Annotated in this window: 39 protein-coding genes and 1 pseudogene; 27 read left to right on the plus strand and 13 right to left on the minus strand. The window is 28.5% G+C overall.

The window, feature by feature from the left end; translation table 11 throughout:
• Positions 1-451 (plus strand): S-adenosylmethionine:tRNA ribosyltransferase-isomerase (locus tag ABIN17_07535; GenBank protein ID MEO0284900.1); only part of this gene is annotated, 451 nt, incomplete at its 5' end.
• A 1-nt stretch (position 452) separates the two neighbouring features.
• Here the strand turns inward: ABIN17_07535 and ABIN17_07540 are convergent.
• From ABIN17_07540 to ABIN17_07555, 4 genes are read right to left on the minus strand one after another with little or no spacing between them, the layout of a single operon-like run.
• Positions 453-992 carry a CDP-alcohol phosphatidyltransferase family protein gene (locus ABIN17_07540; GenBank protein MEO0284901.1) on the minus strand — a complete coding sequence of 180 codons (540 nt, stop codon included), beginning with the start codon at positions 990-992 and terminating at the stop codon, positions 453-455.
• Positions 989-2,635: an AAA family ATPase gene (locus ABIN17_07545; GenBank protein MEO0284902.1), complete on the minus strand. Its 1,647-nt coding sequence runs from the start codon at positions 2,633-2,635 to the stop codon at positions 989-991. The genes ABIN17_07540 and ABIN17_07545 overlap by 4 nt, the downstream gene beginning before the upstream one ends.
• A 1-nt stretch (position 2,636) precedes the next feature.
• Entirely contained in the window at positions 2,637-3,443 is an 807-nt protein-coding gene (locus ABIN17_07550; protein ID MEO0284903.1) for an NAD(+)/NADH kinase, read from the minus strand.
• Complete coding sequence (locus ABIN17_07555) at positions 3,428-5,269, minus strand: M1 family metallopeptidase (protein MEO0284904.1); 1,842 nt, start codon at positions 5,267-5,269, stop codon at positions 3,428-3,430. The genes ABIN17_07550 and ABIN17_07555 overlap by 16 nt, the downstream gene beginning before the upstream one ends.
• An 84-nt stretch (positions 5,270-5,353) precedes the next feature.
• Between ABIN17_07555 and ABIN17_07560 the strand changes: the two genes are divergently transcribed.
• Positions 5,354-7,753 (plus strand): AAA family ATPase, encoded by a 2,400-nt coding sequence (locus ABIN17_07560; protein MEO0284905.1) that lies wholly within the window; start codon positions 5,354-5,356, stop codon positions 7,751-7,753.
• Between the two features lie 17 nt (positions 7,754-7,770).
• Positions 7,771-9,327 carry a VCBS repeat-containing protein gene (locus tag ABIN17_07565; GenBank protein MEO0284906.1) on the plus strand — a complete coding sequence of 519 codons (1,557 nt, stop codon included), beginning with the start codon at positions 7,771-7,773 and terminating at the stop codon, positions 9,325-9,327.
• 6 nt (positions 9,328-9,333) lie between these two features.
• On the opposite strand, the gene ABIN17_07570 is transcribed toward ABIN17_07565, so the two are convergent.
• Positions 9,334-10,086 (minus strand): DUF6775 family putative metallopeptidase, encoded by a 753-nt coding sequence (locus tag ABIN17_07570; GenBank protein ID MEO0284907.1) that lies wholly within the window; start codon positions 10,084-10,086, stop codon positions 9,334-9,336.
• Positions 10,087-10,118: 32 nt separating this feature from the next.
• Between ABIN17_07570 and ABIN17_07575 the strand changes: the two are divergent.
• Positions 10,119-10,299 (plus strand): annotated as a pseudogene (locus ABIN17_07575) (tRNA-binding protein).
• Here ABIN17_07575 and ABIN17_07580 read toward each other — a convergent pair.
• Entirely contained in the window at positions 10,294-10,734 is a 441-nt protein-coding gene (locus tag ABIN17_07580; GenBank protein MEO0284908.1) for a GIY-YIG nuclease family protein, read from the minus strand. The pseudogene ABIN17_07575 and the gene ABIN17_07580 sit on opposite strands and share 6 nt — an antisense overlap.
• A 79-nt stretch (positions 10,735-10,813) precedes the next feature.
• Entirely contained in the window at positions 10,814-11,611 is a 798-nt protein-coding gene (locus ABIN17_07585) for a sulfide-dependent adenosine diphosphate thiazole synthase (protein MEO0284909.1), read from the minus strand.
• A gap of 110 nt (positions 11,612-11,721) precedes the next feature.
• On the opposite strand from ABIN17_07585, the gene ABIN17_07590 reads away from it, so the two are divergent.
• From ABIN17_07590 to rimI, 15 genes are all read left to right on the plus strand, one after another.
• Entirely contained in the window at positions 11,722-12,564 is an 843-nt protein-coding gene (locus ABIN17_07590; protein ID MEO0284910.1) for a glycine--tRNA ligase subunit alpha, read from the plus strand.
• Positions 12,557-14,644, plus strand: a complete 2,088-nt coding sequence (gene glyS, locus ABIN17_07595) for a glycine--tRNA ligase subunit beta (protein MEO0284911.1) — start codon at positions 12,557-12,559, stop codon at positions 14,642-14,644. The genes ABIN17_07590 and glyS overlap by 8 nt, the downstream gene beginning before the upstream one ends.
• A 34-nt stretch (positions 14,645-14,678) precedes the next feature.
• Complete coding sequence (locus ABIN17_07600) at positions 14,679-15,440, plus strand: electron transfer flavoprotein subunit beta/FixA family protein (GenBank protein MEO0284912.1); 762 nt, start codon at positions 14,679-14,681, stop codon at positions 15,438-15,440.
• 13 nt (positions 15,441-15,453) lie between these two features.
• Complete coding sequence (locus ABIN17_07605) at positions 15,454-16,395, plus strand: electron transfer flavoprotein subunit alpha/FixB family protein (GenBank protein MEO0284913.1); 942 nt, start codon at positions 15,454-15,456, stop codon at positions 16,393-16,395.
• Positions 16,392-19,181 carry a T9SS type A sorting domain-containing protein gene (locus tag ABIN17_07610; GenBank protein ID MEO0284914.1) on the plus strand — a complete coding sequence of 930 codons (2,790 nt, stop codon included), beginning with the start codon at positions 16,392-16,394 and terminating at the stop codon, positions 19,179-19,181. The genes ABIN17_07605 and ABIN17_07610 overlap by 4 nt, the downstream gene beginning before the upstream one ends.
• 11 nt (positions 19,182-19,192) lie before the next feature.
• The gene (locus ABIN17_07615; protein ID MEO0284915.1) at positions 19,193-20,125 is read left to right on the plus strand and encodes an NAD-dependent epimerase/dehydratase family protein; all 933 of its coding nucleotides are present in this window, start codon (positions 19,193-19,195) and stop codon (positions 20,123-20,125) included.
• Positions 20,106-21,485 carry a replicative DNA helicase gene (gene dnaB, locus ABIN17_07620; GenBank protein MEO0284916.1) on the plus strand — a complete coding sequence of 460 codons (1,380 nt, stop codon included), beginning with the start codon at positions 20,106-20,108 and terminating at the stop codon, positions 21,483-21,485. The genes ABIN17_07615 and dnaB overlap by 20 nt, the downstream gene beginning before the upstream one ends.
• On the plus strand, positions 21,463-22,233 hold the full coding sequence (locus ABIN17_07625) for an ABC transporter permease (protein MEO0284917.1): 771 nt from the start codon (positions 21,463-21,465) through the stop codon (positions 22,231-22,233). Before dnaB ends, ABIN17_07625 begins: the two co-directional genes overlap by 23 nt.
• Positions 22,230-22,946, plus strand: coding sequence for an ATP-binding cassette domain-containing protein (locus tag ABIN17_07630; protein ID MEO0284918.1), 717 nt, complete (start codon positions 22,230-22,232; stop codon positions 22,944-22,946). Before ABIN17_07625 ends, ABIN17_07630 begins: the two co-directional genes overlap by 4 nt.
• A 59-nt stretch (positions 22,947-23,005) precedes the next feature.
• A complete protein-coding gene (raiA, locus tag ABIN17_07635; protein ID MEO0284919.1) occupies positions 23,006-23,299 on the plus strand; it encodes a ribosome-associated translation inhibitor RaiA in 294 nt (97 codons plus the stop codon).
• Positions 23,296-24,255 carry an HPr(Ser) kinase/phosphatase gene (gene hprK / locus ABIN17_07640; GenBank protein ID MEO0284920.1) on the plus strand — a complete coding sequence of 320 codons (960 nt, stop codon included), beginning with the start codon at positions 23,296-23,298 and terminating at the stop codon, positions 24,253-24,255. Before raiA ends, hprK begins: the two co-directional genes overlap by 4 nt.
• A 119-nt stretch (positions 24,256-24,374) precedes the next feature.
• Complete coding sequence (locus ABIN17_07645) at positions 24,375-25,910, plus strand: lytic transglycosylase domain-containing protein (GenBank protein MEO0284921.1); 1,536 nt, start codon at positions 24,375-24,377, stop codon at positions 25,908-25,910.
• Entirely contained in the window at positions 25,907-27,724 is a 1,818-nt protein-coding gene (locus ABIN17_07650) for an Ig-like domain-containing protein (GenBank protein ID MEO0284922.1), read from the plus strand. The genes ABIN17_07645 and ABIN17_07650 overlap by 4 nt, the downstream gene beginning before the upstream one ends.
• Positions 27,712-28,317, plus strand: a complete 606-nt coding sequence (locus ABIN17_07655; protein MEO0284923.1) for a hypothetical protein — start codon at positions 27,712-27,714, stop codon at positions 28,315-28,317. Before ABIN17_07650 ends, ABIN17_07655 begins: the two co-directional genes overlap by 13 nt.
• Positions 28,271-28,723, plus strand: a complete 453-nt coding sequence (gene rimI / locus ABIN17_07660) for a ribosomal protein S18-alanine N-acetyltransferase (protein ID MEO0284924.1) — start codon at positions 28,271-28,273, stop codon at positions 28,721-28,723. Before ABIN17_07655 ends, rimI begins: the two co-directional genes overlap by 47 nt.
• Here the strand turns inward: rimI and ABIN17_07665 are convergent.
• Genes ABIN17_07665 through ABIN17_07680 form a run of 4 tightly spaced genes read right to left on the minus strand, consistent with a single transcriptional unit; the run spans position 28,700 to position 34,231 of the window.
• A complete protein-coding gene (locus ABIN17_07665) occupies positions 28,700-29,359 on the minus strand; it encodes a DUF92 domain-containing protein (protein MEO0284925.1) in 660 nt (219 codons plus the stop codon). The genes rimI and ABIN17_07665 overlap by 24 nt on opposite strands.
• Positions 29,359-31,092: an ABC transporter ATP-binding protein gene (locus tag ABIN17_07670; protein MEO0284926.1), complete on the minus strand. Its 1,734-nt coding sequence runs from the start codon at positions 31,090-31,092 to the stop codon at positions 29,359-29,361. The genes ABIN17_07665 and ABIN17_07670 overlap by 1 nt, the downstream gene beginning before the upstream one ends.
• Positions 31,092-32,825, minus strand: coding sequence for an ABC transporter ATP-binding protein (locus ABIN17_07675; GenBank protein ID MEO0284927.1), 1,734 nt, complete (start codon positions 32,823-32,825; stop codon positions 31,092-31,094). Before ABIN17_07675 ends, ABIN17_07670 begins: the two co-directional genes overlap by 1 nt.
• Entirely contained in the window at positions 32,822-34,231 is a 1,410-nt protein-coding gene (locus tag ABIN17_07680) for an OmpA family protein (GenBank protein MEO0284928.1), read from the minus strand. The genes ABIN17_07675 and ABIN17_07680 overlap by 4 nt, the downstream gene beginning before the upstream one ends.
• Positions 34,232-34,252: 21 nt before the next feature.
• Here ABIN17_07680 and ABIN17_07685 point away from each other — a divergent pair, with 21 nt between their 5' ends.
• On the plus strand, positions 34,253-34,837 hold the full coding sequence (locus ABIN17_07685) for a SagB/ThcOx family dehydrogenase (GenBank protein MEO0284929.1): 585 nt from the start codon (positions 34,253-34,255) through the stop codon (positions 34,835-34,837).
• 1 nt (position 34,838) lies between these two features.
• Positions 34,839-35,762, plus strand: coding sequence for a radical SAM protein (locus ABIN17_07690; protein MEO0284930.1), 924 nt, complete (start codon positions 34,839-34,841; stop codon positions 35,760-35,762).
• Positions 35,763-35,771: 9 nt separating this feature from the next.
• Here the strand turns inward: ABIN17_07690 and ABIN17_07695 are convergent, their stop codons facing one another.
• Positions 35,772-36,320, minus strand: coding sequence for a flavin reductase family protein (locus tag ABIN17_07695; GenBank protein ID MEO0284931.1), 549 nt, complete (start codon positions 36,318-36,320; stop codon positions 35,772-35,774).
• A gap of 67 nt (positions 36,321-36,387) precedes the next feature.
• Here ABIN17_07695 and ABIN17_07700 point away from each other — a divergent pair, with 67 nt between their 5' ends.
• Genes ABIN17_07700 through ABIN17_07720 form a run of 5 tightly spaced genes read left to right on the plus strand, consistent with a single transcriptional unit; the run spans position 36,388 to position 42,826 of the window.
• The gene (locus ABIN17_07700; protein MEO0284932.1) at positions 36,388-36,807 is read left to right on the plus strand and encodes a DUF4476 domain-containing protein; all 420 of its coding nucleotides are present in this window, start codon (positions 36,388-36,390) and stop codon (positions 36,805-36,807) included.
• On the plus strand, positions 36,804-37,868 hold the full coding sequence (locus ABIN17_07705) for a glucose-1-phosphate thymidylyltransferase (GenBank protein MEO0284933.1): 1,065 nt from the start codon (positions 36,804-36,806) through the stop codon (positions 37,866-37,868). Before ABIN17_07700 ends, ABIN17_07705 begins: the two co-directional genes overlap by 4 nt.
• Positions 37,865-40,864 carry a hypothetical protein gene (locus ABIN17_07710; GenBank protein ID MEO0284934.1) on the plus strand — a complete coding sequence of 1,000 codons (3,000 nt, stop codon included), beginning with the start codon at positions 37,865-37,867 and terminating at the stop codon, positions 40,862-40,864. Before ABIN17_07705 ends, ABIN17_07710 begins: the two co-directional genes overlap by 4 nt.
• A complete protein-coding gene (locus ABIN17_07715) occupies positions 40,833-41,450 on the plus strand; it encodes a TIGR00296 family protein (GenBank protein ID MEO0284935.1) in 618 nt (205 codons plus the stop codon). The genes ABIN17_07710 and ABIN17_07715 overlap by 32 nt, the downstream gene beginning before the upstream one ends.
• The gene (locus ABIN17_07720; protein MEO0284936.1) at positions 41,447-42,826 is read left to right on the plus strand and encodes an NAD-dependent epimerase/dehydratase family protein; all 1,380 of its coding nucleotides are present in this window, start codon (positions 41,447-41,449) and stop codon (positions 42,824-42,826) included. Before ABIN17_07715 ends, ABIN17_07720 begins: the two co-directional genes overlap by 4 nt.
• On the opposite strand, the gene ABIN17_07725 is transcribed toward ABIN17_07720, so the two are convergent.
• A complete protein-coding gene (locus ABIN17_07725; protein ID MEO0284937.1) occupies positions 42,805-43,989 on the minus strand; it encodes a DegT/DnrJ/EryC1/StrS family aminotransferase in 1,185 nt (394 codons plus the stop codon). The genes ABIN17_07720 and ABIN17_07725 overlap by 22 nt on opposite strands.
• A 23-nt stretch (positions 43,990-44,012) precedes the next feature.
• On the opposite strand from ABIN17_07725, the gene ABIN17_07730 reads away from it, so the two are divergent.
• Positions 44,013-44,756, plus strand: coding sequence for a ZIP family metal transporter (locus ABIN17_07730; GenBank protein ID MEO0284938.1), 744 nt, complete (start codon positions 44,013-44,015; stop codon positions 44,754-44,756).
• The last annotated feature ends 941 nt before the right edge of the window (positions 44,757-45,697 follow it).

Consider the following 45,697-nt stretch of genomic DNA (forward strand, 5'->3'; position numbering starts at 1 on the left):
AAGACTTATAAAAAAATTAAAAAAAGAAGGAATTAAAGTAAAAGAACTTACACTTCATGTAGGTCCTTTTACATTTCTTAATAATATAGAAGATGAAGAAATTATAAAGGAATTTTATGAAATTCCTGAGGAAACTTTAATGGAAATAGAAAAAACCAAAAAGAATGGTGGAAGGATTATTTCAGTGGGAACAACTGTAACAAGAGCTTTAGAAACATGGGGACTTACAGGTAAAAGAAAAGGGTATACTGATTTAATAATAAAACCTGGTTTTGAATTTAAAATTACCGATATCTTACTTACAAATTTTCACCTTGAAAATCTCTCCCCTATACTTTTAACCCTTGCCTTTGTAAAGGATGAAAATTTATTAAGGGAAAGTTATAAAGAGGCTCTTAAAAGAAATTACAGATTTTACAGTTTTGGTGATGCAATGCTTATAATACCTTAATTTACCCAGCTTTTTTTACTTTATAACTTTCCCTCCACAAGATTAAAAAAATTACAAAATAAGAGGTAGAAGCCAAAACTATAAAAAAAAGGGATAAAAATACAAGATACTCTTTTAAGGGAAAATTAAGTAAATAAAAAATAAAAAGTAAAGAGAGAAAAAAACCTGCCAGTTTACCAGAAATATTTGAACCAATAACTTTTCCTTTCTTCCACAATAAATAACCGAAAAATAAACTTACAAAATCTCTCAAAAAAAGTATAATAACAAAAAATAAAGGTAAACCTTTAAAAAAATAAAGAGATATAGAAACTGAATTAAAAAAAATCTTATCAATCACATGGTCAAGAATCTTACCCAGTTCAGAACTCTCTTTTCTTTTTCTTGCTATATAACCATCAAAAATATCAGTGATAACAGCAAGAGAAAGTAAAAATAAAACTATTTTTGATTTATTTTCCTTTATAAAATATATAACAAAAAAAAGAATTGGTAATCTTGTTAAAGAAAGGATGTTCTGAATTTTAAAAAGTTCATTCATTTTATACCTTCACTAAGCAATTTTTCAGCAGCATTTAAAGAAGTTTCATCAATTTCCTTACCTGCGATCATCCTTGCAATTTCTCTTTTTCTTTCTTCTATACTCTTAAGTTCCTTTACTTTAATTATAGTCTTTCCGTTTTTAACATCCTTATAAACATGAAAATGGTAATCAGAAAAAGATGCAATCTGCGGCAGATGAGTTATACAGAAAACCTGTTTTCCTTTCGCCAAAGTTTTTAAATTTTTCCCAACAATTCTTGCAACTTCACCTCCTATACCTGTATCAACCTCATCAAAAAGAAGGATTTTGCTACTTTCCCTTTCAGAAATTAAAGTTTTTATAGCAAGCATTATTCTTGAAAGTTCACCACCTGAGGCAACCTTTGATAGGGGAAAAGGGCTTTTATCCTTTGAAGTTGAAATTAAAAACTCCACTTCATCTTTTCCTCTTTCGTATAAATCTCTTTCATAAAATTTTACCTCAAATTTTACATAAGGGAAACCAAGATTTAAAAGCATCTTCTCAACTTCTTTTTCAAATTCTTTTGTTTTTCTTTTTCTTTCCTTTGATAACATATTAGCCCTTTCTTCAAGATTTTTTTCCAAATCCTTCAAATTTTTCTCCATTTCTTTTATCTTATTTTTTAAAATTTCAAAATTCTCAAGTTCTTCCTTCCATTTTTTATATAAAAATAAAAGACCTTCTTCATCTGTTCTGTGCTTTCTTTTTAAATCCTCAATTTTCTGAAGTAAATTCTCAAGTTCTAAAAGTTTTTTTTCTTCTTCTTCCTCTTCAAATCTTATCTTTACAAATTCACCGAGTGCTTCACCAAGGAGGTTATCTATTTCCTTTAAAAGTTCAAATCCCCTTTTACCTATTTCTTTAAAGAGATTTTCATTTTTTAATATCCTTCCAATCTTGTTTATAACCGAGTCCTCTCCTTCACCTAATTCGTATAAAATTTCATTTATTTTTTCATTAAGCTCTTTCCTTTCATTCAATTTTCTGTATTTATCAAAAATTTCACTTACATTAATATTTTCAATATCTATTTCTTTCATTTCTTTTATTGAATGTTCCATAAAATCTTTCATTGTTAATATTCTCTCATAATCCCTTTGAAGTTCATTATATTCTTTTAAACTTTTTTTATAAGAATTAAAAAGTTTTTCAAATTTTTCACTTTCTTCTGTTAAAAAGGAGTATCTATCAATTATATCAAGGTAATTTCTTTTATTAAGAAAGTAAAACTGAGAACTCTGTCCATGAATTTCAATTATTTTATCAAATATCTCCTTCAATATAGATAGAGATACAGGAACTCCATTAACTCTTATTTTAGAAACTTTCTCTGCAGGATAAAGTATTCTTTGAACAGATATTTCTTCTTCAACAGGAATTTCATATTTATCAAAAATTTCCTTATCAGGTTCAAATTTAAAAATACCCTCAACATAAACTTCTTTCAAACCCTCAAATATGCTCCAGTCCACTCTTTCACCTTTTAAAAGCAAAAGGGATTCAAGAATCATTGATTTTCCAGCACCTGTTTCTCCTGTGAAACATATAAATCCCTCCTTGAAGGAAAGCTCTATTTCCTTTATTAATATGTAATTTTTAAGATGAAGGTATAATAGCATGTTAAAAATTAAACTTTTCCTTTAATCTTTTATATATACTTTTTCCCCTATCTTTAAAACTTATAAACTTTATTTTAATTTCATTACTTGAGATTAAAATTTTTTTGTTAAGCGGTAATTCAAACTCCATCTGTCCATCAACCCATAATTTGGGAATGTTAGTTTTTCCCTTTGGAATAATATAAACCTTCTTACCAGAAGGAACAACAATTGGTCTTGCGTTTACATTAAAAGGGGCAATAACATTTATACAGAAACCTTTAAGATCATAGTAAAGAATTGGACCATTAAGAGCAAGATTATAGGCAGTTGAACCTGTTGGGGTACATATTAAAACCCCATCAGCAGAATAGAAGAACTTAACATTTTCAATCAAAAGATCAAATTCCATAATTCTTCCTGATGGCTCATTTCTAATTAAAAGGTCATTGAGTGCAAAACATTTTTTGTTATCCCATTCTATAAAAACTGTTTCTCTCTCAAGAATAGAAAAATCATTTTTTATAATTTTTTCAAGATAACTTTCAATCTTATCCTTATTTACATCACATAAAAAACCAACTTTTCCCATATGAACACCAAGAAAAATAGAATCAGGGAAATAGTGAACTGCCTTTAAAAGTGTTCCATCACCACCAAGAGTTATAACAATATCAAAATCTCTTTTTTTTAATTTCTCAGGCTCAGAAGTAAGTTCTAATTCTATTTTTTTTTCCTTAAAAAAATTTTCAATTTTTTTTATGATAGAATTAACATTTTCTTTTTTAGGGTTGTAAACAATAATAGGTCTTTTTATTTTAAATTCCATAATTTAAACTTATAAACTCTTTCCCCTTTATTAATAAGAACAAAGTAATTACCAGATTTATTAAACTTAAAACTAAAAACATTATTTAATTCTTTTTTAAAAACTTCTCTACCCTCAGAAGAAAAAACTTTTATTACATAATCTCCTTTTAAAGGCAAAGTGAAATATTCTTTATTAAAGTAAATCTTTATTTTTTCCTTACTTTCATTTTTAACATAACCTTCTTCAAACCCTACATAGGTTTTTTCCATAAGAATATGTCTCCTTGGATCAATTAGAATAGAAGCTGGAGTAAATCCTAAATAAATTTTAAAAATCTGATTCTGAAGGGAATCTTTAACTCTAACAAAAATTGTATCACCTATACTCCTAAGAAAACCAATTTCAAGAGGAAAATTAAAAATACTTGTATTATAAGTCTGTGTATCCTGGGTTTGCTTAATATTTATAAAATATGTATCAGAAATTACATCGTAACTCCATTTTATTATAGGATGACCAACCTTATAAACCCATTGGTCAAAAAACTTATAAAGATTAAATCCAGTCCTTGCTTCAAGAAAAAGTCTTAAATCTTCTGTTGAGGCATTTTTATATTTAAAATTTAAATGATAATCCCTTAAAGCATTAAAAAATAATGTATCATCATTTATAAGAAATCTCAACATATGTAAAACACAGGCTCCCTTATCATAAGTAATAACAGAAAAAAGGTAAAGAGGGTTATATATAGGAGAAATCCATTCAAGAGAACTGTTTATAACATTTTGTTGAAAGTAATGAATATAACTAAGATAAGAGGAATATCCATAATTATATTCATTCCATAAGGCTTCACAGTATGAAGCAAAACCTTCATTTAACCATATATCAGCCCATTCCTTCAATGTAACAGAATTTCCAAACCAGTGATGGGACATTTCGTGAAGATGCACCATTTCAGAAAAATAACCGGGGTATCTTACATAATAATCATCTACAAAAACAATAGTATTGTGTTCCATTGCACCAAAATAATAAGCATTTACTTCAGCATTTCCGTATTTCTCACTTTTAAAAGGGTACTCACCAAATTTATTTGAAAGGAAAGTTAGCATCTGGGGTAGTTTCTGAAAGGATATTATTCCAGAGGTAGTATCAGAGGGATAAACAAAATTCATTATAGGCATAGAATTCCATGAATCATATAATATTTTATAAGGGTAAATTGCAAGAGCCATTAAGTATGTAGGAATATCATAATTAGTTTTCCAGTGATATATTTTTGTATTACCGATCTGTTTTACTGAATCAAGGAGACCATTTGAAGCTACAACAAAAGTATCAAGAACTTGAATATGGAAAGAAATCTTAGCCTTTTCAGAAGGTTCATCAAAACAGGGAAACCAGTTCCTTGATCCATTAGGTTCGGTAAAACTATAAGCCTGATGAATTGAAGGAATAAAAATAAAACCAACTCCTCCCTGTCTGGAAGGTTGTCCGTGATAAAATATGGAAACACTATCTATAAAACCTGAATCAACTGGATTTAAAAGTTTTATGCTCAATATTCCAGTATTTAAATGGGAAAAATAAGATGAATTTGAAATACTATCCACTTTAAGTTGAGGATGAAGATGCAAGAAAATGCTGTCAAGTCCATTTTTTTTACTCATAAATTTTAAAGTATTTTTACCTCCTAAGGTCTCAGCATAAACATCAACCCATAAGAAAAGATTATAGGAAAGCACATCAAAAGAATGCGGGGTTGATAGCAAATCACCTTTTAAATAATAGTTCTCTTTAAGGGGTGTCTCAAAAATTAAAAAGATTAAATATAAAATCATAATAGATTTTACCTTATATGTAATTTACCTTGCAAATTAAAAATTTCAAAGTTATTTATTTTAGAAATAAAGGAGGAAAGGGAAATGAGAATTGAAAAATTTACTGATAACGCAAAAGAAGCCATTTATAAAGCACAGAATATTCTAATTGACTTAAAACACACTCAACTGGATGTAGAACATCTATTTTTAGGTCTTTTAGATACAGAAAACTCACCTGTTTCTGAAATTTTAAGCAAATATGGAGTATCACCACAGATCATCAGGGAAAGACTTAAAAGAAGCCTTGAAAAAATACCTCAGATAGAATTCGGTTCTTATCCTGCTAATCAGATTTATATAACTCCAAGACTCAATGATGTTTTCAAAATTGCTGAAGAAGAAGCAAAAAGAATGGGAGATGAATATATTGCCTCAGAACACCTTTTCCTTGGAATTGTTGAAAAGAAAGATGGAGAAGCAGGAAAAATTTTAAGAGACTATCATATTGATAAAGAAAAAGTTTATAAGGCAATTTACGAAATAAGAGGTTCTCAAAGGGTTTTAGACCCTCAGGCAGAAACCAAATACAAGGCACTTGAGAGGTTTACAATAGATCTTACAAATCTTGCAAAATCTGGTAAACTTGACCCTGTAATAGGTAGGGACGAGGAAATTGAAAAAGTTATAATGGTTCTTTTAAGAAAATCAAAAAATAATCCTGTTTTAATAGGAGAACCCGGAGTCGGAAAAACCGCAATAGTTAATGGCCTTGCACACAGAATTGTGAAAAAAGAAGTTCCTGATCCCTTAAAGGAAAAGAAAATACTTCTCCTTGATATGGGCGCACTTCTTGCTGGAACAAAATTTAGAGGTGAATTTGAAGAAAGACTTAAAGCAGTGATAGACGAAGTTAAAAAGAGAAAAGGAGAAATAATTTTATTTATTGATGAAATACACACAATCGTTGGAGCAGGTGCTGCTGAAGGTGCAATAGATGCAGCTAATCTTTTAAAACCGTCTCTTGCTTCAGGAGAGTTAAGAGTTATAGGAGCAACAACCCTTGATGAATATAGAGAACACATAGAAAAGGATGGAGCTCTTGAAAGAAGATTTCAACCAATTTATGTAAATGAACCCAGTATAGAAGAAACTATAGAGATACTTAAAGGTTTAAAAAATAGGTACGAGGAACATCACAAGGTGAAAATTCTTGATGATGCAATAGAGGCTTCTGCTAAGCTATCTGCAAGATACATTCAGGGAAGAAAATTACCTGATAAGGCAATAGATTTACTTGATGAAGCCTGTGCTTATGTAAGAATGAAGCTCTCTGAAATGCCTGAAGATTTAAAATCCTTGAAAGAGGAAATTGAAAAACTGGAGGAAGAAGGGGAAACTTCAGCAAGGTATGGTGATTACGAAAAGGCTAAAATAATAAAGGAAAAACTGGAAAATTATCAAAAAATTTATGAAGAAAAGAAAAAAGAATGGGAAAAGCAAACAAAGTTTGATGATAAAGTTGATAAAAATGATATAGCCAAAATTGTAGAAAAAATAACTGGTATCCCAGCTTCAGAACTTGTTGAGGAAGAGATAAAAAAACTTTTGAAGATTGAAGAGGAGCTTTTAAACAGAGTGATAGGTCAATATGAAGCTGTTAAAGCAGTTTCTGAGGCTATTAAAAGAAATAGAGCTCTACTTTCAAATAAGTCAAAACCTATAGGAGTATTTTTATTTTTAGGTCCAACAGGTGTTGGTAAAACACATCTTGCACGGGAGTTAGCAAGATTTTTATTTAAAGATCCTGATGCACTTTTAAGAATTGATATGTCTGAGTATATGGAAAAACACTCAGTATCAAAACTCATTGGTGCTCCTCCAGGATATGTAGGTTATGAAAAAGGAGGACTTTTAACTGAGTCAGTAAGGAGAAGACCTTATCAAGTTATACTTCTTGATGAGATAGAAAAAGCAGATCTTGAAGTTTTAAACATATTATTACAGGTTTTTGATGCAGGAAGGTTAACAGATTCTCATGGAAGAACTGTTGATTTTAAGAATACTATTTTTATAATGACAAGTAACTTAGGTTCTGATATTCTTCTTGAAGATGAAATAGATTTTGAGAGTAAAAAATTAAGAGTTTCAAATCTTTTAAAAAGGACTTTGCCTCCTGAATTTATAAACAGAATTGATGAAATTGTTGTTTTTAAACCACTTTCAAAGGAAGATTTAAAGAAAATACTTGATCTTGAAATAGAACCCTTAAAGGATTCTTTAAAGGAAAAAGGAATAGAAATAATTTTTGAAGAATCTGCAAAGGAATTTTTAATTTCCATAGGGTATGATCCTTTATTTGGGGCAAGACCTTTAAAAAGGATAATCTCAAAATATGTAGAAAACGAAATAGCAAAAATGATTATAGAAGGGAAAATAAGTAGGAAAAATAAAATAAAAATAAAAGGTAATAAGGAAAAGTTAGAATTGGAAGTAATTTCTTAATATTGTTATAATTTATCATGGTTAAAATTTACTTAATTTTATTTCTAATACCCTATGGAAATTCACCAAACTGGGAAGGAGGTTCTGGATATTATTCAACTGGTGGAGGATTTGCTGACATAAATAAAGATTCTTACCTTGATTTCATAGTTTCAAATGGAAACGATATGCAAAGGCAAAAGAATACAATTTTTTTTAACATAAATGGTGCAGTTGAAATAAATCCCTCTTGGTTTTCCCTTGATGCAGAATATTCAGGACATCTTTCAATAAATGATTTCGATAATGATGGATATATTGACTTTGCCGTGAGTAACTACTTAGGTCCACAAGGATTTAGTTCACCCGGAAATGTTGTTATATATAAAAATTTAAATGGAACTGTTAATCCTTCTCCCTTCTGGAAATCAAAAGATAGTACTTACTCCTTTTCCTGCGATTTTGGAGATGTAGATGGAGATGGATATGCAGAAATTGCAATTGCTGGGGGAGAAAGATATACAGGTATAAAGGAATATATAAAAATTTATAAAAACAATTATGGAGTTATTGATACTTTGCCATATTATAACTCCCATTATAAATATTATGCCTATGATGTTCTGTTTTATGATATAAATAAAGATAACTGGCTTGATTTAATTGTTGCCTGCGATGGTGAACCAAATTTAATCTTCTTTAATCATTATGGTAAACTTGATACAATCCCAACCTGGAATTCTGTTGATTCAGATGGTTCACTTCAAGTTGATGCTGGTGATATTGATAACAATGGTTTCCCAGATTTAATATTTGCTAATAATGGACAATTGTACCCCTACTTAAGCAATTTAAAAATTTATTTAAATCTAAATGGGGTCCCCAATACAAGTCCTGATTATATCCTTGATAATACAAAAAACTATTACTCAACAGTTTCTCTATGTGACATCGATTACGATGGAGATTTAGATATAGGTGCTGGGGGATGGTGGGAACCTTTGGTGATTTTTGAAAATTTCGGAAATTTTTTCCATAACACTCCTGATTGGCAATGGTCACCATCTAATCCTTATGATCTTGTTTGTGAAAAGTTAACATTCACGGAAATTGATAACAGCTGGGTATCAAAAGAAGATACTTTTATAAGGATACAAAATATGCCAATTTATACTTTTAAGTTCAAAAATTTATGTGAAATTGAAAATGTTATTAAAATAGATTCAGGAATTAATTCAATAATTCCAATAAATTTTTACACATATTCTCTTGAATCAGGCTGGATATCCATAAATAAAAATATATCACAGAATAGGGATACATTTTTAATCAGATATAAAATTCCATTAAATTATGATATAAGTATAACAAACTGGGAGAACAGAAGAGGGAATTTTTATTTTCTCTCAAACTTTGTGAATATAAGCGAAAAAGTAAAATTCGAAAAATCTAAAAATAAAAAAAGTATTTTTGTTTATAAGGAATTTAAAGGAGAATTTTACGATTTATCCGGAAGGAAAAATAAAATTTTAAAAAACGAAATTGGTTTTATAAAGGAAAAAGGAAAGGTAACAAAAGTTATAGCATTTAATTAGAAAACATCAATATTTAATTATTTTATCCCATTCATTTTTATGCAATTCACAGAAACTTAAATTATACTGAGCATTTATAACTTCTCTCTGAAAGTGACTGTTATACAAAATACAATTCTTATCCTCACAGAACAAAAAATCCCTTCTTTTTAAAATTGAATCATAAAAAAATATACCCTGAATCACATAACTTATCAAAATCCGATTTAACCTTTCATCACCTTCTATTAAATAGTAATCCTTATATTTGGGTAAGGACTTTAAGCTCTTTGCAATATAATAATCTCTATCCTTTGCTGGTGCATAAATTACCCCTGGAATTGAAATCAAAACAGGAAAGGAAAAAAGTATAACTCTTAAATGCCATCTATCAGAATAAGTGGCTAAAAGTTGATCAGTAAAGAAAATTGTAAAAGAACTTTCAAGATCTCTCTGTAAAGGAGAAATAAATTCCTTGTATATTTTTAAAAATTTTAATCCATCATAAACAATACCTTTTTTCCTTTTCAAATTCTTTAAATTTCTTCTTTCGTAATCAATTTCAACTGGAAAAGGATTTTCATTTAAATATCTTTTCAAAGGATCAAGAACCCTTATTTTTGCTAAATATTCTGCCTTTTTATTCAATTCCTCTCCTTCAAGTTTTAAAAGTGGGTCTTCTTCTAAAAAAACTTCAAAACCCTCTCTTTCAAAAAATTCTTTAATTTCTATAAAATTTACTCCTTCATAATTAACTTTATATAAATGAATTTTTTTCATAAGTTATTATAATATATAATAACAGAAGTTGGATTTATTTTGGTAAACAAGGAATCAAAAAATCAAGCGCTTAGAGATAACAAAACTTTATAAAAAAGAAGACCTTTTAAACAAAAAGGTGATAGCAGTTTATAACTACCCCCTAAATATAATAACAAAGTGGTTTTAATACAACCTGATAGAAAAGTTGAGAATAGTAAAAGAATTTTATGATATTTTGAATAAATGAGATTTACATTTACAATCTGTTGAACCAAATTTTTTAACTTCAATTTCAAATTCTTTAGAAAAAATTTTTGCCAGCTTACATTCAAGTTTCTCCTTTTCTTTCTTCTCAATCAAAATAATAAATTTTATTTTTCCTTCTGTAAGCAAATAATCAATATGCCATCTTTTATTCTTCCTTTTACCCTCAGAAAGCTCTATATGCCTTTTTACTCTTTTAAATCCAGCCTTTCCATTTGCAGAACCTATATAAATGTATCTCCCATTAAAATTAAATAAAGGAAGCCTTCCAGGTTTAATTTTTTTATTATCTAATTCAAGTAAAACTATATAAACCCTTTGATAAAAGGACTTAAGGTTTCCCTTTTTTGAAATTTCTAAACCCTCACTCTCGAGATTCGCAGGGTTTTGGGGATTATGTATGTTGGTTTTCTGAAATTGTTAAAACCTTACACACTTTCACACGGACACTCGGAAGCACGGTGGTGCTTTTCTTAAATTTCTAAACCCTTACACCTATTTTGAGTTTTTCTATAATTATTTCTGCAGCTCTTTTACCTGAAAGTAACATTGCTCCAAAAGTTGGTCCCATTCTTGGGAGACCAAAAGTTTCAGCAACTGCCATTCCTGCTACTACAAGACCTGGAAAAACTTCTCCTGTGTGTTCTACAACAGCATCCTCTGAAGCCTCAACCCACATTGCACCTAAACCTTTTAACTTTAAATATCCTCTCTGCTCAAGGGATTTTACCACGAAGGCATCATGCCCTGATGCATCTATAACGAATTTTGATTCAAGACCAATAGGGTCTACACAAGTAATTTGTCTTGGAAGACCTTCCACAGGTGACCAGTTTACAACAACACCAGAAACTCTTGGAGTCCCATTATCTTCTCTGATAACAACATCATCAAATTTTGTGAGTTGTAAAAATTTAACACCTGCATCACTTGCAGCTGCAATTAATTTTGAACAAGCTTGAGCTCCATCAGTAACATAAAGACCAGAACTTATCTCCTCAAACTTTATACCTATTTCCTTCAAATATTCCTGAGAAGGAGCCCTGAAGGTGACCTTATTCATAAAAAATCCACCAAGCCAGAAACCTCCACCAAGATAATTATTTCTTTCTATTACAAGGGTATTTAAACCTTCCTTTGCCAATTCTCTTGCTGCAGTTAAACCTGCGGGTCCTGCTCCAACTACTATAACATCACTTTCAATAACTCCCTCAAACATTTTTAAAAAAGAAATAGTAATAGCCTTTGAAACATCCTTTTCAGAAACCTTTTCAAACATTTTAGTTCTCCTCAAAATTTAATAAGGGATTTGAACCCTCTAAATTTCTCTTGGAATTAATTATACCCCCTCTTTGATAGAAAATCAATACTTATTATAAAATTTAAATCATGTATTTTCAGGAAATAATTGAAAATCTCAATAAATTCTGGAAAAAAGAAGGCTGTATAATTTTTACACCCTATAATTCTGAAGTGGGGGCTGGAACCTTTAATCCAGCCACTTTTTTAAGGTGTTTGGGTAAAAAACCTTGGAAATGTGCTTACTTTGAACCAACAAGAAGACCAAAGGATGGTAGATACGGGGATAACCCCAATAGAGTTTTGCAGTATTTCCAGTACCAGGTAGTTCTAAAACCTCCTCCAGAAGATGTTCAGGAAATTTATCTTAATTCTTTAAGGACACTTGGAATTAAAATTGAAGAACATGATGTAAGATTTGTTGAGGATGACTGGGAATCAGAAACTCTTGGAGCTTGGGGAATTGGCTGGGAAGTATGGCTTGATGGACTTGAAATCACACAATTTACTTACTTCCAGCAAATTGGAGGAATAGATCTTGACCCTATTACCTGTGAAATTACTTACGGACTTGAGAGAATTGCAATGTTTTTACAGAACAAAAAGTCTATTTTTGATATAGATTGGAACGAAAATATTAAATGGGGAGATATTTACCTCCAAAATGAAAGGGAATTCTCTGAATATTATTATCATATAGCAAATCCAGATTTATGGAAAAACTTTTTTGAAGAAATGTACAGGGAAACTGAAAAATTAATTGAAAAGGACCTCATTATGCCTGCCTATGATGGAGTTATTAAAACTTCCCATGCTTTTAATATCCTGGATGCAAGAGGTGTTATATCACCTGCTGAAAGACAGATGATGATACAAAGAATAAGAAAACTTGCAAACAGTGTAGCCAAAAAGTATATAGAGAAAAATGGCTGATTATCTTCTTGAATTCGGAACAGAAGAATTACCACCTTTTTCAATAAAACCTGCTGTTTTAAAACTTAAAGAAGAATTTGAAAATTTATTTAAAGAGGAAAAAATTGAATTTAAAAATATAAAAGTTTTTGGTTCACCGAGGAGACTTGCTATACTCATTGAAAATATTTCAGAAAAACAGAAAGAATACGAAGAAGAAATAAAAGGTCCACCAATAAATATTGCCTTTAATGAAAGAGGTGAAAAAAGTGAGGTATTAAAAAAGTTTCTTGAAAGTAATAAAAGTGATGAAAAGTCAATTTACATAAAAGAAATAGAAGGGAAAAAATATGTTTTTATTAAAGTAAAGAAAGGAGGAAAAGACACAAGGGATATAATAAAAGAGAATATAATGGAGATTATAAAAAAAATTCCCTTTCCTAAAAAGATGAAATGGAATAGTGAAAATCTTACTTTTGCAAGACCGATAAGATGGATATTATCTTTATGGAATAAGGAAATTCTTGAACTTTCTCTCCCTATTAAAACCTCTAATAAAACAAGAGGAAATAGACTCTTCGGTAATAAAATTATTGAAATAAATTCTATAGAAAAATATGAGGAATCTTTAAAAAAAGAGGGAGTAGTGCCCTCTTTTGATGAAAGAAAAAAAATAATTCTTGAGAAAATAAATATAATATGTGAAAAATTAAATGCAGAACCTGTAATTGATGATAATCACTTAGAAGAACTCACAGGTCTTGTGGAATATCCTGGTGTAATACTATGTGAATTTCCAGAAAAATATTTAGAAATTCCAAAAGAAGTAATCTTTACTGCTATGAAATCCCATCAGAGATATATTCCCCTTATATCAAAAGATAAAAGAATCTTACCTTACTTTATAGCTGTTATAAATAATAAGGAAGAAAAAGAAAATATAATTAAAAAGGGATTAATAGATGTTCTTATTGCAAGATTAGAAGACGCAAAGTTTTATATAGAAAAAGATAACGAAATTCTCCTTGAAGAAAGGATAAATTTGCTTAAAGAAATAGTTTGGATTAAGGGATTGGGAAGTATTTATGATAAAAATTTAAGGGTAAAATCACTTTTTAATTATTTTATCAATAATTCAAATATTAAAATTTCTGAGAATAAAGAATTCCTTGAAAAAATTATAGAACTTTTAAGAACTGACCTTACTACGGAAATGGTAAGGGATGGAAAAGAATTTACAGAACTTGAAGGTATTATAGCATCAGAATATGCAAGAATCCAGAAAAAGGATGAAAAAACTATAAAAATTCTTAGAGAATATAGATTACCAAAATTTTACAAGGATGAATTACCAGAAACAAAGGAGGGGATTTTGATTTCTCTCTCAGATAAAATTGACACAGCTTTTGCTTTATTTGTAAGTGGTTATAAAATCAAAGGGTCAAAAGATCCAATGGGTTTAAAAAGAAATCTTTATTCTTTTTTTTATCTTATTACAGAAAAGCAAATCAAGTTTGACCTTGAAAAAATAGTTGAGTTTTCATTAAACCTTTTTGAAAATCAAAAAATTAGAATAAAATCAAATAAAGAAGAAATAACTTTAGAAATTCTAAAAAGATTTGAGAATTTCCTTGAGGAGTTTAAAGGTATAAGATACGATATAGTTGACGCAATAATAGAGAGTGATACAAAGGATCTTTATATAATTTATAAAAAAGCCTCTGTACTGAAGGAATTCCTTGAAAAGGAATGGGAAACTTTTGAAAAGGTAATAATAGGACAAAAAAGGGTATTTAACATTATAAAGAATGAAAAAACAAATGGAAGAGTAAAAGAAAATCTATTTGAAAAGGAAGAAGAAAAAGTTCTTTATAATGCTTTAATGGAAATTGAACCTCTTTTTATAAAAAATCTTGAAAAGGAAAATTTTGAAGATGCCTTTAGAGAACTTTTAAAATTAAGAGAACCAATTGATAAATTTTTTGACAATGTATTTGTTATGACTGATAATAAAGAAATAAGAGAAAATAGGCTCAATCTACTAAAAAGAGTATGGGAAGTTTTTAAGAAATACGGAAATCTCTCTAAAATTGTAATATGAAGGGTTTGATTCCCTTATTAATCAAGGAGGGATTATGAAAATTTTAGTTTTAACAAAAAGGGTCCCAGACACAGGAGTTCCAATAAGAGTTAAATCTGATGGGAGTGGTCTTGAACTCACCTCCATCCCCTTTGTTATGAATCCTTACGATGAATATGCTTTAGAAGCTGCTTTAAGAATTAAAGAGAAAAAAGGGGAGGGAGAAGTTGTTCTTTTATCTCTGGGTAATGAAGAATATAAAGAAACATTAAGACATGGTCTTGCAATGGGAGCTGATAGAGCAAAACTTATAAAGATTAATGAGCCCTCAGAACTTGACTCAATTCAGGTTGCAAATTTATTGATTGAAGAAATAAAAAAAGAAAATCCTGATACAATTTTTTGTGGAAAAAAAGCAGTTGATGATGAAAGAAACTATGTCCATATTTATATTGCAACAAAACTTCAAAAACCTTATATATATGGGGCAGTAAACATAGAACTCTCAAATGGCAATTTAAAAGTTACAAAGGAAACAGAAAAGGGTCTTGCAATTTTTGAACTTCCCCTTTCCTCATTTATTATATTTGATAAGTGTCAGTTTGAACCAAGGTATCCTTCTTTAAGAGGTATTATGATGGCAAAGAAAAAAAATATAGAGGAAATATTACCTCAAAATTTAACTGATAGAAAAATAGAAACAATTAGATATGAAGCTACACCAACTAAAAAAACTGGTAAAATTATAAATTTACCTTTTCCGGATAATGTTAAGGAACTTGTTAAACTTTTAAAGGAAGAAGCAAAAATTTTATAAAGGAGGTTTAAAAATGATAGGAATTTATCTTGAAAATAAGGAAGGAAAAATAAAAAAACATTCTCTTGAACTTATAAACTTTGGAATAAAAAATTTTGAAGGAGAAATAATTGCCTTTACAATAGGTGATAATGTGGAAAAAGAGGAAGCTTTCAAATATGGAGTGGATTCTCTTTATCTGATATCAAACAAAAATAAAATTGAATCAGAAGAAGGTATAATAAATTCTCTCTACGAATTTTTAAAAGAAAAGAATTTTAAAGTGCTTATTTTTCCAGCTTCAAATACAGGAAGAATAATCTCTGCAGGTGTATCTGCTCTTTTAGATTTACCTCTTATTCAGGATATTGTTGAAGTTAAAAAAGAAAACGGAAATTTAATTTTTAAAAGACCAGTTTTAGCTGGAAAAGCTTTTGTCTGGGAAAAGGTTAGAGGAGAAAAATTTGTAATTTCAGTAAGACCTAATGTAGCTCAGATTTCAGAAAATCCAAAAACTGGGAAATTTGAAAAGGTAATAACAAATGTAGAAGAAAAAATAAAAATAGTTGAAATCAAAGAAAAACAGGAAGAAGAGATAGATGTTGCAGAGGCTGAAATAATTGTTTCAGGAGGAAGAGGGGTTGGAGGTCCAGAAGGGTTCAAACCATTAAAAGAGCTTGCTAAAGTTCTTGGAGCAGCAGTAGGTGCTTCAAGAGCTGCTGTTGATGCTGGATGGATAGATCACTCCCATCAGGTAGGTCAAACAGGTAAAACAGTTTCACCAAATTTATATATTGCCTGTGGAATTTCAGGAGCACTTCAGCATCTTGCAGGGATGAGAACAAGTAAAGTTATAGTAGCTATTAATAAAGATCCAAATGCACCTATTTTTCAAATTGCTGATTATGGAATTATAGGAGACCTCTTTGAAATAGTTCCAGCCTTAACTGAAGAAATTAAGAAAATAAAAAGTTGATAATAGACATTTTAATTTCACTATCTTTTATTATTCAGGATACATGGGAAGGTGGAAGAGATACCTCAATAATCAACAATGATACTTTAAAAACTTTTTTAAACGGCTTTCAGATAGATCCTTTTGTATCAGGAGACTCTCTTTTTATTTCAAAAGATTCATTAATTCTTGTAAATAGTTCTACAATTTTTGATATTGGGGGAGATGAAGTAAAGGGAATCGGAATAAAATCAGAGGATACAGTTTTTGTGGGTATTTTTGATTACACATACACTCAGGCAAATTTAAAAGTTTTTTATACCCTTGACTCTCTTAATTTCTCATCAGGAAGAATTTTTTATTCACCTTATATTAATTTCAATTCAGTTAGAAGATTTTACTTTACAAAGGACTATGGCAACAATTTATGGGTTGGTTCAAAATCAAGTGCAGGATGGATTCTTTATTCTAATGAATTAAAAAATCTACCACCCCAAAATTTTTCCTGGACAAGTAACACACCCTATGTTGCAGGACACGATTTTTCTGATTTTTTAATATTTTCACCTTTTAAAATGTATTGCTCCACTAATAGAGGAAGGATTTTTAGGTATATAAAAGCCCAGAATGTGTGGGAAAGCATATACCAGTTTCCATCGGTTCCGGGTCAAGAACCTGATGCCAGAACTTTACTTAAAACAAAAAATGGTCTTGGAATTGCTGTTATTAAAGGTGATGGAACAGGAATAGTTGTATATGAAACTCTGGATGATGTGAATTTTTATCCAATATCACCACTTTTACCATCCAAAAGTGTAATAGGGGGAGTCTTATCAGAGAGAAATAATAATCTTATTCTTGCATGTAATCTTCCTACTGCCTGTTATTTAATAAAAGATAATAATTATTATGTTACATTCCAGAATTCAGATGTTACAATTTTTGATATATTTAAATCAAAAAGTGGAATTATCTATCTTTTAACTTATAGTGAAAATACAAATCCTAAGAGAAGAATCTATGCCTCCTATGATGGAGTAAAATGGAATCTTATTGAAACCCTTGACCATTACTCAAATCTTGGAAGTCTAATTCCAAATACAGGGATTGGATATAAAAAAAATGAAATCCTTATCGGAACATCTTATAAACCAAGGTTATTTAAATCAAAATATCAGAGAAAAGGCACTTTAACTTCAAATTTTATAAAAATAAAAGGAAGAAATGGACCGATTCATATTAAGGGATATAAAATAAAAGGTAATCCAGTGGGAAGTTTCAGTGTTAGATTTAGAAGTTTCAACAATGTTAATGATACAGTCCCTTTTTCAGAAATACCACCACTATTTTCAGATACATCCTCACTTTCAAATTATATTTACATAAATCCCCTTGATACTTTCATTCAATATAAATTAGAACTATTTACATCCAATCCGGAATTTTCACCTTACCTCGATTATATAAAAATTTATTATGAAGAAGACACAGTTGGACCAAAAGTTTTAAAAGCAGAAGCAAATGATGGAACCTTTCAGCAGGATGGAAAGGACCCTGATGACCATGTAATTTTCATATTCAGTGAACCCACATCAAAATTGGAGGTAAATAAATATAATGTAGATACACTCTTTAAATTATCCAATAATCACTCCTGGTTAAATTCCTATGGAGATTTTGGAGGTGCTTTATGGTCTTTAAATGGAGAAACTCTCAGAATTTACCTTGCCTATTCAGGAAATAATTATCCTACTGTATCTGTTGGAGACACTGTTCTTATAAAAATGGAGGATAGATTTGGTTTCTGGAAAAAATCAAAAGTAATAATAACAGGAAGTTTTGATGATGTAAAGGGACCAAAACTTATTAAAGCCATTGCAAAAGAAGGAAATGTTCTTGGTGATGGAATAGAAAATGGAGATTCTTTAATTTTAATTTTTAATGAACCTACAAATAGACCTAATATCAATTTTTCAAATGTTGATTCTTTTTTTGGTTTTAAAATCAACGGAAACTTTGGTAATTATTTTTATTCAAGTTGGTTAACTCCTGAAATTCTTGTGTTTGTTTTTACAGGTTCTGATTCAAAGATCTATACTTATGATACCATATTTACAAAAGGATATAGAATTTTTGATATAAAAGGTAACATTTCCTACGGGAAAGCTAAAATTGAAGGAAGTTTTGATTTAAAAAATCCTGTATGTGATAGTATTTTAGCCTATGATAATTCCTATCCAGATACTTCAATTGACTATGATGATTTTATTGCCTTTTACTTTTCAGAGAACATTTTTACACTCAATCAAATTAATAAATTTAATATTAACAGTGTTTTCAAACTATCTAAGAATCATTCCTGGCTTTCAGGTTTTGGGCAGATAGGAAATATTTTAGTTTATGATAAATATATTTTTGTTTTTCTATCCACAGAAGGCGGCAAACCTTCTGTAAGGCCTGGTGATACAGTTTATTTTATGGAAAATTTCATATTTGATCTTTACAATAACCCCTTATCAGGATTTAATATTTTAAGGGGATCCTTTACAAAAGTAAAAGAAAGGAATTTAATTACTGGTTTTAATGAAATAAGAGGTTTTATGAGCAAAAATAGACTGATATTAACTCCCTCTCAGCAAATAGAGGAAATTAAAATTTTTGATATAACAGGAAGAAATGTTAATTTTAAAATTTTAGAAGAAAAAGATAAAATAAATATCTTAAATTTAAAAAGGGGAAGTTATTTTATTTTGGTTAAGGATAAGAATAAAAAAATTTATAGGTTTAAACTGATTAAATTAAATTAAATTAAATTAAAATGCGTGTAATTGTAACAGGTGGAGCAGGTTTTATAGGTTCTCACATTTCTGAACTTTACCTTAATATGGGTTATAAAGTTTTGATTATTGACAATCTTTCAACAGGAAAAAAGGAAAATATTCCTGAAAAAGCAGAATTTGAAAATGTTTCAATAGAGGATGAAGAAAAAATTGAAAAAATTTTTAAAAAATTTCAACCTGATATTGTAAATCACCACGCAGCTCAGTCTTCTGTCATTGAATCAGTAAAAAATCCATTAAAGGATATGGAAGTAAATATAAAAGGAACACTCATACTCCTCAAAAAATCAGTAGAATATAATATAAAAGGATTTATCTTTGCAAGCTCAGGTGGGACAGTTTACGGTGAACCGGAAAACTTACCAGTAAAAGAAGAATACTCCTCCTTTCCTTTGAGTCCTTATGGAATTTCAAAAAAAACAGGTGAAATGTATGGGATGTTTTATTCAAAAAAATTACCTTTTGTTTCATTGAGATACAGCAATGTTTTTGGCCTAAGACAAGATCCTTTTGGTGAAGCAGGTGTAATAGCAATATTTACAGAAAGAATGTTAAGCAACAGGGAAGTTTATATTTACGGAGATGGATTTCAAACTAGGGATTTTATTTACATAAAGGATGTAATAAAATCAAATTACCTGGCAACTGAATACCTTTTAAGGAGAAAATCAGGAATATTTAATATTGGAACAGGTAAAGAAACTAATATAAATGAAATATTTAAAAAATTGAAGGAATTAACCTTTTATAAAAAAGATCCCATATATAAACCTTTAAGAGAAGGTGAGATAAAAAGGATTGCTCTTGATATTGAAAAGGCTAAAAGAGAGCTAAATTTTGAACCGGAATGGACTCTTGAAGAAGGTCTTAAGGAAACAGTAAAATTTTTTAATGAAAGAAGAAAAAATTAGAATTCCTTTTGATATAGAAATAGAAAAAGCTGTTCTTGGAGCAATTTTTATTTCTGAAGAAGCAGCTCACAAGGCTTTTGAACAGGTAAAAGAGGATATGTTCTATGAACCGTCTCATAAAGATATTTATCGTGCAATTTTAAAGGTAGTTGATTCAAGAAAAAAAATTAATCCAATAAATGTGGCTGAGATTCTTGATAAAGAAAACATTCTTGACAAAATAGGAGGAATTGAGTATCTTACAGAACTTGAGGATTACGCAATCAATCCTGCTTATATAGATGATTATATAAAATCTTTGACTGAAAAATACATACTTAGAAAAACAATAGAACTTTCTTATGAAACAATAAAAAGATGTGAAAAAGGTGAAGAGCAAGCAGAGGAAATATTATACGATCTTGACAAAAAAATTTTTGATATTGCGCAGATCAAAATAAGGGAAGGACTTTTGCCTATAAGGGATATACTTAAAGATTTCATTTCAGATATAAAAGGTAGGGAAGGTGAAGGTGTAAGGGGTATTTTAACAGGATATACAAAATTTGATGAAATTACAGGTGGTTTTCATCCAGGGGAATTTATAGTTGTTGCATCAAGACCTTCTGTTGGAAAAACAAGTTTTATTATTAACATAATGCATAGGCTTGCCAAAAATTTTAATATTCCCTCTGCTCTTTTCAGTGTAGAAATGTCTAAATTACAAATTGCAATGAGATTTTTAATTCTTGAATCAGAAATAGATAGTATGAAATTCAGAAACCTAAATTCCTTAACAGATAGTGAAATGAGAAGGTTACTTGATGCTGCAAGCAGAATAGAAAATTTACCCATTTTTGTTGATGATACCCCCTCCATTTCAATACAGGAACTAAGAGCAAAAGCAAGAAGAGCTGTTTTGGAACACAAAGTGAAAATTATATTTATTGACTACATTCAGCTTGTTCATGGTCCCAGATTTGAGACAAGACAGAGAGAACTTGCTTACATTTCCGACTCTCTGAAAAAACTTGCAAGGGAATTAAATATACCTGTCCTTGCTCTTTCACAATTATCAAGAAAAGTAGAGGAAAGAAAAGAAGAAGATACTCCACCAAAACTTTCTGATCTAAGAGAATCAGGTGCTCTTGAACAGGATGCAGATATGGTTTTATTCCTGTATAAAAAGCGTGAAGAATACGAAGTTTTTGAACCATCTGAACCCTATTCAGAAAATTTAATTAACTTCCATGTGGCGAAAAATAGAAATGGACCTGTAGGTGGATTTGTCCTTACCTTCACAAAGGAATTTATGAAATTTGAAAATCCCGGAAGAGAATTTATATCTATTGAAGAAAGTGAAAGTGGTATTCCCTTTTAAAAGATTTATTCTTTCTTTTTTAGAAATATTAAGTGAAATATCCTATACTACTTTATACTTTTTTTCTTCCCTTAAATATGTTAAAAAATATTTTAGAGAAATTGTTTATGAAATTTATGAGATAGGACATAATTCATTGCTGCTCGTTATCTTTACATCCAGTTTTGTTGGAATGGTTGCAACAATACAAACAGCCTATCAAATTAAAGATTATGTTCCTGTTATTTACATAGGTTCAGGAGTTGCAAAAGCTTGTATGATTGAACTTGGACCTGTAATAACAGGTCTTGTAGTAGCAGGAAGAATAAGTTCGGGAATTGCTGCTGAACTTGGCACTATGGTTGTAACAGAACAGATTGATGCCTTAAATGTAATGGGTATAAATCCTTATAGATTTCTTGTAATGCCAAGAATTGTAGGTGGTATAATCTCATTACCACTTTTAACTTCAATAGCCATTTTAGTTGCCATCTTTTCGGGTATGTTTATAGCAAATTTAACTGGTGTTGCAAATTATTTTGAATTTTCAAGAGGAACAAAGATGTTCTTTCTCCCAAAGGATTTATTTGGAGGTCTTTTAAAATCAATGTTTTTTGGTTATGCTTTAACTCTATCAGGTGCAATAGCTGGACTATCCTCTGAAAAAGGAGCAGAAGGTGTTGGAAAAGCAACAACAAAAGCTGTTGTCCTATCCTCAATATTAATTCTTGTTCTTGACTATATACTTGGTATTTTAATATTCGGATGATAAGAGTACAGAATATATATAAAAAATTCTCCGACTGGGTTTTAGAGGATATAACTTTTGAAGTTGAAAATAATGAATTTGTAATTATACTTGGGAAAAGTGGAGCTGGTAAATCGGTTCTCTTTAAAATTATGGTGGGTCTTTTAAAACCTGAAAGAGGGTCAGTATTTTATGAAGATTTAGAAATTACAAAAATAAATGAAAATGGTTTAACAGAATTGAGGAAAAAAATAGGATTTGTTTTTCAGGGAAGTGCTTTATTTGATTCAATGACCCTTTTTGATAATGTAGCATTACCTTTGAGAGAACATTATAAGTTAACAAAAAAAGAAATTGAGTTTAAAGTACTTGAAGCTCTTGAATCAGTTGATCTAAGAGGATATGAAAATCTTTATCCCTCAGAGTTATCAGGGGGTATGAAAAAAAGAGGTGCAATTGCAAGAGCCATTGTCCATCAACCTCAATATATTTTTTATGATGAACCAACTACAGGGCTTGATCCTGAAACAGCTGATAAAATAACAAAATTAACTAAAAAACTATGGGAAGAAAAAAAGATAACTTCCCTTGCTGTTACCCACGATTTTAATTTTACAAGGAGTGTTGCAACAAAAATTATCTGGCTTTATGATAAAAAAGTAAGATTTATAGGAAAAGTGGAAGATTTTAAAAAACTTGATCACAGGGAAGCAAAATTATATTTTATTGAATAAAGCCTCATCTTATATTAAAATTTATAGGGTTCAATCCCCTTTAAATTATAAATTTAATCATGATAAATTTAAACATTACCGCAAGGAATTTTGAATTAAGAGAGGATATGAAAAATTATATTGAAAAAAGATTATCAAAAATAGAAAGATTTTCAAACCACATAATAAAATCAAATTTAATCTTTGAAGAACAGAGAGGACAGTATTCAGGGGAAATCATAATTGAAGTTACAAAAAAAGGAATATTAAAAGCAAAGGCAAGTAATTCAGATTTTTTTACAGTTGTGGATGAATTGAAAGACAAAATAATCAATCAGCTAAAAAAATACGAGCAAAAGCTAAAGGGAAAGTGAAAGAATTTGAAAATTTAAAAGTATATTTCAATGAAGTAAGATTAAAAAATTTAATAAAAATCCTTAAAGAAAGGTTTAATATTGTAAATCATACACCGGAATTAAAATTTAATACGATTGTTCAGCAGGCTGATTTAAATAGACCTGCACTTCTTTTAAAAGGTTTTGAAGAAATATTTCTATATGATAGAATTCAAATAATAGGTGAAACCGAACTTCTTGTTTTGAAATCTTTAAATAAAAAAGAAAGAGAAAAAGCTATAAAAAGATTTTTCTCATATCCAATTCCAGCTATTTTTGTTACAAAGGGATTTAAACCACCAGAGGATCTTTTGGAGGAAGCTAAAAAAAATAAGGTTCCACTTTTTTCTGTTTCTGAGCCAACTACACTTTTTATGAGAGAAATCTTTTTTATCCTTTCCCTTCTTTTATCTCCCTATACAGTTTTACATGGAAACATAGTTAATGTTTACAATGTAGGTATTTTATTTATAGGAAGAAGTGGTATAGGAAAATCAGAATGTTCTCTTGAGCTTGTTGAAAGAGGACATAAACTAGTTGGAGATGACCTTGTAAAAATTATAAAACATCCTGAAAATTTTTTGATAGGTGAAGCTTTTAAAGAAGATGTCAGAACTTTTCTTGAAATAAGAGGTATAGGAATTCTTGATATAATTTCTCTTTTTGGACCAAGTTCCTGTCTTGAAAGAACTAAAATAGATATTATCATCAGACTAATAGACTGGAGTGAAACCCTTGATATTGAAAGAATTGGTATTAAGGAAAAAAAAGTAAATATCCTTGGTATAAATATACCCTATGTTGAATTACCTTTAAATCCTGGGAAACACATATCTGTTCTTGTGGAGGCTGTTGCTTTAAATTATCTTACAAAGGAAAGAGGCGAAGTCTCAGCAGAAAAATTTTTAAATAAACTGAAAGGTAAAAAATTATAGTATTTATAATTTTTATTCTCAATTCTTTAAGTTTTCCTGAGAAAGAATTCTTTTTAAAAGGAGATTATGAAAAAGTTATAAAAGAATTCCCGAATTCTCCTCTATATGAGGAAGCCTTTATGAGATTAATTGAAAAAATAGAAAATCCAGACTCTTTTTTTAAAATTATTGAAAAAAAGAAAAAAAAATTTTTACCTAAAAGGGAAATAAAAATTCTATATTTAAAATCAAAATTTTATGAAAAATTAGGAGATTTTAATAAAAAAGAACAGATTGAAAAAATGATAATTAAAAAATATAGGAATAGTAAAGAAGCACTTGAAATAGCAATGAAAAGAAAAAAACCTCTTCTTGACATAATAAAAGTTCTATATAATCACCAAAAATGGAATGAAATTATTGAGAAAACTGAAAATATAGAAACTAAAAATCCTGAAATATATTTTTATAAAGGTTATGCTTATTTTAAGCTTAAAAAATACAGAGAAGCTCTTGAATTTTTTAAATATTTAATTTCCAGTGGTTACAAAAAAGAAGATGAAGTAAATTTTTATAAAGGATTATGTTACCTTTATGAGGGTGATACTTTAAAAGCTTTTAATTCTTTTTATAGAAATTTATCTTCAAGTTCAAAATTTTTAGAACCAGCTTTAAGGGAAATGAGATTGATTTATTTGAAAAATAAAAAATTCCATGAGAAAATTGGGAACCTCTTTAAAGAAATTGAAAATAAACTCAATGAGGAAATAATTTATTTTTATTACGATACAAAAAATTATGAAAAATTAATTGAGTGTTTAGATAAATTGAATAAAAAAGATATAAGAGCAAAATATATTGAATACATAATTAAAAATGATTCCACAATAATAAGAGAAATCAATAAGGAAAATCCCCTTTCCTATTTTTCTCTCCTTCATTATGGGTTATGTAAAGAGAAAAGTAGTGATATAGAAAGGTTAATTTCAGATAGTACTTTCCTTCCAGTTTTTGACACATTGAAACTTTTATTTGAATTAAACTTAATAGATGACATTAATGAAAAAATTAAAAACATTAAAGATAGCAAAATTATTTTAAAGGTTTCAAAATTTTTAAAAGAAAACAAAAATTATTATTTTTCAACAAATCTTGCAAGAAAATATTACCATTTTTTAAGGGAAAAAGACAAAACCTGCTTTGATGAAGACTTTTTAAAAATTTTGTTCCCTACACCCTACAGGGAAAAAGTTTTAGAAGCTTCAAAGAAGTATAATTTAGAACCAGCCCTTATATATGCTGTTATGAGAAGAGAATCTCTTTTTGACAGTTTGGCAATTTCACCAAAGGGTGCAAAAGGATTAATGCAGATTATGGAGGAAACTGCTAAAAAAATCTATAAAAATAATTTCAATTTGTTTAAAATTAAAGATAATATAGAAATAGGTTCTAAATATTTAAGCACACTCATTGATTCCTTTGGACTATATTATGGTATTTGTGCTTACAATGCAGGAGAAAATGCAGTAAAAGAGTGGATGAAAATTATACCTAAGAATGAAATTTCAATTTTCTTTGATATACCTTACAGAGAAACAAGAAATTATCTTTTAAATGTTTTATCTGATTATTTAGTTTACAAACTTCTTTACCCTGATTTAAAATTAAGTATATGAAAAGATTTTATATCTTGATATTACTTTCACTAATTATACTTTGCAAGAAAAAAGATGAAGAGCCGCCAAGAGTATCAATAATTTCTCCCTTAAATAATGAATCCTTTTTTCCAGATACAATTGAAATTAAAGTAAAAGCAGAAGATAACGAGGGTATAGATTACATTGAGGTATTTGTTGATGGAATTTTACTTGGAAGAGCACAGAGAAATTTTGCCACCTTTAAATGGGATGGAACTTCAGCACCTGATTCTTCTCAGCATACAGTTTATGCAAAAGCAATTGATTTCGCAGGAAATATAGGAAGATCAAAGGATGTTAAATTTTTTATCTATTCAAGTAATCACCCACCTTCAATAAAATTAATTTCTCCTGACTCAGGTTCAATCCTTGCCTCCAATCAGGTTACTTTTATTTTTAAGGGAAAGGATAAGGATGCCTTTGATACCCTTTTTTACTCAATTTATCTTGATACAATTCCCTATCCAATCTTCAAAGAACCTGTTGTAAAAGACCTTAAAGATACTACATATACATTATCAAATCTTCTTTATAACAAAAAATATTACTGGCAGGTAGTTGTTAGAGATTTACTTGGACTTAAGGATACTTCAAAAATCTTTTTCTTTTTAACTCCACCTTTAAACCAGAAACCCCTTCCACCTTCAAATCCTTACCCTCCTGATGGTGCTACTGATGTAAGTTATACTCCAGTCTTAAAATATTATTCTTTTGACCCAGATGGTGATTCAATTTATTTCAGGGTAAAACTGGATACAAGCCTTATCTTTTCAAAGCCAATTATTAATATTTTAACACATGATACTTTTTATAACATTATTAATCCATTAATTTCAGGAGTAAAGTATTTTTGGCGTGTTACCGCTTACGATAAAAAGGGTGATTCATCTATTTCTAATTTGTGGAAATTTAATGTTAAAAGAGAAAATTTAAACCTAATTTATTCTATAAGTGGATTCTGGTATAAGGATATAGATGTTTATTATGACACTTTATTTTTAATTAAAGTTCCGAATCAACTGGAAGTTTATTACAATAATTCAGGAAATTTAATTTTTATAAATAATTTTACTCTACCCAGTTTTTCATACAGAATATATTACAGGAAACCTTATCTTTTTGTTACATATGGTAATATAGGGCCAAGAAAACTGGGTTTATTTAAAATACAAAATTCAAATCTGATTTTACTTGATGAATTTTCCCTTTCCTCAGGAGCAATAAATGAAGTTCTTTTTTATGAAAACCATATTTATGTTATTTTACTTAACGGTTTTAAAATTTTAAGAATAAATTCAGATTCCTTTGAAATTTTAAATTCAGGAACAACAAATTTTCAGGTGCTTGATGCTGATATTGGTTTTAATAACCTATATTTAGTGGGAGAATCCTTTATTGAAACATATTCTTTAAATCCGCCTGAAAGTCCTTCATTTTTGTATAGAACTCAGACAGGTTTTTCAGGTATAAATAATATAAAAATAAAAAACAGGTACATTTTAGTCGGTTCAAACTACTATTTACTTTTATATTACATAAGTGATCCACTTCTTGCTCCTATTTTTATTCAACAATTGCCTTTATCAGAAAACATAAAAATTATAAAAAATGAAAACAGACTTTTTGGTATATTTTTAAACAATTCAGCATTAATAACATATCCTAATATTTCAGAAATCCACCTTTATTCAAATATTTACTATCTTTCAAACATAGAATCAGGCTACATAAATTACCCGTATTTTTATATTGTTTCACAGAATGGCTTATATCTTCTCTTATGTCAGAAATAATTATTGAAAGTGCTACCAGGTTTCCTTCAATAGGATTAAAAAAAAATAAAATTTTCAAAATTTATCACTCAGGAAAAGAAGGGAACCATTCCACTTTTTTCTTTGATGTTATAAAGGAATTTAATCTTGTCGAAGTTAAAAGGATATTAATTACTATTGGGCCAGGAAGATTCACATCACTTAGGGTTGGTCTTTCCTTTGCTCTTGGTTTAGCAATTCCAAGAAAAATAAAGATTATCCCTTTAAACACTTTTGATATTGTTGAAAATAAACTATCAAAAAAATTTTCTGATTTTGGAATTTTTTTGAAAAAAGGAGGCGAAGGTTTTTTATACAGAAAAAAAGGTGATGATAAAATTTATGTTGTAAAAGAAATAAAGGATAATTTACCCATCTTTACTTTTGAGCCAGCCAAAATAGATTTCGAATATAATATTATTATAATTGATCCCTTAATGATGTATGAGTATTATATTGAAAAGAAAGGAGAACTTGAAGAAACAGATGATTATGAAAAAATAAAACTTTTATATTCTTTTTTGCCCTATGAAAAATCCCTTATTGAGAAGGGCAAAATTAAAGGATATTCCTGAGATTTTCAAAATTGAAAAGGAGGTTTTTCCTGATCCCTGGTCCTTTTATTCCTTTTTATTTGAATTAAAAAATCCAGATAATTATTTTTATGTTATTGAAATTGAAAAAAAAGTTATAGGTTATATAATTGCAGGTGAATATGAAGAAAGTTATCACTTAAAAAACATTGCTATAAAAGGGGAATGTCAGGGAAAAGGTTATGGAAAATTTCTTTTAAATAATTTAATAAAAAAGGCAAAGAAGGAGGGAAAAAAGTATATTTTTCTTGAAGTAAGGGCAAAAAATGAAAGGGCTATTAAATTTTATGAAAAATATGGTTTTAAAAGAAATCGTTTACTAAAAGGATACTATGGGTATAAGGAAGATGGTTATGAGTATGTTTTAGAACTGGAAGAATCTAAATAACAGAAAAACAAGGGAGGAAATTATTGTAATTAAAAAATTTATAAGATCAGAAGTAAAAAAATTAAATTTTTTTTCAAAATAAGCACCCAAAAAGGAATCTATTATATTTCCTATAAAACCTGATATAAAAATAGGTAATATGTATTTAACTTTAAGAGAAAAAAGGGAAAAAATTAATGCACCTATTAAACCCATTAAGGTTCCTACTAAGGATACAGCACCACTTGTTCCAGGATATACTTTTTTAAAACCTTTAAGACTATAAGCATTTTTTGAAAAAGAAATTCCAGCTTCACTTGACCATGTATCAGATAAAACAGCACATAAAGAGGAAAGGAAAAGATGATAATCAAAAAAGGATAAAATCGTGGGCACAAAACCATTTGCAAGAACCTGTTTAAAATCTCTTGGTTTGTGTTTATTCTTTCTAAAACTGCCCCAGAAAAGAGAAGAAAAAACAAAAAATAAAAGTGCTAATACTCCCTTTAAACCTAAATTAAAAAAAATTAAAGAACCAATAAAGGTCATTGGGAAAAAGGAATTTTCATTAAAAAGATTCATATAAATAAGAATCATTGATATAAAAGAAGCAGAAATAATAGAAAAAGAAAGAAAAAATAAATCAGAAAGAGCCATCAGAGAAGCGCATCTACTCTACCAACCTTCCAGAGTTTGCTGTAAAATCCATCTTTTTCAATAAGTTCATGATGAGTTCCCATTTCTATAATTTTTCCTTTAAAAATTACAATTATTTTATCACAATTTTTAATTGTTGAAAGTCTATGGGCAATTATTATACTTGTTCTATCTTTAAGAAGTTCAAGAAGGGCTTTGTGAATTAAATTTTCTGTATATGAATCAATATGACTTGTTGCCTCATCAAGAATAACTAATTTTTTATCATAGGCAAAAATTCTTGCTATTGCTATAAGTTGTTTTTCACCAACAGAAAGAGAATCAGGACTTACCCTTGTCCTTATACCCTCTTTAAATTTATCTATAAGTTCACTGAGAAAACTTCTTTTAACAGCTTCCATTACCTTTTCTTCAGGAATATTGTCAAAAAGTTTTATGTTGTTTAATATCGTATCGTCAAATATAAAATTTTCCTGTAAAACTATTCCGATATTTTTTCTTAAAAATTCTAAATTATATTCCCTTATGTCAATTCCATCTATAAGAATCCTCCCTTTCTGAAATGGGTAAAATCCGAGGAGTAAGTTAATTATTGAAGTTTTACCTGAACCAGTTGGACCAACAAGAGCAACTTTTTCCCCTTTTTTAATTTCAAAACTTATTCCCTTTAAAACCCAGTCCTCATTATTATAGGAAAAATAAACATTATCAAAAACAATATTTCCCTCTATTTTCTCCTTTATTATACCAATTTTAATTTCTGACTCTTCTTTAAAAACACCGTCAATTCTTTCAAGAGCAGCCATAGCTGATTGAAAAATGTTGTATTTTTCAGAAAGATCCATTATAGGCCTAAAAGCCATCCTTACATAGGAAATAAAAGCAACAAGAGAACCTATTGTAAAATTCCCTTTTATAATCATAGGAGAAGAAATAAGAATAATTATAGCAATTGCAAGAAATTCGTGAAAATCAACAAGGGGCCTATAAATAGCAAAACTTTTAACCTGAGAAATATTACTTTTAAAAAGATTTTCATTAATTACATTGAACTTTTCTTTAAAAAAATTCTCTTTCTTAAAAATATTTATTACCTTTATACCAGATAAGCTTTCCTGAACAAAAGCATTAATCTCAGCAAGATATTTTCTTATATCTCTGTATGCCTTTCTAACTGATTCTCTGAAAATATTAGAAATAAAAAAAAGTGAAGGTGTAAGTATCAAGATAGATAATGTTAACATTTTATTCATCTTAAACATAAAAAAGAAAATTCCAAAAAGGAGAAAAATATCCTTTAAAAGATAAATTAGAACAGAGGAAAAGAATTCATTTAAAGCCTGAACATCATTGGTTAATCTTGTCACAATTCTGCCCACTGGATTTTTATCAAAATAACTTATTTTCAAAGAAAGAACTTTTTTCATTAAAGAATTTCTCATATCCATCATTGCCCTGTTTCCAGCATAAGTAACAAGTAAAATGAAAAGATAAGTTGAAATAGTTGAAATTAATATTAAAATAAGATAATAAATTGAATACATATAGAGAACTTTAAAATTACCTTTCTTTACAAAGGGAACAATACCTTTATCTATTGCATTTTTAAGAACAATTGGTGAAATCATATCTGAAGCTGTTGTTATCAAAAGCATCAAGAAAGTCAAAAATAAAATTAAAATGTAGGGTCTTAAAAATTTCAAAATATATTTAAAAAGTCTTATATCTTCCATTATCCCTTTATCTCCTCTTTTATAAGAGCAGTCTGAAGCTCATAAAGACTATTATAAAACCCTTTTCTGTTTACAAGTTCCTCATGAGTTCCCATTTCAACAATCTCACCTTTTTCAAATACATAAATTTCATCACATCTCATTAAAACAGGTATTCTTGTAGAAACTACAATAAGAGTTATATTTTCAAATTCTTTGAAAATATTTTCAAAAACTTCTTTTTCAGTTTTAAAATCAAGAGAAGATAGGGCATCATCAATTAAAAGAATTTTTGGTTTTCTCAAAAATATTCTCGCTAAACTCAACCTTTCTCTTTGTCCTCCAGAAAGAGTGACACCCCTTTCACCAACAATTGTAAAAATCCCTTCTTTAAAATTATCAATATCTTTTATAAAACGGGATAAATTTAGTGCTTTTTCAATCTCATCTTCCTTTACTCCATTTTTAGAACCTAAAAGCACATTTTCTTTTATGGTGGCTGAAAATATAAATGGTTCCTGTTCAAGCAAAATTATATTTTCCCTTAAATCACTTATCCTGTAATTTTTTATATCTATATCATCAATGAAAATTGTTCCATCAGGTGGGTCATAAATTCTTGAAATTAAATATAAAAGGGTAGATTTACCTGAACCGGGTTTACCTGTAAATCCAATAAACCTTCCTGGTTTTATTTCTAAGTTAATATTTTTTAATACATTATAATGACCATTGAAACTATAATTTAGATTCCTTACTTTAATGTGCCCTTTAAATTTATCATCAATTCTAACATTCCCATCCTTCATATCATTTTTTTCTTTTAAGATAAGTTCTATTCTTAACAGGGAAGCAGAACCTCTTTGAAAGATATTTAGGGACCAACCAAGAGCCATAACTGGCCATATAAGTAAATCAAGATAGGAAATAAAAGCAACAAAATCACCAAGTGAAAGCTCTCCTAAAATAGCATTTTTTCCTCCAAAAATTATTAAAAAAAGGACTGAAAAACCTGAAATCAGAATTATCATTGATTGGAAAATACCATATTGATAAGCAAGATTTATATTCTCCCTTAAATATTTCTCATTTTCCTTATAAAATTCTTTAAATTTTCCCTCTTCCTGAACAAAGGATTTTATTATTTTTATTGAACTTATGATTTCCTTGGAACTTTCAGTTAAATCAGAAAACCTTTCCTGAACTCTTCTAAAAAAGTTATGAATTTTGGGACCTAAAAAAATCATTGAAACTGAAAGCAAAGGAAAAGGAATTAAAACATAGAGGGTCAATTTAAAGGATATTGAAAACATAATAACAAAGGAAAATGTTACCATTATAAGAAAATCAAAAAAGGCAACTATTCCAATCCCTGAAGCCATTCTTATAGCTTCAAGGTCATTTGTTATATGTGCCATTAAATTTCCTATACCTGTTTTATAAAAATAAAAAGGATGAAGAGTTAAAAGATGATCGTAAAGCTTTTTTCTTAAAAAAGCCTCTATTTCTCTGGCTGCTCCCAGTATAAAATACCTCCAAAAAAATCTAAAAATAAGAACAAAAAGGGATAAAAGGAGAATGAATAAAGAATACTTTAAAAAAGCTAAAAATTCTTTTTCTTTCTCTATTGCTGAGATAACTTCCCTTATAACAAGTGGTAAAATAAGTTGTGCTGCATCAACAATTAATAAAGCTAAAATACCAAAAAGAAACTTTTTTTTCCACTTTAAAAAAAGTTTAAATAGTGATTTCATTTCTTTTCTATTATTATTTCAACTCTTCTATTTTGAGCTCTACCTTCCTCTGTCTCATTGGAAGCAATGGGCTCTCTATCTCCAAAGCCCTCATATTCAAATTCTAAATTTGAAAGATTTTCAATTTTTATAAAATAATCAACAACTGCTTTTGCTCTTGCTTTTGAAAGCTCAAAGTTATCCTTATACTTTGATTTTAATAAAGGACCAATGGGTATATTATCAGTATGACCGTATACCTTTACCTTATATCTCGGATAACTTCTTAGAAAATTAGCTATATTTTTAAGGGTCAAAATACTTTCTACTTGTAAACCTGTTCCACCGATTTCAAAGTGCACAGCCTTCTCAGTAGCGGTAATTTTAATAAACTCTTTTTCCTCTTGAATCTTTATACCTTCAATTTTTTTAAGAGCTTCAAAAGCTTCTTCTCTCATCTTTCTAACTTCTTCTTTTTCCTTTTCAACAATGTTTCTTAAAGAATCTACTTCCCTTCTTTTTTTTTCAATTTCTTCATTTAATTTATTAACATCAGCATAGAGCTTTTCTGCTTCCTTATATTTTCTTTCTGATTCTGAAAGTAATTTTGCTAAATTTTCTCTTTCTTTTCTTTTTCTTTCTTTCTCTTTTTCTTTCCATTTATCATCACCTGAAAGAATATTAAAAGATAAAGAGTATCTTGTATCATTTTCAGGAAGAAAATGGATGGAAAACTGTAAAAGATAATCTGTTTTTTCTACAAAGCTCGTATAATAAGATACAAATAAAGAAGGGTAAGGTGCCATAGCTTCTTTCCAAAATACACCAATTCCGGGAAATAATTTTTCAAACAAAATAAATTCAAGAGCAAATCCACCAAAATAATCTTCAAATTTTCCAAAGGAAAAACCTAAATTTTTAACATTTACCTTTTTAAAAGTCTCAATATTATTTAAAACTACTCTTGTTAAAAATTTAAAATCAAACTTTTTTATTCCAGGACCTATAATAGATGTTTCAAAAAATCCTGGATTAAAAGGATTTAAAAGAAAAAGTTTAAATCCTGATATGATTTTCAAGTCCTCTTCAATTATCCCATAAAAACCTAAAAAGCCAGAAAGGGAAGAAGAAAACTTTTTGCCTGTTAAAAGTGAAAAGTCATTTAAATAATTTTTTCCTTTTGAAAATTCAGACGAGAGAGTAGAACGGAGGGAATAAAGAGAATCAACATTATAACCAAAGGCAAAAGAATAATAACTATCCTTAAAAATTGTGCCCTTTTTAAACTGATGAAAATTAAGAGAGAAGTAAGGTCTATATATTTCTCCTTCAAATAAAAGAGAAAAGGGATAGGAATAATCTGTCAGGGCGTAACCTGAAGAAAACCCTTTTAGGTCAAAAAAGAGAAAAATTAGAAATTTTATCATCTTAAATTTTATATTAATATAATGAAAAAATTAAAATTACAAGAAAGGATTATTAATCAAATAGATTTTATAAAAGTTCTTGAAAAAAGAAGAACTGTAAGAGAGTTTGACCCAGATAAAGAAATCACTTTAAAAGAAATATCGACGCTCTTATGGGCTACTTATGGTATAACAGATAAAAATTACGGGCTTAAAACTTCACCCTCAGCAGGAGCAAGGTACCCGCTTGAGATATTTTTCTGTAATAAGGAAGGTTTTTTTAGATATATTCCTGAGGAAAATTCAATTTTAAAAGTAAAGGATATTGATATACGGGAAAAATTATCTCATTATGCTTATGAGCAAGATTTTATAAAGGATGCGCCAACAGTTTTTGTTATAGCTGCTGATTTTAAAAGAACAACTTCAAGATATGGAAAAAGGGGGGAAAGGTATGTTTATATAGATTTAGGTCATGCTGCACAGAATTTACTTTTATGTGCCACATATTTAGGTCTCGGTGCATGTCCTGTAGGAGCCTTTGATGACGAAAAAATAAAAAAACTACTTGAAATAGATTTTGATCCCCTTTATATAATTCCTGTGGGATATCCAAAAAATTTTTAATATGAAATTTAAATACATTTATGGTCCTGTTAATTCAAGGAGATTGGGAAAATCACTGGGTATAGACCTTTTACCTTTAAAAACATGCAATTTTAACTGTGTTTTCTGTCAACTTGGTAAAACTGAAAAACTTGTAAACAAAAGAAAAGAATATGTTCCCTTTGATGAAGTTATAGAAGAAATAAAAGAAGGTGTTAAAAAATTTTCTCCAGAAGTTTTAACCTTTTCAGGTTCAGGTGAGCCCCTTTTATATTCAAGAATAGGTGAAATGATTGATAAATTAAAAGTGCTTTTTCCTGGAATAAAATTGGCACTTTTGACTCATTCACCTTTTTTAAATAATAAAAAAATAAGGGAAGAAATTTTAAATATTGACATTTTTTGTCCCTCTCTTGACGCTGGAACTGAAAAAACTTTTTTGAAAATAGCAAGACCTCATCCTGAAATTAAATTTGAGGATATAAAAGAAGGTCTTTTAAAAATGAGAGAAGTTTTTAAAAAAAGATTTGAACTTGAAATTATGTATATTGAAAACTTAAACGATACAGAGGAGGATATAAAAGGACTAAATGAGTTTGTTAAAAAATTAAACCCTGATAAAATTTATATTAATACCCCTGTAAGACCACCAGCTGAGAAATGGGTCAAATTACCACCCTATGAAAAGGCTTTAGAATTTGCTAAAAAAATAAGTTTTAAAGCAGAGGTAATATATCTTCCACCTGAAAGAAAAAAGGAAAAATTGATGAGTTTTGAAGATATTTTAGAATCCATAAAAAGAAGACCCTATGAATTTAATGAGATTAAAAAATTAACTGGTTTAGAGGAAGAAGAGCTCAAAAATAAACTCTATTCTGAAATTAAAAAAGGTAATTTAAAAGTAGAAAGAATAAAAGAGAGAGAATTTTACTATTTTAGAAAATGAATTAGGTTTTTATTCAGGTAAAATTACTTTTGGTTCCTCAATTTCTTTAAAAGTAAAATATGCGTCTCTTCCAAGGTAAAAAGCAGGTTTAAAGTTTTTTAAATCAGGAAGACCATTTTCATCAAAAGTTCCCTCTTTTTCATGGACTTCAACAATTTCTCCTATGAAGAGAATATGATCCCCTGTAATTACCTGTCTTGTTTTAATACATTCATAGGAAGCATAGGCTTTTTTCAAAAAGGGGGAAGAAATTTTTGAAGACTCTTCAAGTTCAATATTAAACTCCTTAATTTTATCTCTTGATTTTCCACTTATTCTACCCATTATTGCATATATTTTAGCATTTTTAAAATCAACAAAATTAACTGTAAAATCTTTTGCTTTTACGAGAAGTTCATAGGTAAATCTTTTCGGTGATACAAGAACTCCATAAAGAGGAGGATTAAAGGAAAGAGGTGAGTGCCAAGCTACTGACATACCATTTATCCTCTCATTATATTTTACTATTATTATACAAGGTATTATAGGATAAGAATGATATAAGTGTTTTATTGCCATACTATTTTTATAAATAAAATAGATATCAAATTTCAACTTTTAAATAAAAATGATTTATAATATAAGTATGAAGGTTATTTTTTTCTTTTTGCTTTTAAATATTCAGGAAATAGATAAAAAAGAAATTATAAAGAGACTGGAAAAAATTGAAAAAATTGCCTATTCTCTTCCTTCGCAAAAAAAGGATTCAATAAATATTCTTATTGAGGAAATAAAAAGAATTCTTTACCCTGAAGAATTAAAAGGAGAACTTACAGAAAATGAACTTTCTAATATAATAGAAGAAATAAATAAAAATCCTGTTGTTGAAGATGCATTAAAAATACTTGAGAAAAAAACAAAAAATAGAAACCTTACTGTAAATCAGGCAAAAAAAATTTTAAATGAATTTCATTTTAAAGAAGATAAAATAAAAGTATTCAATATATTAAAGGAAAAAATTATTGATAAGGAAAATTTAAAAATCCTTGAAGGGGAAATAAAATGAAGGCTTTAATTTTAAGTGGCGGAAGGGGAACAAGATTAAGACCTCTTACCCATACATCAGCAAAACAGCTGATACCTGTTGGTGGTAAACCCATACTTTTCTATGGTATTGAGGCAATTAAAAAGGCTGGTATTGAGGATATAGGAATTGTTATAGGAGAAACCGGTGAAGAGATTAAAAATGCAGTAGGAGACGGAAGTAAATTTGGAGTAAAGATCACCTACATTTTTCAACCAGAACCACTTGGTTTAGCACACGCTGTAAAAATTTCAAGAAATTTTCTGGGTGATGAAAAATTTATAATGTTTCTTGGCGATAACCTTATAAAGGATGACCTAAAGAAATTCCGTGAATATTTTGAAAAAAATAACACTAACTCACTTGTTCTTCTCTCAAAAGTACCCAATCCCCAGGATTTTGGAGTTGCAGAGCTCAGGGATGGAAAACTTATAAAACTTGTTGAAAAACCCAAAAAACCACCTTCTGACCTTGCCCTTGTTGGAGTTTATTTTTTTGATAAAAACATTTTTAAAGCCTGTGAGGAAATAAAACCCTCATGGAGAAATGAACTGGAAATAACAGATGCCATTCAATGGCTCATTGATCACAAATTAAAGGTAGATGCTCTTTTAATAAAGGGATGGTGGAAAGATACAGGAAAACCTGAAGATTTAATTGAAGCAAATAGGTTTGTTCTTGAGGATATGGAACCTGATATAAAAGGAGAAATAATTGATTCAAAGATAATTGGAAGGGTTAAATTAGAAGAGGAAACAAAAATAATTGAAAGCACAATTAGGGGACCTGTTGTCATAAAAAGGGGCACAAAAATAATCAAAAGTTATATAGGTCCATTTACATCAATACAGGAAAATTGTTATATTGAAAATACAGAAATTGAAGATTCAATAATAATGGAAAAAAGTGAAATAAAGGAAGTGAAAGGTAGAATTGAAATGAGCATTATTGGAAAGGAAGTTAAAATTTTTCAGGACCATTCAAGACCAAGAATACATAGATTTATTCTTGGAGACCATTCTGACGTGAGACTTGTGGAATGAAAAAATTTAAAGAATTTAAAAAAAAGTTTATTCAGTATGAGCTAATAAAATTTTTTATAAATTTCATTTCCTTCTTGTTTTTTTTAATACCCATTCTTTTTTTATCAGGTTTAAAATTTTTAATTATATTACCACTTTTAGCTTTTTATTTTCCCTTAAAAATCATTACAAGAAAAGATGCCTTTTATGCTTTAAAACTTGAAAAGTTAACAGTAGGGTTTGATGGGAAAATAATTTCTGCCCTTTTATATTCAAAAAGCGAAAATAAATTTGAAAGAAGTTATTCAGAATATATTTTTAATAAACTGGACCAAATCGAAATAGATAAAGTTTTAAAGAAAAACTATAAAAGAGAAATAAAAATTTTTATACTCTCCTTTTTTATTTTAATCTTTTCTTATTTTCTTTTCACTGATAGATTTATAAAATTTTTCTTTAACATACCTGAAATAAAAGAAAAGATTATTTATAAAAATCCACCTGAGTTTCATTACATAACACAACCCTTTGTATATACTGTTAAAATTTTAGGAAAGGATATTAAAGATGCCTATGTAATATATAAATATAAAGGAAAAATTAAAAAAGAAAAAATAAATGTTTACAAAAATTCAATTGTTTTTACCTTTAAACCTGAACCAGGTCTATTTGAGTTTAAATTTAAAACAAAAAATGATGAAACACCTTTTTTAAAAACAAAATTTATAGAACCACCAAGAATTATAAAAATTGAGGTATTTGAGGGTAATAAATTACTTAACCTCCCCATGGTCAAAATAAAAGAAAATAAAAAACTTGATTTCTTTATAAATTTATCAGATCCTGTGGATTCAGAGGAGATAATTTTGGGAGAAAGAAAAATAGTTTTAAAAAATGTAAAAGATTACAACTTCTCAAATATTTTTAAAAATAGCTCAAAAATTAAATTCATTCATTTTGTAAAAAATGATAGTTTTCAGGATCCGCAAACAGTTTTAGTAAGTATAATCAGGGAATTAAAACCCATTATCCAGATAATATTCCCTGACTTTGATGTTAATATTCCTGATGAGATGAAAATTCCCTTTACTTTATATGTGAGTGATGATATTGGACTTGATAGAGTGAATGTCTATGTTGAAAAAGATGGTAAAACTATTCTTGAAAAAATAATCAAAAAATATGTTAATACAAAAAATGATACTTTTACCTTTGATTTAGATTTTGATCCCTTAAATCCAAAACCCGGTGATAACTTTTATGTCTTTTTCCGTGTTTATGATAAAGATGAGGTAAAAAAATTTTCTGATTCAAGAAAAGTTTTGGTTCATATGCCAACTTTTGAAGAATTATATGAAGAAGTTAAAAGAGAAAGTGAAAAATTTGAAGAGGAATTGAAACCTTTAAGGAGTGAAGCAAAAGACTTAATTAAAAAAATAAAAGAAGTTAGAGAAAAAATCATGGAAAGTTTAACCAAAAAAGAATTAAAAAAGGAAATAGAAGAGATTCAGAGAATTTCTGAAGAATTAACAAAAAAACTTGAAGAAGTAGAAAGAAAAATGAAAAATCTTGAAGAAAATATTGTTTCGATAGATCCTGAAATAAATGAAAAACTTTCAAAGTTAACTGAACTCGTTAAGGAACTTTTTAGTGAAGAATTGAAAGAACTTTATAAAAAACTTGAAGAGGCAGTAGAAAAGGGAAATAAAGAGGAAATAGAAAAAAGATTAAAGGAATTAATGAAGGAAAAGGAAATATGGAAAGAAAATCTTGAAAGAACTATTTCTCTTCTTGAAAAGATCAAAAAGGAATATGATTTAAAGAAACTTGTAGAAAAAGCAAAAGAAATTGAAAAAGAATTTTTTGAAATTATGAAAAATAAAGAAGGAAAGAATATGGAAGAGAGTCAGAAAAAACTTGAAGATATCATAAAAGAAATGGAAAAAATTAAAGAAAATTATGATAAAAATGTAAATTCAAAAATTGATACAGCACAGAAAAAAGGGGAAATGGCTCTAAAGGAATTAAAGGAAAATAATTTAAAAGGAAGCTTTAAAAATACGAGTGAAATGAGGGAAAATCTTGAAAAAGCAATGGAAGAATTTATGAAAAGTAATTTAGAATTTTCCATGAAATTAATTGAAAAAGCCTTCTGGGGAGTTATGGGATTTATAAAAGAAAGTGAAAGCCTTGACAGGGATTTTTTAATATCCTATAAAAACTTTGTTAGTGACATAATTTTAAATGCAAGAAATACTCTTCTCTTTCCGAGAGAGGCTTTAAGGGAAATTAAAATTTCAGAATTTTTAATGGATGAATATATAAATAAAAAAGAAAATAATGAATTCAATCAGGCACAGAAGAATTTAAAAGATTTAAGGAGTTCGCTATCAAAAGCAGCATATTTTCTCCTTCAGTTCTCTGACAAAATTTCAAGTTCAGGGGGTAGTGAAAGTGAATTGTTTGAAAATATGATGCAAAAAATTTCAGAGATGATAAAGAAACAAGGTGATATTAATAGTGCTACTTTATCTCTCTTACCTCTTCCACAACCTACGCAACTTTCTCAAGAAGAAAAAGAACTTTTATCTCAACTTGCAAAGGAACAGGGTGAATTGGTAGAGGAAATTTCAAAACTTATTAAAGAACTGGAAGAAAAGGGTGAAAAATCAGGAATTAAAGGAGCTTTAGAGGGAGCAGAAAAAGAAATGAAGGAATCAGAGGAAAAATTAAGAAAAGAAGAATTAACTGAAAGATTAAAAGATATTCAGGAAAGAATAATATCAAGATTACTTCAGGCACAGAGAAGTATAAGAAAGAGGGAATTTATTAAAAGAAGGTATGCTGAGAGACCAAAACCTTATGAAGTAACAAGTCCAAATAAAATTGATATAAGTGAATATTTAAAAATTCTTGAAGGAAAAAAAGAAATATTAAAGAATAAAAATTTAGTATCACCTTACAAAGAAGTTATTTTAAAGTATTATGAAAAACTTGAAAAATTTGAAAATAGGTAAGGAAGATGCTAAAAAACTCATAGACCTTGCAAGAAATGCTATTAAAAGTCATTTAAAAGGTGAAGAATTAAAAGTGGAAGAAGAATTAAAAGAAAAGTTTTCAAAAAAAATGGGAGTATTTACTACCTTATATACCTATCCAGAAAAATATTTGAGAGGATGTATAGGTAACCCTTATCCAACAAATCCTATCTGGGAAAATGTAGTTATAAGTTCAATAGAAGCAGCCTTTGAGGATCCGCGATTTTTGCCTCTTAAAGATGAAGGAGAACTTTCAAAATTAACATTAGAAATAACAATTTTAACAGAACCGGAACTTTTAAAGGTCCCACCAGAGGAATATAAAAAGTATATAAAAATTGGAAAAACAGGGTTAATGGTCAGAAAGGGTTTATGGAAGGGACTACTTCTTCCACAAGTGGCAGTGGAATACGGATTTGATGAAGAAAGATTTCTATCTGAGACCTGTTTAAAAGCAGGTATTAATCCTAATGACTGGAAAAAAAAGGAAACAGAAGTTTATGTTTTTGAGGGATTAAAAATAAAAGAATTATCACCAATGGGTGAAGTTAAGGTTGAAGAATGAAAGATATTCCTTTGATAAATCAATCTATAACTTTACGAGAAGCAATAAATCAAATAAATGAAGGTGGTTTTGGACTCGCATTTGTAGTTGATGATAAGAAAAGACTAAAGGGAGTTGTTAGTGATGGTGATATAAGGAGAGCTCTTTTGAATGGAATAAGTATAAATGATAGGATTGAAAAAGTTATGAATAAAAATCCAATTAAATTTTACGATTATTGGGACAGAAAAAAAATAATTGAAAGTATTGAAAAATTAAAGAAAGAAAACAAAATTCCAAAATTAAAAACATTACTAATTCCAGTTATATCCAGGGAAGGTAAAATCAAAAAAGTTATAGGAATAGAACCTGAGAAGAAATTTTCTTTTGATTTAATTAAAAAAAGATATAAAAAAACAAAAAAAATTCTTGTTATAGGAGGAGCTGGTTATATAGGTTCGGTTCTTACAAGGATGTTATTAAAAAGGGGATATTTTGTAAAAGTTTTTGATAATCTCTTGTATGGTGATATTGGTTTAAGAGGAATAAGAAGTAAAAATTTTAAATTTTTAAAAGGTGATATAACAAATATAAGTAATATAGTGGAAGCAATAAAGGACATAGACACTGTTATTCATCTTGGAGCAATTGTAGGTGACCCAGCAAGTAAAATAAAACCAAGAGAAACACTTGAAATAAATTATTTTTCAACAAAAACTCTCGGTGAAATTGCTAAATATCTTGGAGTAAGAAAATTTATTTTTGCCTCATCATGCAGTGTATATGGTTATAAAAAAACAATATGTAATGAAGAAACAGAACCTAACCCCTTATCCTTATATGCTGAAACAAAATTACTTTCTGAAAAAGCACTTCTTGAATTAAAGGATAATGGATTCTCACCCATTATTTTAAGATTTGCAACAGCTTTTGGATATTCACCGAGAATGAGATTTGACCTTGTCGTGAATTTACTGATTGCAAAAGCTATCAAGGAAAAAAAGATAACAGTATACGGAAACGGAAAACAGATAAGACCTTTTATTCATATAAAAGATATTTCAAGAGCAATAATAAAGATACTGGAAGCCGATGATGAAAAGGTAAGCGGTCAGATATTTAATGTAGGTTCAGATAAAATGAATAAGAGTATTCTTGAAGTTGCAAAAGAAATAAAAGAAAGTGTTCCTGAAGCGGAGATAGTATTTTTAAAAGAAAAAGAAGATAATAGAAACTATAATGTTTCCTTTAAAAAAATCAAAAAAATTTTAAACTTTGATACCAAATATGATATAAATTATGCAGTAAGAGAAATAAAAGAAGCCTTCGATAGAGGGGAAATAAAAAATTTTTATGACAAAATTTATAGCAACTTTCATTCTCTGAAGGAAAAATAATTTTTTATTTCCTTTCTGAAATCATAAATTCTCTTAATACATTCACATATTTTTTTAATATCTTTGTCTTTGAGAAGTGAGTAGATGGGTAAACTTATAACCCCTTTAGAAGTTTTTTCAGTAATTTTTAGATTCAAATTACTATATTTCCCTTTAAACATTTTCTGAAGATGACATGGTGGATAAAAGTATCTCTTTACTTGTATATTTTCTTTTTCAAGTGAAAGCTTTATTAAATCTCTTTCAAGACCGAATTTTTCCTCATCTATTATAATGGAAAAATCTTTGAAAGTTGATCTTAAATCCCTATTTACCTTTTGAAAAGAAATACCAGGTAAATCCCTTAAATTTTCCATATAAATTTCTGCAATTTCATTTCTTCTTTTTATTTCCTCCTCTACTCTTTTCAATGAAAATAGTCCGAGAATTGCATGAAATTCACTCATCCTTGAGTTTAAACCTACATATTCAAAATCATTTGTACCAGGGTCACCGTAATTTCTCAAAATTCTTAATTTTTCAGCCATTTCCTTATTTTTTGTTGTTATGACTCCACCCTCACCTGCTACAAGAGTTTTTGTTGGACTTAAACTGAAAACTTCCGCATCTCCAAAATTCCCGATGAATTTATTTTTAAATTTAGCACCAAAGGCATGGGCTGCATCAAATATCAAATAAAGATTATGTTTTTTTGCAATTTCCTCAATTTTTTGGACATCACAGGGAGTTCCATATACATGAACAGCAAGAATTCCTTTTGTATTTTCATCAATATTTTTCTCAATTTCCTCTGGTGAAATATTTAAGGTATCAGGATCAATATCAACAAATTTTAGTTCAATATTATTCCATAAAAGGGCACAAGAGGTAGCTGGAAAAGTAAAAGAGGGTAAAATGAAATTACCCTTTTCAATCTCAAGAGATTTTAGAGTTAAAAGAAGTCCAAGAGTACAACTTGATACACAAATAGCATAAGGAACATTTAAATATTCAGAAATTTTTTCCTCAAATTCCCTTACATATTTACCATTTGTAATCTGACCTGTTGAGAAAATTTCTCTTAATTCATTTTTAATATCCTTAATATCAGGGCAAAAAGGTTTATATATAGGTACCTGAAATTTAAATATAGGTTCTGAACCTAAAATTGCAGGTTTTTTCATAGATTTTATATTATAATATAAAAATGATTTTATTAAGCATAATTATTTCAACTTTTATAGTGAGCTTTATTTCCCTTACGGGAATAATCTTCTTAATTATCAGTAAGGATATATTTGAAAAACTATTATTTTTTTTAATTTCTCTTGCAGCTGGAGCTCTTATAGGTGGTTCCCTTTTACACCTTATGCCTCATTCTCTTGAAAAAATTGAACCACTTTCTTCTTTCTGGATTTTTATTTTAGGGTTTGTGAGCTTTTTTTTACTGGAAAGAATTTTAAGATGGAGACACTGTCATGAATTTGATTGTCCTATCCATCCTGTAACTTATTTAAGTTTAATAGGTGACAGTATTCATAATTTCATTGATGGAGTGGTCATTGCTTCAAGCTTTCTTATTAATTTTCATTTTGGAATAATAACAACTTTAATTGTTTTGGCACACGAACTTCCTCAGGAGCTTTCCGATTATGCAATACTTGTTTATGGTGGAATGGGTAAAATAAAAGCTCTATTCTTTAATTTTATAACAGGATTAACAAGTTTTATCGGCGGTGTAGCAGGTTATTTTTTCTTAAGAAGTGAAAATCTAATTTTTTATATATTACCTTTTGTTGCTGGAAACTTCTTTTATATTTCAGCCTCTGATTTAATTCCAGAACTTCACAATGAGACAAATTTAAAAAAATCTATAAATTCCTTTCTTTTTTTTATTTCAGGTATTTTTTTAATATTTTCTTTAAAATTAATTTTTAAAAATAACATATAAAAAAATTTAAAAAGTAATAATAAAACTTCCCAGAGTCGGGACAGAATACCTTATATGATGATCTTAGTAAACAAGCAACCCTTAAAAGGTTTAAAATGTTATGGTAATTTATAATTGTACGATTTATATACATATTAGAATAATAATTGTTCCTTATATAATTTTTCAAAAAATATTCAAGAGGAGGAGAATTAGTAAGGGCTTGATGTGGTTTTTGTGTATTATACCATAGAAGGTAATTCATCAAATAGTAGTTGAATTTATCAGGCTGAATAATCTCCTTTAAATTCCACTCAATTAAATGTTCGTAGAAAAGTCTATTAAATCTTTCTACAAAAACATTACTCTGGGGATCTTTAGGATAATTAAAGAAATGAATAATGTTTAATTTATTAAGTAATTCTTCAAATTCCCCATAAATTCACTTCCGTTATCAGTTTGGACTCTTTTTACTTTAAATGGCATTATTTTTATTAGCTTTTCCAGAAAATCCCTTGCATTTCTGCTTGTTAATTAGAATTTGGATTTATAATTTCATTTCTATCTTTAAGATATCTTATTATTTTTGCAAAATTCACAGTCGCGGAATTTCCCATCTCCTTTTCTTTATATATTCAATAACTTCAGGATAAAAAGTCTTTGTCTTCTCCTTATAGGTGCCCTTGATTTAGGAATAAGAGCAGAAACATCATAATTTTTTATAACATGGCATTTTAAATCCTTTCGGTCTCATGAAATAATTTTAAAGTATTTCTCTATCTTTATTCAATAATTCTATTATCTTTTTAAAATTTTTCGGGTTTTCTCTCTAATGGCACGGAAACTCATGTTTTATATCCAAAATACAATTTTTCAAGTTGATTTAGGTCATATTTATTAGAAGGAACAGCATAATCAATTATTTTTCCTGCCTCCATTGTAAAAATAAAATCACTTATTTT

The organism is candidate division WOR-3 bacterium (genome assembly GCA_039803925.1).
Taxonomy (GTDB): domain Bacteria; phylum Hydrothermota; class Hydrothermia; order Hydrothermales; family JAJRUZ01; genus JBCNVI01.

Excerpts from the sequence above, each read along its gene's own strand:
- ABIN17_07720 (MEO0284936.1), top strand. The coding sequence starts at position 41,447 with ATGAAAGATATTCCTTTGATAAATCAATCTATAACTTTACGAGAAGCA.
- ABIN17_07725 (MEO0284937.1), bottom strand. The coding sequence starts at position 43,989 with ATGAAAAAACCTGCAATTTTAGGTTCAGAACCTATATTTAAATTTCAG.
- ABIN17_07590 (MEO0284910.1), top strand. The coding sequence starts at position 11,722 with ATGTATTTTCAGGAAATAATTGAAAATCTCAATAAATTCTGGAAAAAA.
- ABIN17_07630 (MEO0284918.1), top strand. The coding sequence starts at position 22,230 with ATGATAAGAGTACAGAATATATATAAAAAATTCTCCGACTGGGTTTTA.
- ABIN17_07685 (MEO0284929.1), top strand. The coding sequence starts at position 34,253 with ATGAAAAAATTAAAATTACAAGAAAGGATTATTAATCAAATAGATTTT.
- ABIN17_07665 (MEO0284925.1), bottom strand. The coding sequence starts at position 29,359 with ATGGCTCTTTCTGATTTATTTTTTCTTTCTTTTTCTATTATTTCTGCT.
- ABIN17_07695 (MEO0284931.1), bottom strand. The coding sequence starts at position 36,320 with ATGGCAATAAAACACTTATATCATTCTTATCCTATAATACCTTGTATA.
- dnaB (MEO0284916.1), top strand. The coding sequence starts at position 20,106 with ATGAAAGAAGAAAAAATTAGAATTCCTTTTGATATAGAAATAGAAAAA.
- ABIN17_07550 (MEO0284903.1), bottom strand. The coding sequence starts at position 3,443 with ATGGAATTTAAAATAAAAAGACCTATTATTGTTTACAACCCTAAAAAA.
- ABIN17_07675 (MEO0284927.1), bottom strand. The coding sequence starts at position 32,825 with ATGAAATCACTATTTAAACTTTTTTTAAAGTGGAAAAAAAAGTTTCTT.
- ABIN17_07545 (MEO0284902.1), bottom strand. The coding sequence starts at position 2,635 with ATGCTATTATACCTTCATCTTAAAAATTACATATTAATAAAGGAAATA.
- ABIN17_07690 (MEO0284930.1), top strand. The coding sequence starts at position 34,839 with ATGAAATTTAAATACATTTATGGTCCTGTTAATTCAAGGAGATTGGGA.
- ABIN17_07715 (MEO0284935.1), top strand. The coding sequence starts at position 40,833 with ATGAAAAACTTGAAAAATTTGAAAATAGGTAAGGAAGATGCTAAAAAA.
- ABIN17_07565 (MEO0284906.1), top strand. The coding sequence starts at position 7,771 with ATGGTTAAAATTTACTTAATTTTATTTCTAATACCCTATGGAAATTCA.
- ABIN17_07670 (MEO0284926.1), bottom strand. The coding sequence starts at position 31,092 with ATGGAAGATATAAGACTTTTTAAATATATTTTGAAATTTTTAAGACCC.
- ABIN17_07555 (MEO0284904.1), bottom strand. The coding sequence starts at position 5,269 with ATGATTTTATATTTAATCTTTTTAATTTTTGAGACACCCCTTAAAGAG.
- ABIN17_07600 (MEO0284912.1), top strand. The coding sequence starts at position 14,679 with ATGAAAATTTTAGTTTTAACAAAAAGGGTCCCAGACACAGGAGTTCCA.
- ABIN17_07615 (MEO0284915.1), top strand. The coding sequence starts at position 19,193 with ATGCGTGTAATTGTAACAGGTGGAGCAGGTTTTATAGGTTCTCACATT.
- ABIN17_07585 (MEO0284909.1), bottom strand. The coding sequence starts at position 11,611 with ATGTTTGAAAAGGTTTCTGAAAAGGATGTTTCAAAGGCTATTACTATT.
- ABIN17_07560 (MEO0284905.1), top strand. The coding sequence starts at position 5,354 with ATGAGAATTGAAAAATTTACTGATAACGCAAAAGAAGCCATTTATAAA.
- ABIN17_07540 (MEO0284901.1), bottom strand. The coding sequence starts at position 992 with ATGAATGAACTTTTTAAAATTCAGAACATCCTTTCTTTAACAAGATTA.
- ABIN17_07645 (MEO0284921.1), top strand. The coding sequence starts at position 24,375 with ATGAGATTAATTGAAAAAATAGAAAATCCAGACTCTTTTTTTAAAATT.
- glyS (MEO0284911.1), top strand. The coding sequence starts at position 12,557 with ATGGCTGATTATCTTCTTGAATTCGGAACAGAAGAATTACCACCTTTT.
- ABIN17_07570 (MEO0284907.1), bottom strand. The coding sequence starts at position 10,086 with ATGAAAAAAATTCATTTATATAAAGTTAATTATGAAGGAGTAAATTTT.
- ABIN17_07700 (MEO0284932.1), top strand. The coding sequence starts at position 36,388 with ATGAAGGTTATTTTTTTCTTTTTGCTTTTAAATATTCAGGAAATAGAT.
- ABIN17_07650 (MEO0284922.1), top strand. The coding sequence starts at position 25,907 with ATGAAAAGATTTTATATCTTGATATTACTTTCACTAATTATACTTTGC.
- ABIN17_07680 (MEO0284928.1), bottom strand. The coding sequence starts at position 34,231 with ATGATAAAATTTCTAATTTTTCTCTTTTTTGACCTAAAAGGGTTTTCT.
- ABIN17_07705 (MEO0284933.1), top strand. The coding sequence starts at position 36,804 with ATGAAGGCTTTAATTTTAAGTGGCGGAAGGGGAACAAGATTAAGACCT.
- ABIN17_07605 (MEO0284913.1), top strand. The coding sequence starts at position 15,454 with ATGATAGGAATTTATCTTGAAAATAAGGAAGGAAAAATAAAAAAACAT.
- ABIN17_07655 (MEO0284923.1), top strand. The coding sequence starts at position 27,712 with ATGTCAGAAATAATTATTGAAAGTGCTACCAGGTTTCCTTCAATAGGA.
- rimI (MEO0284924.1), top strand. The coding sequence starts at position 28,271 with ATGAAAAATCCCTTATTGAGAAGGGCAAAATTAAAGGATATTCCTGAG.
- ABIN17_07730 (MEO0284938.1), top strand. The coding sequence starts at position 44,013 with ATGATTTTATTAAGCATAATTATTTCAACTTTTATAGTGAGCTTTATT.
- ABIN17_07710 (MEO0284934.1), top strand. The coding sequence starts at position 37,865 with ATGAAAAAATTTAAAGAATTTAAAAAAAAGTTTATTCAGTATGAGCTA.
- raiA (MEO0284919.1), top strand. The coding sequence starts at position 23,006 with ATGATAAATTTAAACATTACCGCAAGGAATTTTGAATTAAGAGAGGAT.